At 54.8% G+C, this 57,671-nt stretch carries 30 protein-coding genes, 16 tRNA genes and 1 riboswitch (1 of these 47 running past the window's edge); of the genes, 11 read left to right on the top strand and 35 right to left on the bottom strand.

All coding sequences use genetic code 11. The features are described from left to right. Both AC0LWT_RS03790 and AC0LWT_RS03785 read left to right on the top strand, forming a co-directional pair. A protein-coding gene (locus tag AC0LWT_RS03790) for a stalk domain-containing protein (protein WP_474679890.1) crosses the window boundary here: on the top strand, window positions 1-481 show its 3' portion. The gene continues 311 nt to the left of window position 1, outside the view; only the last 481 of its 792 coding nucleotides appear in the window; its start codon lies off the left edge, out of view; it ends in the stop codon at window positions 479-481. Window positions 482-657: 176 nt separating this feature from the next. Continuing rightward, entirely contained in the window at window positions 658-1,362 is a 705-nt protein-coding gene (locus AC0LWT_RS03785) for a polysaccharide deacetylase family protein (RefSeq protein ID WP_474679889.1), read from the top strand. 58 nt (window positions 1,363-1,420) lie between these two features. Here the strand turns inward: AC0LWT_RS03785 and AC0LWT_RS03780 are convergent, their stop codons facing one another. Further along, a complete protein-coding gene (locus AC0LWT_RS03780; protein ID WP_474679888.1) occupies window positions 1,421-2,611 on the bottom strand; it encodes a GNAT family N-acetyltransferase in 1,191 nt (396 codons plus the stop codon). A gap of 229 nt (window positions 2,612-2,840) precedes the next feature. Between AC0LWT_RS03780 and AC0LWT_RS03775 the strand changes: the two genes are divergently transcribed. From AC0LWT_RS03775 to AC0LWT_RS03750, 6 genes are all read left to right on the top strand, one after another. Next, window positions 2,841-3,002, top strand: a complete 162-nt coding sequence (locus tag AC0LWT_RS03775; protein WP_474679887.1) for a hypothetical protein — start codon at window positions 2,841-2,843, stop codon at window positions 3,000-3,002. Window positions 3,003-3,186: 184 nt separating this feature from the next. Then, the gene (locus tag AC0LWT_RS03770) at window positions 3,187-4,209 is read left to right on the top strand and encodes a LacI family DNA-binding transcriptional regulator (protein ID WP_474679886.1); all 1,023 of its coding nucleotides are present in this window, start codon (window positions 3,187-3,189) and stop codon (window positions 4,207-4,209) included. A gap of 166 nt (window positions 4,210-4,375) precedes the next feature. Continuing rightward, window positions 4,376-5,695: an ABC transporter substrate-binding protein gene (locus AC0LWT_RS03765; protein ID WP_474679885.1), complete on the top strand. Its 1,320-nt coding sequence runs from the start codon at window positions 4,376-4,378 to the stop codon at window positions 5,693-5,695. Window positions 5,696-5,770: 75 nt separating this feature from the next. Then, a complete protein-coding gene (locus AC0LWT_RS03760) occupies window positions 5,771-6,655 on the top strand; it encodes a carbohydrate ABC transporter permease (RefSeq protein ID WP_474679884.1) in 885 nt (294 codons plus the stop codon). After that, window positions 6,655-7,497, top strand: a complete 843-nt coding sequence (locus AC0LWT_RS03755) for a carbohydrate ABC transporter permease (RefSeq protein ID WP_474679883.1) — start codon at window positions 6,655-6,657, stop codon at window positions 7,495-7,497. Before AC0LWT_RS03760 ends, AC0LWT_RS03755 begins: the two co-directional genes overlap by 1 nt. Before the next feature lie 24 nt (window positions 7,498-7,521). Next, complete coding sequence (locus tag AC0LWT_RS03750; RefSeq protein WP_474679882.1) at window positions 7,522-9,009, top strand: glycoside hydrolase family 32 protein; 1,488 nt, start codon at window positions 7,522-7,524, stop codon at window positions 9,007-9,009. Window positions 9,010-10,186: 1,177 nt separating this feature from the next. On the opposite strand, the gene AC0LWT_RS03745 is transcribed toward AC0LWT_RS03750, so the two are convergent. The 5 genes from AC0LWT_RS03745 to AC0LWT_RS03725 form a co-directional block, all read right to left on the bottom strand. Continuing rightward, window positions 10,187-11,452: a molybdopterin molybdotransferase MoeA gene (locus AC0LWT_RS03745; RefSeq protein WP_474679881.1), complete on the bottom strand. Its 1,266-nt coding sequence runs from the start codon at window positions 11,450-11,452 to the stop codon at window positions 10,187-10,189. A gap of 19 nt (window positions 11,453-11,471) precedes the next feature. Beyond that, entirely contained in the window at window positions 11,472-12,476 is a 1,005-nt protein-coding gene (gene moaA / locus AC0LWT_RS03740) for a GTP 3',8-cyclase MoaA (RefSeq protein ID WP_474679880.1), read from the bottom strand. Between the two features lie 112 nt (window positions 12,477-12,588). Next, window positions 12,589-13,221, bottom strand: a complete 633-nt coding sequence (mobA, locus tag AC0LWT_RS03735; RefSeq protein WP_474679879.1) for a molybdenum cofactor guanylyltransferase — start codon at window positions 13,219-13,221, stop codon at window positions 12,589-12,591. After that, window positions 13,218-13,862 carry an MOSC domain-containing protein gene (locus AC0LWT_RS03730; protein ID WP_474679878.1) on the bottom strand — a complete coding sequence of 215 codons (645 nt, stop codon included), beginning with the start codon at window positions 13,860-13,862 and terminating at the stop codon, window positions 13,218-13,220. Before AC0LWT_RS03730 ends, mobA begins: the two co-directional genes overlap by 4 nt. Before the next feature lie 98 nt (window positions 13,863-13,960). Next, window positions 13,961-15,280, bottom strand: coding sequence for a molybdopterin-dependent oxidoreductase (locus AC0LWT_RS03725; protein ID WP_474679877.1), 1,320 nt, complete (start codon window positions 15,278-15,280; stop codon window positions 13,961-13,963). Window positions 15,281-15,471: 191 nt separating this feature from the next. Here AC0LWT_RS03725 and AC0LWT_RS03720 point away from each other — a divergent pair, with 191 nt between their 5' ends. Both AC0LWT_RS03720 and AC0LWT_RS03715 read left to right on the top strand, forming a co-directional pair. Next, window positions 15,472-16,065, top strand: coding sequence for an RNA polymerase sigma factor (locus tag AC0LWT_RS03720; protein WP_474679876.1), 594 nt, complete (start codon window positions 15,472-15,474; stop codon window positions 16,063-16,065). Then, complete coding sequence (locus AC0LWT_RS03715; protein WP_474679875.1) at window positions 16,046-16,834, top strand: DUF4367 domain-containing protein; 789 nt, start codon at window positions 16,046-16,048, stop codon at window positions 16,832-16,834. The genes AC0LWT_RS03720 and AC0LWT_RS03715 overlap by 20 nt, the downstream gene beginning before the upstream one ends. Window positions 16,835-16,927: 93 nt before the next feature. On the opposite strand, the gene AC0LWT_RS03710 is transcribed toward AC0LWT_RS03715, so the two are convergent. From AC0LWT_RS03710 to AC0LWT_RS03685, 6 genes are all read right to left on the bottom strand, one after another. Further along, window positions 16,928-17,416, bottom strand: coding sequence for a DUF6147 family protein (locus tag AC0LWT_RS03710; protein ID WP_474679874.1), 489 nt, complete (start codon window positions 17,414-17,416; stop codon window positions 16,928-16,930). Window positions 17,417-17,433: 17 nt separating this feature from the next. Beyond that, window positions 17,434-18,180: a thioesterase II family protein gene (locus tag AC0LWT_RS03705; protein WP_474679873.1), complete on the bottom strand. Its 747-nt coding sequence runs from the start codon at window positions 18,178-18,180 to the stop codon at window positions 17,434-17,436. Between the two features lie 2 nt (window positions 18,181-18,182). After that, window positions 18,183-22,076: an amino acid adenylation domain-containing protein gene (locus tag AC0LWT_RS03700; RefSeq protein ID WP_474679872.1), complete on the bottom strand. Its 3,894-nt coding sequence runs from the start codon at window positions 22,074-22,076 to the stop codon at window positions 18,183-18,185. Between the two features lie 21 nt (window positions 22,077-22,097). Then, the gene (locus AC0LWT_RS03695; protein WP_474679871.1) at window positions 22,098-33,047 is read right to left on the bottom strand and encodes a non-ribosomal peptide synthetase; all 10,950 of its coding nucleotides are present in this window, start codon (window positions 33,045-33,047) and stop codon (window positions 22,098-22,100) included. A 30-nt stretch (window positions 33,048-33,077) separates the two neighbouring features. Beyond that, on the bottom strand, window positions 33,078-43,922 hold the full coding sequence (locus tag AC0LWT_RS03690) for a non-ribosomal peptide synthetase (protein ID WP_474679870.1): 10,845 nt from the start codon (window positions 43,920-43,922) through the stop codon (window positions 33,078-33,080). A gap of 110 nt (window positions 43,923-44,032) precedes the next feature. Then, window positions 44,033-44,140, bottom strand: a riboswitch (cyclic di-GMP riboswitch). Window positions 44,141-44,535: 395 nt separating this feature from the next. Beyond that, complete coding sequence (locus AC0LWT_RS03685) at window positions 44,536-44,913, bottom strand: hypothetical protein (RefSeq protein ID WP_474679869.1); 378 nt, start codon at window positions 44,911-44,913, stop codon at window positions 44,536-44,538. Between the two features lie 590 nt (window positions 44,914-45,503). Here AC0LWT_RS03685 and AC0LWT_RS03680 point away from each other — a divergent pair. Then, entirely contained in the window at window positions 45,504-46,307 is an 804-nt protein-coding gene (locus tag AC0LWT_RS03680) for an alpha/beta fold hydrolase (protein ID WP_474680243.1), read from the top strand. Here the strand turns inward: AC0LWT_RS03680 and AC0LWT_RS03675 are convergent. The 23 genes from AC0LWT_RS03675 to AC0LWT_RS03565 form a co-directional block, all read right to left on the bottom strand. Further along, window positions 46,297-47,511 (bottom strand): ROK family protein, encoded by a 1,215-nt coding sequence (locus AC0LWT_RS03675; RefSeq protein ID WP_474679868.1) that lies wholly within the window; start codon window positions 47,509-47,511, stop codon window positions 46,297-46,299. The two genes, AC0LWT_RS03680 and AC0LWT_RS03675, sit on opposite strands and share 11 nt — an antisense overlap. Window positions 47,512-47,591: 80 nt before the next feature. Continuing rightward, window positions 47,592-48,299, bottom strand: coding sequence for a class I SAM-dependent methyltransferase (locus AC0LWT_RS03670; RefSeq protein WP_474679867.1), 708 nt, complete (start codon window positions 48,297-48,299; stop codon window positions 47,592-47,594). A gap of 208 nt (window positions 48,300-48,507) precedes the next feature. Next, a complete protein-coding gene (locus AC0LWT_RS03665; RefSeq protein WP_474679866.1) occupies window positions 48,508-50,049 on the bottom strand; it encodes an ABC transporter substrate-binding protein in 1,542 nt (513 codons plus the stop codon). 144 nt (window positions 50,050-50,193) lie between these two features. Then, a complete protein-coding gene (locus AC0LWT_RS03660) occupies window positions 50,194-51,138 on the bottom strand; it encodes a carbohydrate ABC transporter permease (RefSeq protein ID WP_474679865.1) in 945 nt (314 codons plus the stop codon). Between the two features lie 14 nt (window positions 51,139-51,152). After that, on the bottom strand, window positions 51,153-52,097 hold the full coding sequence (locus AC0LWT_RS03655) for an ABC transporter permease (protein WP_474680242.1): 945 nt from the start codon (window positions 52,095-52,097) through the stop codon (window positions 51,153-51,155). A gap of 165 nt (window positions 52,098-52,262) precedes the next feature. Further along, complete coding sequence (locus tag AC0LWT_RS03650; RefSeq protein WP_474679864.1) at window positions 52,263-53,873, bottom strand: response regulator transcription factor; 1,611 nt, start codon at window positions 53,871-53,873, stop codon at window positions 52,263-52,265. A gap of 16 nt (window positions 53,874-53,889) precedes the next feature. Beyond that, window positions 53,890-55,635, bottom strand: a complete 1,746-nt coding sequence (locus tag AC0LWT_RS03645; protein ID WP_474680241.1) for a sensor histidine kinase — start codon at window positions 55,633-55,635, stop codon at window positions 53,890-53,892. Window positions 55,636-55,992: 357 nt separating this feature from the next. Continuing rightward, window positions 55,993-56,071 (bottom strand) — tRNA-Leu (locus AC0LWT_RS03640). A gap of 25 nt (window positions 56,072-56,096) precedes the next feature. Further along, window positions 56,097-56,185, bottom strand: a tRNA-Leu gene (locus AC0LWT_RS03635). Between the two features lie 7 nt (window positions 56,186-56,192). Next, window positions 56,193-56,266, bottom strand: a tRNA-Cys gene (locus tag AC0LWT_RS03630). 9 nt (window positions 56,267-56,275) lie between these two features. Continuing rightward, window positions 56,276-56,350 (bottom strand) — tRNA-Gly (locus tag AC0LWT_RS03625). An 8-nt stretch (window positions 56,351-56,358) separates the two neighbouring features. Beyond that, window positions 56,359-56,430, bottom strand: a tRNA-Gln gene (locus AC0LWT_RS03620). Window positions 56,431-56,452: 22 nt separating this feature from the next. Then, a tRNA-His gene (locus AC0LWT_RS03615) sits at window positions 56,453-56,528 on the bottom strand. Window positions 56,529-56,541: 13 nt separating this feature from the next. Then, window positions 56,542-56,615, bottom strand: a tRNA-Trp gene (locus AC0LWT_RS03610). 11 nt (window positions 56,616-56,626) lie between these two features. Beyond that, window positions 56,627-56,708 (bottom strand) — tRNA-Tyr (locus AC0LWT_RS03605). Window positions 56,709-56,746: 38 nt separating this feature from the next. Then, window positions 56,747-56,822 (bottom strand) — tRNA-Thr (locus AC0LWT_RS03600). Window positions 56,823-56,837: 15 nt separating this feature from the next. Beyond that, window positions 56,838-56,913 (bottom strand) — tRNA-Phe (locus AC0LWT_RS03595). A gap of 21 nt (window positions 56,914-56,934) precedes the next feature. After that, window positions 56,935-57,011, bottom strand: a tRNA-Asp gene (locus AC0LWT_RS03590). 33 nt (window positions 57,012-57,044) lie between these two features. Beyond that, a tRNA-Met gene (locus AC0LWT_RS03585) sits at window positions 57,045-57,121 on the bottom strand. Between the two features lie 8 nt (window positions 57,122-57,129). Further along, window positions 57,130-57,205: transfer RNA gene (locus AC0LWT_RS03580), tRNA-Val, on the bottom strand. A gap of 50 nt (window positions 57,206-57,255) precedes the next feature. After that, window positions 57,256-57,327: transfer RNA gene (locus tag AC0LWT_RS03575), tRNA-Glu, on the bottom strand. Window positions 57,328-57,365: 38 nt separating this feature from the next. Then, window positions 57,366-57,457: transfer RNA gene (locus tag AC0LWT_RS03570), tRNA-Ser, on the bottom strand. A gap of 6 nt (window positions 57,458-57,463) precedes the next feature. Beyond that, a tRNA-Asn gene (locus AC0LWT_RS03565) sits at window positions 57,464-57,539 on the bottom strand. Between the last annotated feature and the right edge of the window lie 132 nt (window positions 57,540-57,671).

Raw genomic sequence — 57,671 nt, 5'->3', positions numbered from 1 at the left:
CATCGACAACACCCCCGTCGACATGGGCACCCATGCCGGGTTTCAGGACGGCAGAGTGTTCGTTCCGCTGCGATTCATTTGCGACGCTTCCAAAATTCCGATTCAATGGGATGCGGACAGCAAAATGGCCATCTTAAGCAAAGACGGAAGCCAATATGCGCCCAAGTTTGAAAGCTTTAAAGCAACCGCTTACTCGGCCGATCCTTCCGAGAACGGCGGCTTCGGCGCCGTCGACTACATGGGAAATCCGCTGGCGCTGGGGACAGTCGCCGTAGATCCGACGGTCATTCCGCTCGGCACCAAGCTTTACATCGAAGGCTACAATTTCGACGGACTGCCGGTAGGCGGCATGTATGCCTATGCAACCGACACAGGCGGTTCCGTAAAAGGCAATCATGTGGACATCTTTATCCCCGGCTCCAAAGAATCGCTGCAGCAATTCGGCATCCAAAACGTGAAAGTGTTCCGCTTGCCCAGTTAATTTCGACAAAGCAGGTCCTTGGAGATCCTATTCTCCATGGGCCTGCTTTTTGTATTTGAGCGAATTTGCCTCACAAATATTGCCTCTTTTCCTCCGCATAGGTTCTGTTGGCAGGTCAGACAATAACCTCAGACTGTTTGGAAGCAAGCCTGCTTCAAACTTTAAGGGGGAGACTTATGCCAAAACTCCATCGCATGATGATTGCCGCCGCGCAGCTTGCCGTCGTTTTGAATGTGACGACCGCCGCCATGCCGGTGCCGCAAAGCGAGGTCGTTTGGAATGTGCAGACCGATCAAAAGCTGGTCGCGCTGACGTTTGACGACGGGCCCAATCCGGTGTATACGCCCCAATTGCTGGACGTTCTTAAGCAGTACGACGCGAAAGCGACTTTTTTTGTGCTCGGCAAGCGCGTGCAGATGTATCCGCAAATCGCCATCCGGGAAGTGAACGAAGGGCATGAGATTGCCAATCATACGTACGATCATCATTATTTGAAACATGTCAGCCCGGACAAATTGAAAGAGGAGATCGAACAGACGCAGGAAATTATTTTCGACATTACCGAGCAAATTCCTCACGTGTTCCGTCCGCCCGGCGGCTTTTACGATCAATCGCTGATCGAATTGGCCAAGCAGGACCGGTTCACGGTTGTGATGTGGTCCTGGTACCAGGATACGAAAGACTGGCGGAAGCCGGGCGTCGACAACATCGTCCGGTCCGTGCTCAATAACATTCACAACGGCGATATTATTTTGTTCCACGACTTGCAGGGAGACTGCTCGCAAACGGTGGAAGCTCTCAAAATCGTGCTGCCCGAGCTTAAAAAGCAGGGCTATCAATTCGTAACGGTCACCGACCTGATTTCGAAAATGAACAAATAAGCAGCGCAAAAAGACGGCCTCACGGTTCATCGTCCGCTGCGCCGCCTTTTTCCGTTATTTAAAAGAAATCCGCCAAATATGTAGTCCGTTCGGGTATCGCCGAGTCCAGCCGCCTAGCCGTCGCAGGGCTGCCCTGCAGGCGTTCCGTCTCCGCCAAAAAGACGGCTTTTTGATAACCCATAAACAAAGTGGTCAGCGTTTGTATCGAACAACTGAGCAATTGCTCCTCATTCGGCAGGACGCTCCCGGAGAGCTTCACTACTTCCACAGCGCCGGTTTGTGCATCCGCCCGCACTTGAAACACGCCGTTGTTCCATTCCGCATGCTCGTCAGCGACCCGCAAGTACAGCGCCTCCTTGATTCCGTCCGTCCGGAACGGGAACCGGGATAGGAACGATTCCACATCGACGATTCTGGCCATGAAGTAAGGAACTCTCTCCTGCTTGAATGCCGGATTAGGCACCAAAAACGGGAGCGCGTCGTTCACGGGGGCTTGGACAAGCACCTTGTCGATCATCGAATCGTGATCCGCTATAAATTTCCACAATCCGCGCCGTGCCTCCTCGTCCAGAAACACAAGCTCATGAATCGTCATGATTTTGTCCTTAACCTGATAAAACACATAGCCGGTATGCTCATTGCGGGCATTGAGATGGACGCCAACCGTTCCTTTTTTAAACTTGAACCAGCGGTTGTTCCACCATTTCAGGTCCCGCTTCAGCATGCCGTTATAGCGGACCGCGTGCTTTTCATAAATCGGATTCAAAATCTCCGGATCTTTCCCGATGCGCATCACCCTGCTGCCTGCGGCCGCTTGAAAGCGGGGGAGCTTGTCGTGCGTGATTTCGTATTTGCAGTATTCCGAATACATTTCCCAGCCGAATTTGCGGTAAAACTCAAACTTGAACGGATGCAAAAAGGAGAGCGTCTGGCCTTTCTCTTTCATCTTTTTCAATATGAGAACGAGCAGCTCGGATACCATGCCGCCCCGCCGGTATTCCGGCCATGTCGCTACACCCGAGATGCCGCCCATTGCAAAGCTGCGCCCGTGCAGCCACGTTTCCAAATCCAGCAAGGTCAGTTTGGCCGCCAAACGCCCGTCCGCGAAATATCCCAGAACGGCGTCCGGATCGGTCAAGTCCATTCGATCCTGAAATTCCTCCGGGGTAAGCTCCAATTGAAAAGCAAATTCGGAAAGCGCGACGCTATCCGCCACTTCTTCCCGCTTTAATGCGCGAATCTCGCCCATGGCGATCACCTCTTCGTTCGATTATTAGCCCGTATCCTTCGGCAATTTCATAGTAACACAAAGAGCGGCCGCATTGCGCGGCTGCGTGAAAATCCGGCTTCGAACGAGACGAAATCCGGAACCGTCGGATCAAGGCCTACGGGACACGTGTCCAATCAACCCATCCGCTCCGCACATACACTATACAAGAAATTTGAAGCCTTTACTTTACAATCCAGGAGGGAATAATATGTCGTATTCATATGGCTATGGTGGCTATGGTGGCTATGGTGGCTATGGTGGCCATGGTTGTGGCTGCGGAGCTCCTGTAGGAGGTTTTATGACTTCGCCGGCAACAATTCTTGTCCTGTTTATCCTGCTTGTCATCATTCTCCGCACATTTCATATTTAATCTGTAAAGAAACAAATCGTATATGCCAATAGAACTATAAATTGGAAGCAGGCAATAACGCGGGCCGTTATGATCTGCTTCTTCTTCCATGTCCGATGTTGACGAAACAACGCGGTTATGATAATCTCATTATGTGAAAACGTTTACCCGTTTTCATTAGCTTTAAGAAATTGGAGATAAACTTATGGCCGATTATACGATTAAAGATGTTGCCCGAATGGCAAACGTATCGATTGCGACCGTTTCCAGAGTGCTGAACGGAACGAAACGCGCGAATCCCGAAACGCGGGAGAAAGTGATGAGAGCCGTCGAATTAACCGGCTTCAGACCCAACGCATTGGCGCGCGGGCTCGTGAACAAGCGGACTCATGTAATCGGCGTGATGCTTCCCGAAGTATCCAACGAAATATTCGCCCAGGTGATCAACGGCCTGGAAAGCATTTTGGATGCCGAAGGCTACAGCATTTTTTTGGCCATCACCAACGGAAACGAAGAAAAAGAATTGAAATATTTTCAATTGTTCGAGGATAAAAAAATTGACGGGATCATCCTTTCAGGCGTGAAGTATTCGTCCAGCCATAAGCAATTTTTCAGCAAAAAGCAAATCCCTGCCGTCGTCATCGGCCAGCAATTTCAGCTTCAAGGCTTGCCTTCCGTGGGCATCGACAATGTCGAGGGCGCTCATAAGGCAACCACGCATTTGCTCGATAACGGGCATACCAAAATCGGCTTCATTTCAGCTCCGCTCTATGACCTGGCTGTCGGGGTCGACCGTTTGAAAGGCTTCAAACAGGCCATGAAGGACCGGCACATATCCGTATCCAAACAAAGCATAGTTCACGCCGATTCTTTCAAAATAAGCAGCGGATACGAAGCGGCGAAAGCAATGTTAGCGCATACATTTAAACCTACCGCGATATTTGCCGCGACAGATAGACTTGCGCTCGGGGCGATGAATTATTTGTATGATCATGGCTGGACAATTCCGCAGGATTGCTCGATTATCGGCTTTGACGACATCGAAATCGCCTCCCTGGTACAGCCCAAATTAACTACCGTCCAGGTTAACTATGCGGAATTCGGCACCCAAGCCGCGAATATGCTGCTCGAGATGCTGGAAGACAATACGAAAAACTTGAAAAACAGTATTATCGTGCCGACAACCCTTGTGATCAGAGACAGCGTGAAAGCCAACGGGGAGCCGTAAAATTTTTTTGGATATTTAGGAAAACCTTTTCCTGAGTTATATATGAATAATGTCCCATTATTCGGAAATTTTAAGGAGGTGATCCGGGGCGAAGTTATTGAAGGACATCGTTTTAAAGCAGCAACCGTATATGCATGAACAATTTTATTTTAGGGGGAAAACCGACATGAAAAAATCAGGTCTTGTTATTTCACTGGCAGTAATGCTTGTATTTGCAATGATTGCAACCGCTTGCGGGAAAAGCAGTTCCGGCGGCACGGCTTCTTCGACGCCCGGCGGCAGCGGCGGCTCCGCCGACAAACCGGTCAAAATCACGCTTCTCGAATCGAAAGGCGGCGAAGTTACGAAGCTGCTGACCGAAGCAGGTAAAGAGTTCACAAAAGCGAACCCGAACATTACCATTGAAGTCATGTCGACCGGTGACGGCCAATCTCCTTACGAGAGAGCCGCTACGCTTTATGCGGCAGGCACGCCTGCGACGCTCGCCATGCTCGATGCCGGCGACATCGTCAAGTTCAAAGACAAAGCCGCCGATCTTTCCGGCGAAAAATGGGTAAGCGATTTGGCGCAGCCTAACCAGATTGACGGCAAAACGTTGGCGTTCCCGTTCTCGGTCGAAGGATACGGCCTTATTTACAACAAAGCCGTGCTTGACAAAGCGGTCGGCGGCACTTTCGACCCGGCTACGATCAACACGACTGCCGCTCTTGAAGAGCTTTTCAAAAAAATTCAAGCGTCCGGCCCTGCTCCATTGACGATCGGCAGCATGGATTGGTCGCTCGGCAACCACTTCTTGGCTCTCGCTTACGCGGCGCAGCCGGACGGCAACGTGGACAAGTTCCTCAGCGGCTTAAAGTCGGGCAGCGTCAAAATAGCCGACAACGCGGCGTACAAAGGGCTAATCGACACCTTCGACGTCATGAAAAAATACAACAAAGGGAAAAACGATCCCCTTTCCGTTACTTACGAGCAAACCGCGGCTTCCGTAGCCAAAGGCGAGGCCGGCATTACGTTTAACGGCAACTGGATGATCAGCGAATTGCAAAAAACGAGCGCGAGCGGCGAATACGGCTTCATTCCGGTGCCGGTGAGCAACAACGCAAGCGACAAAGCAAATTCCGCCATCGCAATCGGCGCGACCAAACAAATTTTTATCGATAAAACGAAAAATACCGAGGAGCAGCAGGCCGCAGCCAAAAAATTCCTCAACTGGATCGTGTACGATAAGGCAGGCCAGGATTTCCTCGTCAACAAGGCGAGTATCATTCCGGCATTCAAAAACATTACGCTCGAGCCTAAAGATTCTCTTGCCAAATCGATCAAAGCTTACAACAATGCCGGCAAGTCCATTCCTTTCGCAGGCAACTACGTACCTGGCGACCACTGGAAAGTGCTTGGCGCTTCGATGCAAAAATATCTCGTGGGCAAGGATGACCGGGCTGCTCTAGCGGCTGAAATCGAAGATTACTGGAAAAATGTGAAGTAACATTTCATGTCGATGGATGGGACCCATGGTCTTGTCCATCGACTCTCAATTCATATCGAAGCGGAGGAGTACCGCGTGATCTCTGAAAAAAATGCATTCAAGAGAGCGGGCCATCAACTTTTTTTTACCGGCCCGACGCTTTTCGCGTTTTTGGCCGTCGTCGTCGTTCCATTTATATACGGCATTTATTTGACCTTTTTTCAATGGGACGGAATCGCGACCGAGATGCCTTTTGTGGGCGTGAACAACTATATCGCCGTCTTTCATGATTCTAAATTTTGGGGCGCCATTTGGCTGACCCTCAAATACGTCGTTATCACTGTCGCTCTAGTTAATGCAATAGCTTTCTTATTGGCTTATTTCGTAACTTCGGGAAACAAGGGGCAAAATTTTTTCCGCACCATCTTTTTTGTGCCGAATTTGATCGGCGCGCTTGTGCTTGGATTTATTTGGCAGTTTTTATTCAACAGCTTTTTTGTTGCCATCGGTCAAAAATTTGCTTTGGAAATATTCGCGACCTCCTGGTTGGGCGATGAACATAAAGCTTTTTGGGCGCTTGTCCTTGTTACGGTTTGGCAAAATGTCGGCTACATGATGGTTATTCTCATTGCCGGTCTGATGAGCGTGCCGAAAGATATACTGGAAGCGGCGACGATTGACGGCGCAAGCAGTTGGACCCGGCTTACCCGCATGGTGCTGCCGCTGATGGTGCCGGCGTTTATCGTTACGATATTCCTGACGCTGAGAAACGGATTCATGATCTACGACCTGAATTTGGCGCTGACGAAAGGCGGCCCGTTCGGAAGCACGATCATGGCTTCCATGCACATTTATAACAAAGCGTTTCAGGCTCACGATTACGGATTGGGTCAGGCGGAAGCTTTCATTTTGTTCTTCCTGGTCGCAGGCGTAACCACCCTTCAAGTTTATTTCAGCAAAAAATTGGAGGTTGAAGCCTAATGAGAGCAAGTCATCTCGTTCAACAAACACTTATTTATATCATTTTATCGGTGGCGCTGATCGTTTTTGGCTTCCCTTTTTTGCTGGTTTTGCTGAATTCGTTTAAAACGAACGCGCAAATCGTCGAATCGATCGTTTCTTTGCCGACTTCGCTTCATTTTACGAACTTCGCCATTGCCATGGATAAAATGAATTATTGGGGCAGCCTGTGGAATACGGTCGTGATCACGCTCCTGAGCGTTGTATTGATCTCGCTGCTGACCTCCATGACCGCTCATTATTTCGTGCGGAACAATACGAAGCTGAACAACACGTTTTTTTTCATGATGGTCTCCTCGATGATCATCCCGTTCCAGTCGATTATGATCCCGCTCGTTTCCGTATACGGCCAAAAGCTCGGGTGGATTCAAGCGCAGCCGCAGCTGACGCTGATTTTCATGTATCTCGGATTCGGCAGTTCGCTCTCGGTGTTCATTTACCACGGTTTTGTGAAAGGGATTCCCCTTGAGCTGGAAGAAGCGACGCTGATCGACGGGTGCAACCGGCGGCAAACGTTTTTCAAAATCGTGCTGCCGATCTTAACGCCGACTACCGTCACGATTGGCATTTTGAACATATTGTGGATCTGGAACGACTATTTGCTTCCCGTTTTGATTTTGCAAAATGCGGGGCAAGACAAGCTGACTTTACTGCTCGCGGTAAAAGTGTTCAGCGACACCTACTCGACCAACTACGAGCAGTTTTTGCCGGCAGTCTTGATGATTGTGCTTCCGCTGTTCATCGTCTATATGTTTGCCCAGCGCTACATTATTCAAGGGGTTACGCAGGGTGCGATCAAATAATTTCGGAAAGCGCAGGTATGTCAAGTGGGACGATTAACGCAATTCACGCATAAGGAAGCGATAGAAAAAGCCCAGGCTTCGATTGAAGCGGCGCTCGCCAAAGACATTCAGGACCCGCACCGGCTGCTTTATCACGCGAGTCCGCCGGTCTATTGGATGAACGACCCAAACGGCTTGATTTTTTATAATGGCGAATATCATTTGTTTTATCAGCATAATCCGTATGCTCCGACTTGGGGAAACATTCACTGGGCGCACATGAAAAGTAAAGATCTGATTCATTGGGAGCATCTTCCCATTGCTTTGGCCCCGAATGAAGAGTATGACATTGACGGATGTTTCTCCGGCAGTGCAATCGAGCATGAGAACCGGTTATACGTATTTTATACCGCAAATATATTTACTTCGCCTCAAGGTTTGCCCGACGATTTGTTCCAGCAGCAGTGCATGGCGGTGTCGGCGGACGGAATCGAATTTGCGAAAGCCGGCGTGAACCCGCTGATTTCCGCTCCTCCGGCCGATATCGGCCAAACCAATCATTTCCGCGATCCGAAAGTTTGGAAACATAACGGAATTGGGTACATGGTGCTCGGAACGAAAAAAGACGAACGCGGCAAAGTGATCCTGTACCGGTCGAGCGATTTGACGCGCTGGGATTTTGTCGGTGTCCTGACCGAAAGCGACGGCACGATGGGGTACATGCACGAATGCCCGGACCTGTTCGAATTGGGGGGCAAACATATTTTAGCCTTTTCCCCGCAAGGCGTGGAAGGCTGGGGAGCGCCGAACGTATCGGGATACTATGTCGGCGAGCTCGATTACGAGCGCGGAACATACGAGCATGGCCGATTCCGGCTTTTGGATGAAGGGTTTAACTTCTACGCCCCGCAGACGATGTCGGATGATCGGGGAAGGCGGATTTTGTTCGGCTGGATGCCTATGGAGGAAGGTACAGGCAAAACTTGGGCAGGCTGCATGACGATTCCGAGGGAGCTTCGTTATTCCGAAGAACGCGGGCTGCAAGTTCAACCGGTCGATGAAATGAAGCTGCTGCGCCGCAATCCGATTGGCGTGCACAACTACTCCGTTGCGCCCGGCGGGCTGCATACCATCCGGGGTATTTCCGGCGAATGCGTCGAGCTGAGAATCCGGGTCGATCTGCAGCAAACGGATGCGAGCGGGTTCGGCTTGCAGGTTCGGGCGTCGGAAGACGGCGAGCAGAGAACGGTTATTCGATACGATGCGGCCGCAAAGCAAGTCGTTTTCGACAGAACGCATTCCGGCGGCGGAGTCGCGGGAATCAGAACGTGTCAAATAGCGGAGTCCGATAACGGGATTTTGACTTTGCATTTATTTTTGGACCGGTCGACACTGGAGCTGTTCGTTAATGAAGGCGACCATGTGATGTCCGGATATATATTCCCGGAGCCGACGAGCAGGGATATCCGCTTTTTTTCGGAAAACGGATCGACGTTCATTCGCGATATCGATTTTTGGGAATTAGCCGTTTAATGAGATAAACCTCTATCGAAGTCTTTCGAGGATGCCGGCATAGCATGAAAAACCTATGAATGACCAATATCACCAGCCATTCGCAGATAACCTGCAAAAAAGAGACTTTCCAAAAACTTGCCACTGTCAGTTGAGCACGTAAAATCTGCGAAAGTCAGACAGTGGAACTCGCGCAGAGCCGGATGGCCTGAACGCCTTGCTGCGCGGAGAAAGAAAGCCTGCAAAGTGCAGGTTTTCTTTCGTTCATACGCTGAAGACGAAACATTCCTGCATTTGTGCAGGCTTTTTGCCATTATCGAAAATTCCTGCCACAGCCTGCCTGCACGAAGAAAACCTGCAAAAATACATGAATTTATGTCCATGATCATTGGCCACGAACAATTCCTGCAAAAGTGCAGGCTTTTCACCGAACACATGGACACAGGCTCACTTTCAGCAAAAATTCCTGCACTTTTGCAGGTTTTTCGCCATAATAAGCCAATTCCGCAGGAAATACCTGCACTTTTGCAGGTTTTCTCCCTACCAAGCCGCTTCCTGTCCAATTATGCGGTTCCACGACCTACACCGGGAGAGGCGCGCGTTGGAGCCCCACTGCCCCCACTGATTCCCCTAACCTTAACAAAGTGTCTCGACTTTCTTAGGTTTTTCACCCCAGACCAACCTGCCAAGCCGCCATATGACCACCCGCCGTGCAGCACTGCAACCTGCACCGGGAGAGGCGCTCATTAGGAAAGAGCCATTGCACAACGCCAGCACCACAGTCTTTGGACGGCAAAAGAACATGTGTTGCAAAAGCGTCCTGATGGCGTTAAAAAAGTGCGCGGTACCTCTTTCGTGACGCCGGGCCGCGGTGTTCATTGAATCTACGCTTGCCAAAACCCGAGAATATATAAATTCTTATATGTCAAGGATAAACGACTCCGTCGTCCTTTTGGGACGAGTGCATTTATCAAGGTAGATGCGAAGCAAAAGTATAAAACATATACTTTCTTATCTACTGAGATAAACCTCTATCGAGGTCTTTCGAGGATGTGAGGGCCGCGTTAAGAGGTAGGTTTATTCGCCGATAAGAATGCTGTTCTACGCGCTTTAGCGCTGTAAAGAATTAAACATTTTTATGCGGTCAAAAAAATGCAAAAAAGCAGCACTGGAGCCTCCCGCTCCGATGCTGCTTTTTTCATGCTAACGGATAAATGAGTACCGCATCGCCTTGCCGTCTGCCGCTCCCTCCCGCCGGGAGCCAGATGAGGCAATCCGCCTCTTTGATCGACACCATAATGCTCGATTTATCGATGCCCGCCGGCTTCACCCGCAGGCTGCCGTTCTCCACGCGGGTCGTACCTCTTATATAGCGGGGATAGGCCGAGCCTTTCTCATAATCGACATCGAGAAAAGCGCTGACCGCTTCCGGATATGGGGATTCGCAGCCCTGCATCGCCAACAGGCTCGGCCTGACGAACAATTCGAATCCGACGAAGGCCGCTCCCGGATTGCCGGACAAAGCGAACAGCAGCTTGTCCTGCCATACCGCAGCGCTGGTCGGCGTCCCGGGCCGCATCGCCACTTTGTTGAATAAAAGCTTGCCGTCCCAGCGCCCGAATACGTCCACCAGCACGTCGTAGTCGCCGACCGATACGCCCCCCGACGTAATGACGAGATCCGCAGCGGCAAAAGCTTCGGCCAACGCCGCCTGGACGAGCGCCGGTTCATCCGCCAAAGCGGGCATGATCACAGGTACGCCGCCGGCGGCTTCCACCTGAGCGGCAAGCATGTAGCTGTTGCTGTTGCGGATGCGCCCCGGCTGCAAAGCTTCTTCGACGTTCAGCAGCTCGGAGCCTGTGGAAAAGATAGCCGCTACGGGCTTCTTGTACACGCTCACTTGGCTGCAGCCGAAGGAAGCGAGAATAGCGGCTTCCCCCGGGCCGATCCGCGCCCCCTGCCGAAGCAGCAGCTCGCCGGAGCGGATTTCTCCGGCCACCTGCGTTATGTTGCTTCCTTCGGGGAGCGCTTTTTTTATAAGCACGGACGAAGCTTGTCCGTGATCGGGATGAGCGAGGCTGTCGGTCATCTCCAGCATGACGATAGCGTCGGCCCCGTCCGGCACCGGCGCTCCGGTCATGATGCGGGCCGCCGCCCCGGATATAAGCGTCTCCCGCGGCATCGTACCGCTTGGAATATGCTCGGTGACGGCGAGCCTGACAGGCTGTTCGGGAGACGCCCCGCGAATATCTTCCGCCCGCACGGCGTAGCCGTCGACGCCCGATCTGCGAAAGTGCGGAACCGGGTGATCCGCATGCACCGGGCCGGCCAGCCTTCTGCCGTATGCGGAAGCCAGCGGGACCGTCTCGATAGCGGTGCGGATCAAGTGGCTGTGAAGCCGCTCCCGGGCTTGCTCGACGGAAATCGCCGTGCGCCCGAATTTCAAGTTCATACTGCTGCTCACGAATAGCTTCCTCCAGTCCTCAGCCGCCGATCTGGGACATCCGCCGCATAGTAGGCATGTGGGATTGCTCCTGATTCATCAGCGCCAGAGCCATCTCATGATTTTGCGGTTTGATGTCCAGAGCGCGGAAAAACAGTTGTTCAACGGCCGCGTCATCCCCGACATATTTTCTGACGTTGAATTCATCCGACCAATATAAGCAGGGCTTGATGTTGCCGTCCGCAGTCATTCTCAGACGGTTGCATGTTTCGCAAAAATGGTCGCTGATCGGATGAATGAGCCCGAAAGAGCCCTGCGCCCCCTCGATCCGGTAATCCCGTGAAGGACCGTTTCCGTACACCGCTTCAGCCGGCATGGCGCTCCAGCCTTTGGCCGCGCAGCGGTCGAGCACAGTGCTTAGCGGAATGTAGCGGCTTTTCCATTCATCGTCCTGATGCCCGATCGGCATATATTCAATAAACCTCACCTGAATGGCGCGGTCGATGGTCATCTGCAAAAAATCCTCGATTTCATCATCGTTGATGCCTTTCATGAGCACTACATTCAGCTTGATGGGCACAATCCCCAAGCGGTAGGCCGCTTCGATGCTTTCCAGCACGCGCCGGATGTCGCCGCCGCGGGTAATGAAAGAAAAGCGGTCCGCTTTCAGCGAATCCAGACTAATATTGATCCGGGTCAGCCCGGCCGCACGAAGCTTTTCGGCGCGCGAGGCAAAATAAATGCCGTTCGTCGTTAAGGCGATATCTTCAATTCCGGGGATTGCCGACAGCATCCCGATCAATTGATCCAAATTTTTGCGCACAAGAGGCTCTCCGCCGGTCAATCTCAGCTTGCGGACGCCGAGACCTGCGAGCACGCGCACTACTTCCGCAATTTCTTCAAAAGTCATCAGTCTGCTTTCGGGCTCAAATTCCATTCCCTCTTCAGGCATACAGTAAACGCAGCGTAAATTGCAGCGATCCGTAACGGATATGCGCAAATAATCATGCACACGCCCGAATCGGTCTATGAGCTGTTTTGGCATAAGAGTTCACCTTCTCTCTATGTCAATTATGGCATATTTCCTCACAAAAGCACAGTGATTCAATGAGATATCCTCATAATTAAACTTGTCAAAATAAAGAAACTAGCTGTCCTCAATCTTCAATGTGAGATTTCATTCCATTAAATACAGACTCGTACTCCTCCGGCGTGTTGAGATTCGCCGCAAACCGCGGCGATATGCCCCGTTCCAGAAAAAAGTCATCGTCCGCCGCCAACCAGTCGATCCGGTCGAGCAAATCCATCAGCCGGTGCTGCTTCTGCCGCAGCATAGTATCCGCTGCCGCGCCGATCCGCCTGGCGTAGACGCCGTGCAGCGGATGCCTGCGCCCGCCGATCACGGGCACGACCGCATCGCAGCCCGCTTGTGCAGCCAGTTCGCTCATCGCCCGCGCCGCTTCCGCGGAGATGAACGGCATGTCGCAGCCGACGATCCACAGCAGCTCATGCTCCGCCTCCGCCGCCATGCACGCGGCGTGTATGCCCCCGAGCGGCCCCGCCTGCACATACAGGTCGGGAATGCAGCCGACTGCCGTATCCGCAAATCCGGCAAGGACCGGCTCCACCGCTTCCGGGCTGTTCGTAACGACGAGCGTCCGGCGGCAAAGCTTCGCCATTTCGGCGAGCTGTACGAGCAGCATCGGCCTGCCTTCGTAAGGCAGGAGCGCCTTCATCCGGCCGCCCATGCGGCGGTTCAGCCCTCCGGCCAAAATGACGCCGGCGATCATGGCTCCAGCTCGGCAAGCCGCTTCTGAAACGACTGCCGCCAGCTTCCGGACAAAGCCTCTACGGCCAAAATACGGCGGATGCCCTCGACATTGTCCTTGTCATGATATTTAATCCGGTTGGCATAAGCGACCGTTACTCCTGCGGGATCTTTGGCGAGCAGCTTCACCTTGGGAGAGACAGGAATCGCGCCTTCCTGCAAAACCCGAAAATAATACCCGGTAAAACCGCTATCCTGCACCCGGACGGGCAAATCGACGACATCGTACCGCTTCGCCAGCTTAAAACAAGGCTGTCTCGGCTGAGACACCTGCACGACCGCATCTCCGATCTCATACGTGTCGCCGATGCCCACTTCCTCTTCCAGAAGCCCGCGCACCGTCAAATTTTCACCGAACGCTCCGTACGTCATTTCCTTTTCCAACGTGCTCTCCCAGTAAGCGTAATGCTCCACGCAGTAAACGCATAGCGCTTTATCCTCGCCGCCGTGATAGACCAGGTCGGCCTGGCCGTCTCCGTCAAGTTGGGTTTTGGACACATGCAAAGGAGAGCTGACCGGAGATTTATAAATCCCCGTAACCAGCTCTTTTCCGCCAAACTCAAACGTCTGCGGCATCCCGACATTAACAGACAAAATTTCCATAAACCATACCCTCATTTCCGATCAGCGCCCGTTTTCATAACTATATCAAAAAACGCCGGGAAAGTCAGTCAGGTATTCCCCTGATTTTACCCTTGATATTACCCTCGGTTCACCCACGCATCGTTATCGTAGCCTCTCACTTCCCAATATCCGATGTGCTCCTTGTCGATCAATTCGATAGCCTGCAGCCATTTGACCGATTTGTAGGCGTACATTTTCGGCACGATCAGACGCACCGGACCGCCCAGCTTTTGCGGGATCGGCTTGCCGTCCATCATGACGGCGACCATCACGTCGTCCATCTCCGCCTGCTCCAGCGACAAAGCATCCGTATACACTTTATCGCCGGAATAAAATTTGACAAATTTGGCATCCGGCTTAACCCCGGCCGCTGCCAGCAGCTGCTTCAGCGGAATGCCTTCCCAAGTGCAATTGTAAACCGACCAGCCGGTCACGCAGTGAAAATTGCTCACCTGCACGGTGCGCGCGAGCTTCAGGAACTGCTCCCAGTTCCACACCGCCGGGCGCTCGACAAGCCCTGATACGGCGAACTGCCACGTATCCGAGGAAAAGGCGGGAATTTCCGTAACCGTGTACACGCGGAAATTTCCCTGCGCCCCGCCGCCGATGACAGCGGCGGAGTCGGGCAAGGGCTCCGGCGGCGGAAGCATGCGGTTGCCGTCGGCCGAGGCCACCTCGGCGATGTCGCTGCCGCCGGTGTCCAGCGCGCCTTTCAGCCAGCGGTAAAAGGCGGGGCCGACCCCGATCACGAGCAGCAGCCCTGCAGCAAGCCGCAGGAACGATGCGCGTGTGATCGGCGAATCTTTCAGCGCGGCGATGACCGCCTGCGCTGCCTTGTGCGCCGCCGACGGCTGAGCCTCGGCGGCGGCAGGTTCGGGCTCGGCCGCCGGCGGGGCCTCGGCGGGCCGTGCCGCGGCAGCGGCGGCTTGCTCCGCGCGCTGGCGGCGCTTCAGCCATCTGCTGCGCGAGATGGCGTGGTAGAGGGCATACGGCACTCCGAACCAGGTCAGCAGATCATGGATGAGGAGTGCCGTGTTGTTCCAGGCCGGCGGCAGGTGGCGGAACTGCCACAGGACGACGCCCGACGCGCTCCAGCCGAGCAGGAGCGCCAGCACGAGCAGCAAATTGCCGCGCTGGCCCCTGCGCCCGCGGATTTGCCGCCAGTGCTTGCGGATCATCGGCGCGTACAGCGCGATGAGCAGAATCGAAGCGACGCCAAGCACAATGTGCAGCTGCTTGAGCGTCACCCTGAAGCCGCCGAGATCCCCGCGAATCGCGCCGATGCTGAGCACGACGCCCGTAATCGTCAGCAGCAGCAAAACCCACGCGTTCCAGCTGTGAATCCGATTGAGCCGTTTGCCGAAGGACTGCTTCAGCCAGCCTCTTTTGTCATCCATGATCCCACGTCCTTTTTCAATACGTTTCGTTACACTCAGCATAACGCATAAACATTAAAAAAGGCTTATGAAATCGGGAGGCGGACAAATATTTTTTAGATAGCATTAAATCATTTAACTATTTACCTTTTTATGCAATAATAAACTTATATACCAATATATTGCTAGTTTACAACTGGAGGGCCGACTGAATGGAGTCAGAAAATAGCAAATTATTGCTGCTTTTATCCCCTAATTTTCACGCTTTGAATGCCGGTTTACAGGAAGAGGTTTTTAAGCTTTACTATTATTTGAACTATAGTTCGATTATGTATATGGTAAAAGACCATGGCGCCGCCGAAGATATTATTCAGGAGACCTTTTTGAAAATTTTATATAAAGGGCCGAATCTCGGTGACGAGAAGCAATTCATCGCCTGGATGAAGGTGCTGGTCCGTAATGCAACGATTAATTATTTGCGCAAAGCAAAAAAAATCCGTAACGAAGTCGACGTAGAAAGCGTCTTTTTTAAAGATGAGCCAATCGCCGATCTCGAACCTGTCGAAGCTCAAATCGAAGCCATTCTGCTGGAAGAATCCATTGCAAAAAATTTGAAAAACTTAAAGTTCGAGTACCAGCTGCTGATCGAGCTGAAATGGAAGAATCAACTCACTAACAAGGAAATTGCCTCCATGCTCAATTGCTCGGAAAATACGATTAAGCAGAGACTTCATCGCGCCCGTGCGGCATTAAAGAAAAAAATGAAGCTGAAATGGGGAAGTTTGGATGAAAAAGGAAGAACTTGAAAAGCTGTTTGATGAGGCATTTTCCAAAGCTGCGGGAAAAATGCCTTCCCCCCATATCCCAAGCCATAAAGACGCCTGGCATCAAGTTCGGCCCAAAATCAAGCGGATGCAGCGGCGAAGAGCGATCCGCAAAGCGTCTGTCAGGATCGGCGTAATCGCCGCTTCCGTATTGCTCGGTGCCATCCTGTTTGGAAACCCGAAGGTTTCAACGGCTTTTACCCCGCTTTATCAAACGGTGGAGGAGCTTCCGGATCACATGATCTCCTTCTTTTTCGGAAATAAGGACACCCCCGGTACGAAAGCCAAAACCGCTCCTCCCGGCCCTGCGGAAGTTTCGCCAACCAAGCACAATAATGAGACCGAAACGATAATCATTGACCCGAATAATTCCGGCGATAAGCTTGCTTTTGCTCCTCCCCGTTTCGACTATATTCCCGACCGGTACCAGTTAACGGAAACCAGCGCAAATGTAAATTCGGACGAGCAGAAGTCGAAGCAAATCTTTTTTACCTTTACCAATCAGCAGCAGCAAGTGCTGCGCATTTTCCTCAGCCGGCTGGAAGACAATACGACGATCGGCTCGGGGGCCGGACAGGATGAACCGATGGAAACCGTTCGGCTTGACGGCGGGACGGCTTATTTTACCGCCGCCAAAGACGGCGTCAACAAACTCGAAGTGCTGAAAGCCAATTATTACGTTTACATGATCGGCAGCATTTCAAAGGAAGAGATGATTAAGGTGGCCGAAGGCATATCCCCTTCCTCTTGAAAGCAAACTGGAAAACATCCGGTTCGGTCCGGTCCGTACTTTAGGGCGCGTGCGTCCGGATGCTTTTCCTGTTTCATGCGGGTTCCACGATGGTCAATCGACCAGGAGATAATCCGAAAACCGTTCTCCCTGCTCGTACGTCCCGCCACTCGTCACCCAATGGACCGTTTTCACCCGGTAATAATACCCGGTAGGCACGGTATATGACGTGCCGTTGGTGTATACGTCCTTGCCGGATGTGCTGTAAGCTGCTCCGGAATCCACGTTTTGCCACACCGAACCGCTCCATTTTTGCAAATACAGCGTTATCCCGATCGAATCCACCTTTTCATAAGCCAGAGTCGTTCCGGAAATGCTCATTTTGCCGGAGGATTTTTGCGACAGCTGGTTGAAGCCGTCCAGCAAATACTTATGATCCGGGTTAAAAAAGCCCAAAATGCCGAATTCCGCAACCGGAGGCGGGGTCTTCGCACCGCCATCCCGGATGGCCGCGGCATGGCTTGTGACGCTGAAGGCCGAGAACATAATTAAAAGGACAAGCGTGTACACCGCAATTTGACGTTTCACAATTTTTATCAACATGATTCATCCTTTCGAAATTAGGAATACAGCCTCTTTCTTGACATTTCGGCCGTTAAGATGGACCGGATCGCTCCCGCGACCTTCTCCTTCTCCGTCTCCGCCAGCAAATACATATGGCCGCCCCGGAAATCATGGTAGCGGACGCGCCGGGCCCATTTTTTCCAGACAACCGCATATTTCATGCATTTCTCATCTTGCTCTCCGTTGAAAATAAACACAGGTGTCTCCAGGACCGAATGGTCGTTATGCTTAAAGCTTTCCAACGCTTTAAAATCCGCTCTGAAGGCCGGCAGGAAAAAGTCAAGCACCTCCCTCGCCGCCGCCATCTCCGGCGGAATTCCGCCAATGCCGATGATGTATTCAAGCAGCGCTTCGTCATCCAGATGGCTGACCGTTGTGCGAATGATATTCGGAGGCTGGGCTCCTGAAATAATGACCGCTTGCGGAACAATCCCCTGCCGCTCCAGCTTTTGCGCAAGCCGGTACACCATCAGTCCGCCCATGCTGTGCCCAAACAGGACAAACGGCTTGTCGAGCCGGGGCAGCAAGGCCTGCCGGTAAAGCTCCGCCAGCTGCTCGAAATCGTCAACCAGCGGCATGCGGTTGTTCCCGTGTCCCGGAGGCTCTATGGCCAGCATTTCGCCGTAACCCTGCAGATAAGGCTGCAGCGGGCGAAACGACGCGGAATATCCCCCCGCGAAAGGGAAGCAGATCAATTGCGGTTCGTGGGACGCATGGCCCAATTGCCGGATGAGTTCGTTCATACTTATTTAGCCTCCAACATGCAATATTGCTGCTGTAAAACCCGTCCGATGATCGATGCATTCAAGGAAACCGGATGCCCTTGCAGCATCTCATCATGCCTGCCATGGCCTTGATGCTTCAGGAAGGACGAAGTTGTCGCTTCCTCCCACGCCGACAGCCAGGCGGGCAGAACGGCTTCGGAGCCGTCGTTTTGCGCCTTTATCAAATGAATCTCCGCCGCGATTCGGCCGGAGAGCACCATCTCGACATAATACGTGTAGCAGGCTTCCATCTTGCGCGAAAGACCTCGCCGGATCGTCTCGATTTGCAGGTAAGGATTATCCTTGTTCGCTTCCATCAGCAGCTTCACATCGTGCTCCACCGTTCGTCCCTCCAAATTGCTGACGCCCGTTTTCCGGTAAGCATCAACCATAATGACGCGGTCCACGGAACGCCCCCGCGCTTCCAGGGCTTTGGCCGCCTCAAACGCCAGGCCGCCTCCGGCCGAATAGCCAAGCAGGGTGAGCGTTCCTTCCGGCTGAAGCTCGATCATCATGTCGGCGTATTGCCGGACCCGGTCCTCCGCCTCGATAAAATCGAAAGCGTACAGCCGGTACTCCGGCAGCTGCTTCGCCAGATCATGGAACAGAATCCCGTAACCAAGCACCGGCGGGAAAACGAACAGGTTGCTTTGCGCCTCGGGGTTGAACGTCGTCATTTCCCGGGGGTGCCGCGTTATCGGGCTTTGACCGGCCGCTTCATCCTGCAGGCAAGCCGCCAAGGCGCTGATCGTCGGCGCTTCAAATAACGTTCCGACCGGCACGTCCCGGCCGAACTCCTTGAGGATTTGAGCGCAAAGCGCCATCGCCTTCAGGGAATGTCCGCCCAAAGCGAAGAAGTTGTCGTGTACGCCTACCTGCGGCACCCCAAGCACCTCGGTCCACAACCGGACCAGCCTCGATTCGGTGTCGTTCCGCGGCGGTGTTTTGGCCGCGGCCGCACTCCGGCTTTCCTGCGGTTTGGGGAGCAGCCGCCGGTTGACTTTGCCGTTGGCGGTCAGCGGCAAAGTCTCCAGTTGAACGAACGCGGAGGGAACCATATAGGCGGGCAGCACATCGGCCAAATAGCGGCCCAGATCCTCCGCCGTCAGGTCGGCCCCCCGCTCGCCGACCACATAGGCGTATAAAGTCATATCCCCCATTTCACTGCGGTCTGCGAGGACGATCGCCTCTTTGACACGCTCATGGCCAAGCAGCCTGGTCTCGATTTCGCCCAGCTCGATCCGGTGGCCGCGCACCTTCACCTGATCGTCGATGCGGCCCATAAATTCGATGCTGCCGTCCTCCAGCCATCTCGCCAAATCGCCGCTGCGGTACATGGTTTGCCCCGGCATAAACGGATGCGGCACGAATTTCGCCGCCGTTAAATCCGGGCGGTTCAAATACCCGAGGGCCACGCCTTCGCCGCCAAGACACAGCTCGCCCACCGCTCCGACGGGCTGCAGTTGATTCCCCGGGCCGAGAATATAAGCGCCGGTCAAAGTCAGCGGCTTGCCGATGGGAATCGAAACGGCCGATCCGGAAATCTCCTGATCCACGGGATGGAACGTGGCAAAAACGGTCGTTTCGGTCGGGCCGTACACATGGATGATTTTGCCCGGCCCCATGCCTTCCAGCGCCTTTCGCACATGATTTACCGAGGAGCGCTCCCCGCCGAACAAAACCTTGCGGATGCCGCTCATCCACGCGGTACCGGCGTCAACCAGCAAATGAAACAGCGCGGTCGTGACGAACATGACCGTAATCCGCTGCCGCTCGATCAATTGCATCAGCTTGCCGATGTGCATAATCATTTCGCTGCCGGCGACGACCAGCTTGGCCCCGTTCAGCAGCGCCCCGAACAGGTCGAAGGCGAAGCCGTCAAACGCATAGTTCGATAAGGACAACAGCGTATCGTCCGGGCTAATGTCGATATAGTTCGTATGCTTGACGACCCGGGTGATGTTGGCGTGCGTCGTCAGCGTGCCTTTCGGATTCCCGGTCGTTCCTGACGTATAAATCACGTAAGCCAAATCGTCCGGGCCGGCCGCGGGTGCCGGATTTCCCATATCACCGCAATAAAGCGCCGGATCATCAAGAATCAAGCGAGGGCCTTCATAAAGCCCGGCGAGCCGATCTTCCAAAACCCGCTGCGTAAGCAGCAGCGAAGCGCCGCTGTCCTCCAACATGTAGCGGATGCGCTGCTCCGGATATTCCGGGTCGATCGGCAGATAAGCGCCGCCGGCTTTCAGCACGGCCATGATGCCGATAATCATCTCCGCGGAGCGGTGCGCCAGCATCCCCACGATCGTGCCGCGGCCTACCCCCTCAGCCCGAAGCTTCCGGGCCAGTTGGTTGGCCCGCGCATTCAGCTCCGCATAGGTGAAGGTTGCTTCTTCCGTGACCAGCGCAATTTGGTCGGGCTTCCGCTTGACCTGAAGCTCGAACCACGCCGGGATCGGCAGCCGTACGGCGGGATGACGGGAGCCCTCGGCAACCTCGGGGTTAAACTCCGTCAACAGCCGGCGTTCTTCCTCCCCGGGAACAAGGCGCACTTCTCCAAGCCGAATGTCCGGATTTTGACAGACCTGATCGATGATTTCCAACAGCTGCTCCTGTAAACGCCCGATAAACGAAGGCTCAAACACCTGTGCGTTGTAGGCGATTTTCAAAATCAGCTCGTCGCCGGGCGAAGCCATCAGGTTCAGGTCGTAATTGGATTTCTCGTCCACGCTCGTGTGGCCCGTCGTAAAACCCAGGTCCCGCTCCTCCTGCAGCGGATCGGTCTCCTGCAGCGGATAATTTTCAAACACGATGATATGATCGATTAATTCCGGCTGTCCCGCCCGGCTCTGAATATCGTAGAGGGGCACGTACCGGTGCGCCTCCGATTCCAGCAATTGGTCTTGAATCACGGAAACCAATTGTCCGAAAGACATCTCTTCACCAAGCCGGATCCGGCTCGGGACGACATTGATAAACAAGCCGACCATGCTCTCCACGCCGGCGATTTCCGCCGGGCGGCCCGAAGTGACCGTGCCGAATATGATATCGTCCGAGCGCTGATACCTGCCCAGCAGGACCGACCAGGCCGCCTGAAGGGCGGTGCTGAGCGTCGCCTGCCGCCGCCGGGCCAGTCCGGAAAAAGCACTGGTCCGCTCTTCGCATAGCTTGAAATACGTTTCCGCCGCTGTATATCCTCCCGGAGCGGAAGGCTTATTGCGCTGCTCGGAGAACGTCGTCTGACCGGCAAAACCGGCCAAATGCCGTTCCCAATGGCTCAGCGACTTTTCCTTGTCCTGCCGTTCCAGCCATTTGATGTACTCTTTATAAGGCTTGACCGGCTGAAACCGGCACGGCTCGCCCTGCCGCAAAGAGCGGTATGCCTGGAACAGCTCCCGGGTGACGATGCCGAAGCACCAGCCGTCCAGCAAAATATGATGGTAGCTCCAAACCCACTCGTACCGGTCCGGTCCTGTTTGGAACACGGCAGCCCGCATCGGGATTTCCCGGGATAAGTCGAAGCCCGTTATTTTGTCCTGACGCTTGTAAGCCTCAATGCGCCGCTTCCGCTCATCCTCCGCAAGGTCCGTAAGATCGATTTCTCGAATCGGCAGTTGTCTCTCCTTGAGCACGACCTGGACAGGACGCTTCATTTTTTCGTGGACAAACACAGTGCGAAAAATATCGTGCCGGTCCACGATCGCATCCATGCTCTTCTGCAGTAATTCCGTGCGGAAATCCCCCTTGACCGTGATGGCGATCTGCTCGATATAAAAGCTCTGGCCTGGATGCAGCAGCGTATGAAACAACATCCCTTCCTGCATCGGCGACAAGTAATAAATATCCTGCACCTGGTCCTTAGAAAATTGACTCAATTCGTTCGCCCCCACTGCAAGTTAGTTTAAATTTTCCGCCAGTACGTCGAAAATGTCCCCGACTTCCTCCATCTGCAAATCCCCCGCGCTGAAATCGCTTGGCGTAAACTCGCGGTCCTCCTTGGCGGTGCAATGCTCGATCAGCTCAAGCAGATGCCGCTTGAAGGCATCCATCCGGTCTCCGATCGTACTGCGCAAATATTGCTGCTTGTTGAAGGAGCACGTGACGATCAGGCGGCCGCCCCGAACCAGACCGCTGAAGTTCAACGCGTAGAGGCTTTCCGATTCCCGGCTGGTCTGATGACCCATGTCATAAGGCGAAGGGCCAAACAGCTCCGTCTGTACCTCTTGATCGAATTGGCCCAAGTAATTGAAGCTGATTTCCGGCGCCAGCTCAAACCGCAGCCCCGCTTTATGCGCCTCGTCCGTCAAATAGCGCAAAATCCCGTAGCCAACCCCTTTATGCGGAACGGAGCGCAAGGTTTCCTTCATGCTTTTGATCAAGTCCGGCAGCGGAGCGGAACGGTCGATATCCAGCACGAGCGGATACTGTGCGGTAAACCAGCCTACCGTGCGGGAAATGTTGATTCCCGGAATGATCTCTTCCCGGCCGTGCCCCTCCAGGTTGATCGCCATGGTCGGTTCCCCCGTCCAATCCCGGATCGCCAGGCTGAGCGCGCATAATAAAATATCGTTCATTTCCGTACCGTACGGCTCGTGAACCTTCGTCAGCAAGAGGCGCGTCTCTTCCGGCGAAAGCTCAAACGACAGGGCCCCCGCGTCCTTCACTTTGCGGGAAGCGGCCAGGTTATCCTTCGGAAGCGGAATGATGTGCGCCGTTTCCAGCTCCCGCCAGTAATACCGCTGCTTCAGGAAGGCTTCGGAATTCGCATAGTCCGCAAGTCCCGCCGCCCAGTCCTTGAAGGAGTTCGTTTTTTCCTGGAATGCAATGCGCTCTCCTCTCACCGCCTGCCGGTAACCGGAAACTATATCCTCCAGCAAAATGCGCCAGGATACGCCGTCGACGACCAAATGGTGGATGGCCAGCAGCAGATGGTCGCCTTGATCCGTTTGGAACATCGCCGCTTGCAGCAGCGGTCCCCGGTTCAGCTCGAACCTGCCCTGCACCTCGTTGGCATGGGCGGAAATGCGCCCTTCCAAACCGGTTGCGCCGCGCAGATCAATAATCTCCAGATGGCAATCGTCCTCGACCTTGGATAAGCCCTGGTTGTACTGCACGATCCGTTCGTCCTGCTGCGTAAAAACGATGCGAAGCGCGTCGTGGTGCTCGAGTATGCGATTCAGCGTTTCCCGGAGCAGTCCGGGGTCAAAGCCGGACGGCGCATGCAGCATAATCGACTGGTTCCAGTGATGGCGATCGGTAAAGTTCCGTTCGAAAAACCACTGCTGAATCGGGGTCAGCAGCACTTCACCCTGTACCGGTCCCTGATCTGCCGGTTTCGTTTCGGCCCGCTGCAGGTAAGGAATCACCTGCTCGATCGTTGGGTGCTGGAACAGGTCCTTCATCTCCAGCTTCCATCCCTGCTTGTGCAGGCGGCTGCCCATCTGGATCGCCTTGATCGAATCGCCGCCCAGCGCGAAGAAATTGTCCCGCGTGCCGACGATCATCAGGCCCAGCACGTCCTGCCAAATCTCCGCCAGCAGCGTTTCCAGTTCGCTTGCCGGCTCCTTGTGATCCGCCGCCACCGCTGTCATTTCCGGCTGCGGCAGCGCCCGCCGGTCCACCTTGCCGTTGGGCGTCAGCGGCAGCTCACTCATCTGCACCCAGTGCTGCGGCACCATGTATTCCGGCAGCTTTTGCGCCAGAGCGGCCTGCAGAGTCTGCGTGAAATCGTCCTGCAGCTCGCCTTCCAGCAGCCATTCCGGCACCACGTAGGCGCACAAGGCGGTATTGCCGCTCGCATCCCGGATGCCGGCCACGACCGCCGCCTGTACCGCCGGATGCACGACGAGCTGCGCCTCGATTTCCGACAGCTCGATCCGGAAGCCCCGCACTTTCACCTGCAGGTCCTTGCGGCCCAAATATTCGATGCTGCCGTCTTCCAGCCACCGCGCCAAATCGCCCGTGCGGTACATCCGCTCACCTGGTGCGAACGGGTCCTCCACGAACTTCTCCCGCGTCTCCTCCGGCCGGTTGTTATAGCCCCGGGCCAGTCCACGTCCCGCGATGCACAGCTCCCCGGGCACGCCGACCGGCTGCAGCTCACCCTCCGCGCCCAGGATGTAGATGCGCGTGTTCGCGATCGGCCGCCCGATCGTCAAAATCTCCTCCGCGGGGCCGTTCACCGTACTTGTCGCCACCACCGTGCTTTCCGTCGGACCGTAGTTGTTGACCAGCTTGTAGCGGCGCTCCACCGTCCGCTTCAGCTTGTCCCCTCCGGTCAGCAGCACGCGCAGCGAGCGGTTGTCGAGCTCCATGTACTGCTCGCACAACTGCGTCGGCAGGAACGCAATCGTGATCCCGTGCTGCTCGAAGTACTCGTTCAGCCGCACGATGTCCATCCGGATCGCTTCGTCGATCACATGGATGTTCGCCCCGGCCATCCAGTACGGGAACAGCTCCCACACGGAAGCGTCAAACCCGAACCCGGCGTATTTGGCGCTGCGGTCCTCGGCGGTGACTTCGAAAGCCTTGTTATGCCAGTAACACAAATTCACCAAAGAATAGTGCTCGACCATAACGCCTTTCGGCTGGCCGGTCGTTCCCGACGTATAGATCATATAGGCCAGATGATGCGCTCCTGCCACCGTGAGCGGATTGAGTTCGTCGGACAGACCGACTTCTCCGGCCAGCACGGACGCCGCTCCGTCGCCGTCCAGCCGTAGCACCTCGCCGCCGTATTCCGCCGGCACGGGCAAGCCGCTTTGCGTCAGCAGCACCGGCGCGCCGCTATCGGCGAGCACATAAGCGATGCGCTGCTCGGGATAATCCGGATCGATCGGCACGTACGCCGCTCCGGATTTGAGGATGCCGAGCACGCCCGCGGCCATCTCCAACGACGGCTTGACCATGATGCCAACCCTGCTTTCCGCGCCGATGCCTTTGGCGATCAGCAGGCGGGCCAGCCGGTTCGCCCGCGCATTCAGCTCCCGGTACGTCCACGACCGCCCGCGATAAGTTACCGCCGGACGGTCCGGCGTCCGCAGCGCCTGCTCCTCGAACAGCCGGTGGATCGTCGCATCCTCCGGCACGTCCAGCTCCGTCTCGTTCCAATCGAGCCTCCGCAGCTTTTCGGACGCCGGCACCATATCGACCGTCGACAAAGCCAGATCGGGGCAGGCTGTAACGGCCTTCAGCAGCTCCTGCAAATACCCGCTCCAACGCAGGATCGTGCTCTTTTTAAACAAATCGCTGGCATACTCCAGTTGAAGCCCGATGTCCTCGCCCCGTTCAAACGCGCCGAACGTCAGATCAAACTTGGCGACGCCGCTCGAAACCTCATAGGGGCTGATACTCAGCCGATCCAGCCGGAACGTTTCCTTGTCCGGATTTTCCACCGTCAGCATGACGTTAAACAGCGGATTGCGGCTCAAATCCCGCGGCAAATCCAGCTTGCCGACCAATTCCTCAAACGGGTAATCCTGATGCTCCAAGCCCTCCAGAGCGGTTTCCTTCACTTCCAGCACAAGCTGGCGGAACGTTTTCCACGCTGCCGGGCGGCTGCGCAGCGCCAGCGTGTTGACGAACATGCCGGGCATATCTCTGACCTCCGGGCTTGTTCGTCCGGCCGCCACGGACCCGACCACGATATCTTCCTGGCCCGTCAGCTTGCTGAGAAACACGTTGAATGCGGCCAGCATCACCATATGGAATGTTGTTCCGGTTTCCATGATGAACCTGCGCACCTGCTGCGCCGTCTCCCGGCTTGCGGCAAAGCGCACCGCATCGCCGTCAAAGCTTTGCACCGCCGGGCGCGGGTAATCCGTCGGCAAATTCAGCGCGGGAACGTCCTCCGCAAACTGCTCCAGCCAATACCGCTCCTGTCCGGAAATGTGCTTCCGCTGAGCGGGCTCGTTTTGCCACATCGTGTAATCCTTGTAGCTGAGCCGCAGCGCCGGAAGCGCCTCCCCGCGATACAGCAGGGCGATTTCCTTGACGAAAATCTCCCGGGAGATGCCGTCCGCAATAATATGGTGCATGTCGATCAGCAGCAGATGGCGCCGGCCGGAAATCCGGAGCAGCCCGGTGCGCAGCAGCGGGGCGGCGCTTAAATCGAACGGCTGGATAAACGCGCCGATGTTCAGCTGCGCCTCCTCCTCATCCACTTCCATTCGGATTAACTCTACCGGGGCTTGTTCATGAACGATTTGAACCGGATCCCCGTCGACTTCCGCAAACGAGGTACGCAGCGTCTCATGCCGCTGCACCAGCAAATTCAGCGCCTGCTCCAGCCGCAGCACATCCAGTTCGCCTTCGAGCAGCAGCACGGATGGCATGTTGTAGCTGACGCCCGGATTGAATTGATGCAGGACGTACATCCGTCTTTGCGCGGAGGAAACCGGATAATAATCTTGTTTGGCCGCCGGAACGATTCCGCTTTCCGTGAACCGCAGCTGCCCTTCCCGCTCCGCCGCCTCCATATAGTGCGCCAACTGGCGTACCGTCGGCCGGTCAAAAATCACCTTGAGCGGAATGTCTTTTTTCCACTTCGCGTGGATGCGGCTGATCAGTTGCATCGCTTTCAGGGAATGGCCGCCCAAATCGAAAAAGTTATCCTGTACGCCGACGGATTCCGCGCCAAGCGTCTCCTGCCAAATCCGGCAAAGCTCGGCTTCGGTTTCGGTCTGCGGCGGAACGCAGCCGCTCCCGTCCGGTCTTGCAAACGTTGGCTCCGGAAGCGCTTTGCGGTTGATTTTGCCGTTGGCCGTCAGCGGGATGGAGTCCATTTGCACGAAATAGGTCGGCACCATATACGTTGGCAGCTGCCCGGACAACCATTCCCGCAGCTCTGAGGCGGCGAGCGGTATGCCTGCCGCAAAATAAACGCATAGCTCCGGCGGCAGCGAGCCTTCCGCAATTGTGGTCGCGTACGCCGCGCCGACCTGCTCATGCTGCAGCAGCGCCGCTTCGATTTCGCCAAGCTCGACGCGATAGCCGCGGATTTTCACCTGGTCATCCATTCGGCCCAAAAACTCGATTTGCCCGTCCGGCAGCAAGCGGGCGAGGTCTCCGCTTCGGTACATCAAGGTTCCCGGTGAAAACGGATTTTCCACAAACTTCCCGCTCGTTAAATCGGGACGGTTCAAGTAGCCTTCCGCCAGTCCGGGACCGGCCAGGTACAGCTCTCCGGCCGCGCCTGCGGGGACTAGCTTGCGGCCGCCGTTCAAAATATAAGCTTCGGCGTTATGAATCGGCCGGCCGACGGTCGGACGCGCCGCAAATTCCGCCAGCCGCTGCATGTCGATGCGCTGCGCAATGATGCCGATCGTCGATTCCGTCGGACCGTAGTGATTCATCAGCGCCGCCCCCGGGTATTTCCGATGGTACAGCTTGAGATCGGCAGGATTGATTTTCTCCCCGCCCATCACGATCAGCCGCAGCGATTGCAGCTGCCGCGAAGCTTCAAAGCTTGAGGAATGCACGATCATATGAAATAAAGACGGCGTCAGCTTTATATAAGTCATGCCCTGCCGGTCCAGATAAGCCGTTAGCCGCTCCGGATCGGTGTACGTTTCCTTGGCAGCGATATGCAGCTCGCCGCCGGCCAGCAGGATCGGGAACAGACTCGTATAGCCCAAATCGAAGGCAAACGAAGACAACAGCGCCGTTTTGTCCGCGGGGGACAGCTCCGCCTGCTTCATGAACCAGGAGACGTAATTGACCAGTCCCCGGTGCTTCAGCTTGACGCCCTTCGGATTTCCCGTCGTTCCGGACGTATAAATGACATAAGCCAAATCGTCCGGACCGCTTGCCGCATCCGGCGTACCGGTCTGATCGCTTAACCAGCTTCCGTCCCGGATGTCCAGCATGTCCGCTTCCACCCCGCCGGACAAGAAGCCGGCATACTTCCGCTCGCTGATAATCAGGCGCGCTCCGCTATCGGCCAGGCAGTAGCGGATTCGCTGTTCCGGAAATTCCGGATCGAGCGGCAGGAAAGCGCCGCCCGCCTTCATCACCGCCAGAATCGATACGATCATGTCAGTGGAACGATCCACTAGCAGCCCGACGATGTGCCCGGCCTTCACCCCGCGCTGCCGGAGCGCCCATGCTGCCCGATTGGCTTTTTCATTCAGCTCGCGGTAGGTCAGGCTGAGAGCCTCATCAACTACGGCCACGGAATTTTCCGTCTCAAACGCACGCTGTTCAAACAAGCCATAGAACGTTTGCTTCGCGGGATAGTCCGTCCGATTATCGCGGAGCCCTGCCAGCAAATGCTCGCGTTCGGCGGCCGTCATCAGCTCGATCTCCTCCAGACGGATCGCCGGCCGATCGACGACGGATTTGATAATTTGCAGCAAATGTCCGCTCCAGCGCCGGATCGTCTCCGGCCGGAACAACGCGGCGGCGTAATCAAAGCTAAGTCCGATTCCGCCTTCACCGTTCGGCTTCTGAACAGCTTCCAGCGTCAGATCGAATTTCGCCGTCCGGTGCATCACCGAATACGAGGAAATTTGCAGCTCTCCCAGCTTCAGGGCGGGCACATCCATGTTCAGCATATTCAACGACACGCTAAACAGAGGGTTGCGGCTCATATCCCGCTCAAGAGGCAGTCTTTCGATTAATTCTTCCAGCGGGTAATTTTGATGCTCGAACGCCTGCAAGCAAGTTTCCTTCACTTCGAACAAAAACTGTTCGAACGTCTTGCCGCCTTCCGGCGCGTTCCGCAGAGGCAGCGTATTGACGAACATGCCCGGTACGTCCTGAATTTCGGCCATCGTGCGGCCGGCGGCCGGGGAGCCGACCACGATATCTTCCTGGGCAGCATACTTGGACAGCAAAACGTTATACGCCGCCAGCAAAAACATGTACAAGGTCGTATCCGTCTTGGCCGTCAACCGGTTAATCCGCCGCTCCAGCTCCCCGTCAACGCCGAAAACAAATCGTTCGCCGGCATTGCTCTGCACGGCAGGCCGGGCAAAGTCGGTTGGCAGATCGAGCACCGGAAGGTCTCCGGCGAACGTATCCAACCAATATCGCTCCAGGCGCTTCATATACTCACGCTGAGCCGGCGCATGCTGCCAAACGGCAAAATCTTTATAGTGCAGATTCGGCTCAGGCAGGTCCTCACCCGCGTAAAGCTGCGCCAAATCACGGATCAGGATGCCCGTCGAACTGCCGTCCGAAATGATATGGTGCATATCGATCAGCAGCAGATGGCGCTGCTCTCCGAGCTGCAGCAGCTCCGCGCGGACGAGCGGCGTCTCGCCCAAATCAAACGGCCGGATAAATTCGCGAATCCGCGTTTCGCCCTCTTCTTCGGCTGCCGCCGTGCATGTCAGGCGGAACGGGACATGCTCATGGATGTTTTGCACGAGCTCGCCGTCCGCCATCTCAAACGAAGTCCGCAGTATCTCATGGCGGTTCATCATCGCCTGAAAAGCGGCTTCCAGACGGGGCTGATCCAGTTCCCCCTCGAGCAGCAGGACGGCGGGAATGTTATAGCCGGTTCCGCCATCCCCCAGCTGGTTCAAGATGTACATCCGCCGCTGGGCCGAGGAAACCGGATAATGCGCTCCTGCGAGGGCGCGGACAAGCGGATCAAGCGCTCCCGCCGTAGATGTATGCCCCGCTTTCCCGCCTGTACCTGCTTCCGCTTGATTGACCGTATCCGGCTCCGTGAAATACCGGGCCAAGCCGCGAATCGTCGGCCGGTCGAACAGCGCCTTGATCGGGATGTCCCACCCGAGCTGCTGTTTGATTTTCGCGGTCAGCATCATCGCCTTCAGCGAATGTCCGCCCAGTGCAAAGAAATCGTCGTTTGCGCCAATGCGCGAAACGCCCAGCACCTCCTGCCAAATCGCGGCAAGCTGCCGTTCCGTTTCGCTTTCGGGCTCCGCATAGGCAGCGGCCGCTTCCTGGCCGAGATCCCCCGGCTCCGGCAGCTCCCGCCGGTTCACTTTGCCGTTGGCCGTGAGCGGCATTTGTTCCAACTGCGTAATGGAGGACGGGAGCATGTAATCCGGCAGCAGCTTCGTCAATGCCGAGCGCAGCTCTCCGGCGGCGAATTCCCGCTCTGCGGTGACGTAGGCGCATAAGACGTTCTCGCCGGCCTGATCCTGCCGCACAACCGCCGCCGCTTCGCTTACGCCTTCGACCTGCAGCAGCCGCGACTCGATTTCTCCTAGTTCAATGCGGAAGCCCCGCACCTTGACCTGATTGTCGATCCGGCCCATAAACTCGATGTTTCCGTCCGGCAGCCAGCGGGCCAAGTCCCCCGTGCGGTACAGCTTCTCGCCGGGAACAAAAGGACTCGCGGCGAACTTCTCCTCCGTCAGCTCCAGGCGGTTCAAATAGCCGCGGGCCACGCCGTCCCCGCCCACGCATAATTCCCCCGGTACGCCGGCCGGCAGCAGCTGCCCGTTCGCGTCCACGATGTAAGCCGTGGAATTGCCGATCGGTCTGCCGATTGGAATCCGCTCCGCATAAGCCTCCCCGATCAGAAGGACGGTGGAAAACGTCGTGTTTTCCGTAGGGCCGTAACCGTTCCAGAGGGAAAGCACCGGGCAAGCCTCCCGGACTTGATTGACGAATCCGGGAACGAGCGCGTCGCCGCCGATGATCAAATGCCGCAGGCCGGCGAACATCGCCGCGTTTTGCCCGGCCAGCTGATTGAACAGCGGGGACGTTAGCCACAGCGTGGTGATTTGCCGCTCGCTCAGGAAGCCCGCAAAACCGTCCGCGTCCAGCAAGGTTTCCTTGGACACGGGATGCAGCGAGGCGCCGTGCAGCAGCGCTCCGAACAGCTCGAAGGTACTGGCGTCAAAGCTGATCGCACCCGTTTGCGCCATGCGGTCCTGCTCGCCGAAAGGGATGTACCCGGCATTTTTGACCAGGCGCACGACGTTTCTGTGCTCCACCATTACGCCTTTGGGCTGGCCCGTGGAGCCGGAGGTATACATGACATAAGCCAGATCCTCGGGCTTATTCACCGGCGGGAGGTTGACCACTTCCGCATCCGCTTCCGCCTCACCCCGAGCCCCGGTTTCGCCGGCAACGGCATCCAGATCGATCGGCAAAATCTCAACATCCGCCGCAGAACCCGTGCCTTGCCCCAGCGATTCTTCCGGCCGGCCGCGCTGCACCAGCACCAGTTTCATGCCGCTGTCCTCAATCAGGTAGCGGACGCGGTCCTGCGGATAATCCGGATCGATCGGCAAATACGCGCCGCCTGCTTTTAATATCGCCAAAATGCCGACGACCGCCTCGATCGACCGCTCCGCCATGATGCCTGCCGCCTCGTTCGGCTTCAAGCCCCGCTCCCGCAGCGTTCGCGCCAGCCGCCCCGCCGCAGCGTTCAACTGGCGGTAGGTCATCCGCCGTCCGCCAAACACGACGGCGACATGCTCCGGCGCAAGCCGGACCTGTTCCTCGAACAGCTCGGGAATCGTCCGCTCGCGCGGGTAATCCCGCTTCGTATCGTTGAACGCGTTCAGCACCTCGGCTTTTTCCCGCTCCGTCAGCAGGCTGACCTTGCCCACCTCCAGCTCCGGATTGCGGGCGAGCTCTTCGGCGATGCGGGTCAAATGGCCGGCTATTTTGCCGATCCACTCCTCGTCGTAGAGGGCGGCGTTGTACATCATTTTGAGCGACCATTCCTCGCCGGGGTAAACGATCAGATTAAAATCGTAATTTGTCTGTTCAAAAGCGTCGGCCACCTGGATCGAGAAACCGAGTCTCTGCTCCATGCCGCCATTTTGCAGCTCGCGGTCCAGCGGATAGTTCTCGAAGGCCACAAGATGGCCCACGAGATGATTTTTGAGCACCGAACGTTTCTGGATGTCGTACAGCGGCACATAATCGTACTTCTCGGCTTCGAGCGCATGCTGCTGTACGGATCGGGCCAGATCGGCAAAGCCGGCCTCAGGCTCGGCTGTTACCCGCACCGGGATCGTATTGATAAACAGGCCGGCCATGTTTTCGATGCCGTGAATGGCCGAGGGACGCCCGGACACGACGGTGCCAAATACGACGTCATCCGTGTAGTTATACTTGCCGAGCAGTGCCCCCCACAACGCCTGAAACAAATTGGGCGGCGTCACATGATAACGGTTGGCGATCTCTTTAAGCGAATCAACGAGCTGTTTATCCCAGACGAACGTGTACATTTCGTTCCGGTACACTTCCTCGCGGTCCGCGGCCGTTTTCCAGTGCGGTACGGAGGTCGGCTTTTCAAAATCCGCCAGGCGCTTGTCCCAGTACGCGAACGCTTCATCCTTGTCCAGTTTGTCCAGCCATTTGACGTAGTCGGCATACGGCTTGTCTTGCCCGCTCGGGAGCGGCCGGTTCAGGCGGAAGGCCTCATAATACCCGAACAGCTTCTTCATCAGCACGCCCATGCTCCAGCCGTCCAGCAAAATATGATGGTTGCTCCAAATCAGATGGAACCGCTCCGAGTCAAGCTGGAACAGGGAGACGCGGAACAACTGGTCTTTGGCCAAATCAAAGCCCTGGGCCTGAAGCTCCCGTTTATGGCGGGCGATGGCCTGCTGGCGCTCTTCGGGCCGGAGGCCTGCGATATTTTCAAAATAAACCTCCGCCTTGCGCTCTGCGAGGACAACTTGACGCGGCCGCTGCAGCTGCTGATACACGAACACCGTGCGCAAAATATCGTAACTGCGGACAAGCTGATCCATGCTTTTTTGCAAAATCGCCCGGTCGAACGGCCCGGAAATGCACAGCTCCAATTGGGTGAAATAAGATGAAGACTCCGGATCCAGCATGGCGTGGTACAGCATGCCTTCCTGCATCGGCGTTAACGGGTACACCTTTTGTATTGTTTGTTTATCCATAAGTCCACCTCATCCAAGTTTTCCTCTGATTTAAAAAAGCTGAAGCAGTTGATCAAGCTCATCCAACGTTAACTCGTCGTCGCCCAGATCGCTTGGCGTAAGTGTGCCGCCCGTTTGGTTCAGGCAATGCTCGAGCAGCCGCAGCAAATGGGTTTTGAAGCTTTCGCTCAAAGACGACATCGTCCCGGCTTCGTATTCCAGTGAATGGTAGGCGATGCTCATGCGCAGGACGCCTTCTTCGATAAACCCGACCACGTCGAGCGAGGTCAATTTCTCCGAATTCGGACTGAGCGGGCTGCCCATCGGCAAAGCGGAGCGCACAAACAGCCCTGATTGCTCCATAGCCGCAAACTGTCCCAAATAGTTGAAGCTGATTTCCGGGCGCAGGGAGAAAGCCAGCCCTGCTTTATGCTCCTCCTGCGTCAAGTACCGCAAAATGCCGTAGCCGATGCCCTTGTTCGGAACATGGCGCAAATCTTCCTTAATCCGCTTGATTTGGAAAGCTAAATCCGTGGACCGCCCCATTTCGAGCACCACCGGATATTGGCTCGTAAACCAGCCGACCGTGCGCGAGATGTTCACGTCTCCAACAACATCTTCACGTCCGTGCCCCTCCAGGTTGACCAGGATTTGCTCATTTCCGCTCCACTCCTTCACAGCGAGACCAAGCGCCGTCAGCAGCAAATCGTTCATTTCCGTGCGGTACGCCTCATGGGCCACTGTCGTCAGCTGTTCCGTTTCCTTGGCGGTGAGCGCAAAATCAACCGTCCGGGCATGACGCATCCGCTGATCGGCAGCTTCTTGACCTTTGGGCAGCGGAGCGATCGCGCGGCTCTCCAGCTCACGCCAGTAATCCGTTTCCTTCAGTAACGCCTTGGATCCGGCATAGTCGGCAAGCCCGGAAGCCCAGTCTTGGAAGGAATGCGTTTTTTGCGGAAAAATCAACGCTTCGCCCCTGGAGGCTTGAAGATAACCGGATGCCAAGTCCTCCAGCAAAATCCGCCAGGATACCCCGTCGACCACCAAATGGTGGATGACCAGCAGCAGGTGATCGCCGTGATCCGTTTGGAAAAGCACTGCTTTCGTCAGTACGCCCCCGGTCAGGTCCAGGCTGCCCTGGAGCCGTTCCGCCTCGCGCTGTACCGCTTGTTCCAACTGAGCGGCCGCTCCGGTCACCCGAATCACTTCCACATCCGGACGAACGTCCTCGGGTGCGCGGTAATGCTGAACGACCTGCACCGGCTCCCCATGTCCGCCTTGCTCGATCACATATTCCATCCGCAGCGCGTCGTGGTGCTCAAGAAGCTTGGCCAGCGTGAACCGGACAAGCGCCGGATCAAAGCCGGACGGGGCATGCAGCATAATCGACTGGTTCCAGTGATGGCGATCGGTAAAGTTCCGTTCGAAAAACCACTGCTGAATCGGGGTCAGCAGCACTTCGCCCTGTACCGGTCCCTGATCTGCCGGTTTCGTTTCGGCCCGCTGCAGGTATGAAATCACCTGCTCGATCGTTGGGTGCTGGAACAAGTCCTTCATCTCCAGCTTCCATCCGTGCTTGTGCAGGCGGCTGCCCATCTGGATCGCCTTGATCGAATCGCCGCCCAGCGCGAAGAAATTGTCCCGCGTACCGACGATCATCAGGCCCAGCACGTCCTGCCAAATCTCCGCCAGCAGCGTTTCCAGTTCGCTTGCCGGCTCCTTGCGATCCGCCGCCACCGCTGTCATTTCCGGCTGCGGCAGCGCCCGCCGGTCCACCTTGCCGTTGGGCGTCAGCGGCAGCTCACTCATCTGCACCCAGTGCTGCGGCACCATGTATTCCGGCAGCTTTTGCGCCAGAGCGGCCTGCAGAGTCTGCGTGAAATCGTCCTGCAGCTCGCCTTCCAGCAGCCATTCCGGCACCACGTAGGCGCACAAGGCGGTATTGCCGCTCGCATCCCGGATGCCGGCCACGACCGCCGCCTGTACCGCCGGATGCACGACGAGCTGCGCCTCGATTTCCGACAGCTCGATCCGAAAGCCCCGCACTTTCACCTGCAGGTCCTTGCGGCCCAAATATTCGATGCTGCCGTCTTCCAGCCACCGCGCCAAATCGCCCGTGCGGTACATCCGCTCGCCAGGCGCGAACGGATCCTCCACGAACTTCTCCCGCGTCTCCTCCGGCCGGTTGTTGTAGCCCCGGGCCAGTCCCCGGCCCGCGATGCACAGCTCCCCGGCTACGCCGATCGGCTGCAGCTGCCCCTCCGCGCCCAGGATGTAGATGCGCGTATTCGCGATCGGCCGCCCGATCGTCAAAATCTCCTCCGCGGGACCGTTCGCCGTGCTCGTCGCCACTACGGTGCTTTCCGTCGGACCGTAGTTGTTGACCAACTTGTAGCGGCGCTCCACCGTCCGCTTCAGCTTGTCTCCTCCGGTCAGCAGCACGCGCAGCGAGCGGTTGTCGAGCTCCATGTACTGCTCGCACAACTGCGTCGGCAGGAACGCAATCGTGATCCCGTGCTGCTCGAAATACGCGTTCAGCCGCACGATGTCCATCCGGATCGTTTCGTCGATCACATGGATGTTCGCCCCGGCTATCCAGTACGGGAACAGCTCCCACACGGAAGCGTCAAACCCGAACCCGGCGTATTTGGCGCTGCGGTCCTCGGCGGTGACTTCGAAAGCCTTGTTATGCCAGTAACACAAATTCACCAAAGAATAGTGCTCGACCATAACGCCTTTCGGCTGGCCGGTCGTTCCCGACGTATAGATCATATAGGCCAGATGATGCGCTCCTGCCGCCGTGAGCGGATTGAGTTCGTCGGACAGACCGACTTCTCCGGCCAGCATGGACGCTGCTCCCTCGCCGTCCAACCGCAGCACCTCGCCGCCGTATTCCGCCGGCACGGGCAAGCCGCTTTGCGTCAGCAGCACCGGCGCGCCGCTATCGGCGAGCACATAAGCAATGCGCTGCTCGGGATAATCCGGATCGATCGGCACGTACGCCGCTCCGGCTTTGAGGATGCCGAGCACGCCCGCGGCCATCTCCAACGACGGCTTGACCATGATGCCAACCCTGCTTTCCGCGCCGATGCCTTTGGCGATCAGCAGGCGGGCCAGCCGGTTCGCCCGCGCATTCAGCTCCCGGTACGTCCACGACCGCCCGCGATAAGTTACCGCCGGACGGTCCGGCGTCCGCAGCGCCTGCTCCTCGAACAGCCGATGGATCGTCGCATCCTCCGGCACGTCCAACGGGCTGTCGTTATACTCGTCCAAAATCCGCCGAACCTCCGCTTCCGTCAGCAGACGGAATTCGGAGAGCCGCGAATCCGGCCGATCGGCAATTTGGCGCAGCAGCGTGTGGAACAGACCGCTCCAGCGCCGGATCGTTTCCGGTTTAAACAAAGAAGTGTTGTATTCCATTTCGAAGCGGACCGTATCCCCATCCTCAGCGGCGGTCAGCGATAGATCAAACTTCGCGGTCTTATGTTCGAACGGATAAGCCTCCAACCGCAAGCCTTCCATCTCCAGCTGCCGCAAGTCGGCGTTTTGCATGGCGAACACGGCGTCAAACAGCGGATTGCGGCTCAGGTCCCGCTCTCTTTGCACCTTTGCGGCCAGTTCTTCAAACGGATAATCCTGGCTTTCATAGGCGCCAAGCAGCGTTTGCTTCACTTCGTCCAAGTAGGCTGTATATGTCTTATTCCCCTGCGGGAAGGAACGTACCGCCAGCGTATTGACGAACATCCCCATGATCCGCGCCAAATCGGCATGCGGCCTGCCGGCAATCGGCGAGCCCACCACGATCTCGTCCTGGCCGCTCAGCTTGGCCAACCAACTGCCGAACGACGCCAACAGCACCATGTAGAGCGTAGTTCCCGTATCCTGCGCCAGCTTGCGCAGCGCCCCGGTCAGCGCGGCATCCGCGGTAAAGCTCAGTCGGTCGCCCGCAAAGCTTTGCACCGCCGGACGCGGATAATCCACGGGAAGCTCCAGCACCGGAACCTCTCCGGCAAACTGCTCCAGCCAATAAGCCTCCTGCCTGCGGTACGGCTCCGTCAGCCGGAACGACTGCTGCCATACGGCATAATCCTTATATTGAATCCGCAGCGGGGCAAGCGCTTTCCCCGCGTATAGCGAGGTTATTTCCTCGATCAGCACGCTGACCGATGCTCCGTCGGAGATAATATGATGCATATCGGCCAGCCATAGGTGCTCGTCGTCAGCGAGCTTGATCAGCGCGGTGCGGAACAGCGGCGCTTGCTCCAGATCAAATGGAGCTATAAACCGCTCGACGATCCGCGCTGCTTCCTGCTCCTCCGCCTCGATGTGCTCCAGCGTAATTTGAGCATCGCCGCTAATCCGCTGCAGCAGTTCTCCGTCCTCCATGGCAAAAGACGTTCGCAGCGCTTCATGCCGGTTCACCAGCTCACGGAGCGCGGCCTCGAACCGATCGAGCCGCAGCTTGCCCTTGAGCCGTAAAACGGAAGGCATGTTGTAGCTTTTCTTCGCGCCCTCCAGCTGCTGCAATACATACAGCCGTTTTTGCGCCGAAGATACCGGGTAAGCCGCCTGTTTCTCCACCGCGGGAATGACCTCGTATTCCCGCTGCTCGGCCCGGGCAATCACCTGGACCAGCGCCGCGATCGTCGGAAATTGGAACAACTCTTTAAGCTCCAGCTCCACCTGCAATTCGCGGTGAATCCGGGCAAGCAGCGCCATCGCTTTCAGCGAATGGCCGCCGCGCTCAAAGAAGTTATCGTTCACCCCAACCTGCCGAACGCCCAGCGTTTCCTGCCAAATCTCCGCCAGCTTGGTTTCCGTTTCATTGCCCGGCGCCGCATACTCCGCGCAGCGGGAGGCCGCTTGGAGATCCGGCAGCGGCAGTGCCCTGCGGTCCACCTTCCCGTTGCCGGTCAGCGGCAGCGCGGGCATCTGCACGAATGCGGCCGGCACCATGTAAGCCGGCAGTTCCCCTGCGGCATGCTCGCGCAGCCCGCCGTCCGAAAGCGGCCGATCGGCGACGAAATAGGCGCATAGCGCCTTTTCGCCCGCGGCGGTTTCCAAAGCGAGCACCACGGCTTCCCGGACCGCCTCGTAAACGACCAACCGATGCTCGATTTCCCCGAGCTCGATCCGCTGGCCGCGGATTTTAACCTGGTGGTCGATCCGGCCGATAAATTCGATGCTGCCGTCCGGCAGCCAGCGGGCCAGGTCCCCTGTCCGGTAAATTTTTCCTCCCCCAGCCAGCGGGTGAGCGATAAACTTCTCCGCAGTCAGCTCGGGACGGTTCAAATAACCGCGAACCAGCCCTTCTCCGCCAATACACAGCTCCCCGGCCGCACCGACCGGCTGCGGCTGCAGATTCGCGTCCAAAATATAAACCGAAGTGTTGCTGACCGGTCTGCCGATCGGAATCGCCGCGGCATCCTCAGCCACTTCATCCACCGGATAATAAGTGGCGAACACCGTGCTTTCCGACGGACCGTACATATGCAGGAGCTTGTCCCGGCCGGCGGCAAGCAAGGCTCTCCGCACATGATCCACCGAAGCGCGCTCCCCGCCGAACAGCACCTTGCGGATGCCGCTGAGGGAGTCCGGGCGGAAATCGACGAGCAGATTGAACAGCGCCGTCGTGATCATCAGCACGGAAACGCGTTCTTGCTCAATGACCTGCGGCAGCCTGGCTATATCCATGACGATGTCCTTGGGGATAACTACCAGCTTGGCTCCGTTCAGCAGCGCCCCGAATACGTCAAACATAAAGGCGTCAAACACATAATTGGAAAGGGCCAGCACAACGTCCCCGCCGGTGACCTGCATGTAGTTGGCGTTTTTTACCGTGCGCAAAATGTTGGCGTGCGTGACCATGTTGCCTTTCGGGTTCCCCGTCGTGCCTGACGTATAGGTAAGGTTCGCCAGATCCCCCGGCTCTATCGCGAACTCCGGCTCCGGATTGGAAGCATCCCCCTGATAAAGCGATTCGTCATCGGCAAACAGATACGCGCCCTCGTATCCGGCCTGCTCGGCCAGATGCGCCAGCGGCCGCTGCGTGAACAGCAAGGAGGCGCCGCTGTCCGTCAAAAAGTGCCCGATCCGCTGCGCGGGATGCTCCGGGTCGATCGGCACGTAGGCTGCGCCGGCCTTCACAATCGCCAATATCCCCGCGATCATTTCCACCGACCGGTCCACGAGCACGGCAACGACCGCCCCGCGAACAACCCCTTGGGCGCGCAAAGCCCCGGCCAACTGATTCACCCGCTCGTTCAGCCCGGCGTAAGTAAGCAGCATCCCTTCAAAAGCGAGCGCCGGACGGTCCGGCGTCAATGCCGCCTGCTCTTCAAACACCTGCACGATCGTCTTCTCGCGCGGATATTCCGTCACTCCCGGATTGAAGCCGGTCAAGATCCGCTGTTTTTCCTCGTCGGCAAGCCATTCATACCGTCCGTACTCCAGTCCCGGATCGGCGGCGATGCCCTCAAGGAGGTTTATGTAATGGCCGAGCATACGCCGGATCGTCTCTTCCCGAAACAGCCGGGTGCTGTAATCCATGTCGAGCACAAGGCCGTCCTGTTCTTCCTTGACCTGCAGCGTCAGATCAAATTTGGCCACCCGGAAATTCGTTTCCCGGACCGACAGCTTCATGCCGCCGATTTCCGGAATTTCCGCAAAAGCATTTTGCAAAATAAACATCGTGTCAAACAGCGGATTCCGGCTTAAATCCCGTGGCAGATTCAGCTTTTCCACCAGCCGTTCAAACGGATAGCTCTGATGCTCAAAAGCGTTAAGCACCGAAAGGCGCACATGCTGCAGCAGATCGGCAAAGGTATGGCTCCGCTCCGGTTTAACCCGGATCGCCAGCGTATTGACGAACATGCCGACGATACCTTCCGTATCGGCATGGTTCCGGCCGGCGGTTGGCGTGCCGACGATCATATCCTCCTGCCCCGTATATCTGGACAGCAGCGCGCAATAGGCCGCAAGCAGCACCATGTACAGCGTGGCTCCGCTCTTTTCGGCCAGCCGGTTCAGCTTGTCCTTTACATCGTTGTTCACGATGAGCGACACCCGGTCGCCTTCAAAGCTTTGCACCGCAGGGCGCGGACGGTCGGTCAACAGCTGCAGGACCGGCAGCTCTCCGCTCAGCGTCTGCAGCCAGTATTTCTCCCCTTCCGGAGCGCTTTGGGCAAACCGCTCGTTCTGCCACACCGCGTAATCCTTGTACTGCAGCCGCAGCTCAGGCAGATTGTCCCCGCCATACAACCCGGCCAGCTCATGCAAAATCAGTCCGATGGAAACGCCGTCGGAAATCAAATGGTGCATATCGAACAGCAGCATATGCTTGCTCTCGTTAACCCGGACAAGCCCGATCCGCAGGAGCGGCGCTTGTCCGAGATCGAACGGGCGGACAAATGCGGCCATCAAGGCTTCGACCGATGGTTCGGAAGCTTCGGCTAGCGTAATTTCAAAAGGCGCGTCGTCATGCACCTTTTGCAGCGGAATGCCGTCGACGGTATGGAAAGAGGTGCGCAGCGCCTCATGCCGCCCGATCAGCTCGCGGAAGGCCTGCTCAAGCCGCAGGACGTCCAGCGAACCTTCGATCATCGCGATTGCCGGCATATTGTAGCCGATCCCCGCTCCCTCCAGCCGGCTAACGATAAATACGCGTTGCTGGGCAAAGGACAAAGGATACATCTCCCTTGGCGCAGCCTGTTCAATCCCCCGGTATCCCTTGCGGCCCGCCTCGGAAACATACCGCGCAACGGCGTGTACGGTCGGCGTCTCAAACAATACCTGCAGCGGCAGCTCCACGCCCAATTGCTTATGTATGCGGGACAATAGCGTCATCGCTTTCAGCGAGTGCCCGCCAAACTCGAAGAAATTGTCGTAAATCCCGACGCGGGCGATGCCGAGAACCTCCTGCCAAAGATCGGCGAGCTGCTGCTCCCGGCCGGTTCCCGGAGCGACATATTCCGCGCCGCCGGCTGCTGCCGCCTCATGCTGCAGCAGGGCTCTCCGGTCGATCTTGCCGCTTGAGGCGAGCGGAATTTCGTCCAGCTCTACATAATAAGCCGGAAGCATGTAATCCGGCAGTTCGACCGCCAGATGTTTGCGCAGTTCGGAGAGAGCGGCCGGCCGCTCCCGGTTTTTCCAGACCAGATAGGCGCAAAGCTCCGCTCCGCCCTGCGCTTCCGGACGAGCCAGCACCACCGCTTTGCCGACTTCCGGATGCTTGTGGAGCACGGCTTCGATTTCGCCAAGCTCAATCCGGTACCCGCGGATTTTGACCTGATCGTCGATCCGACCGGCATATGCTGCGTTCCCGTCCGGCAGCCACTTGGCGATATCCCCCGTACGGTACATCATTTCACCCGGCACAAACGGATCGGGAGCGAATTTGGCGGACGAAAGTACCGACAAATTCAAATACCCCCGGCCTGTTCCATCTCCGGCAATGTACAATTCACCCTCCACCCCCGGAGGTTGCAGCCGCCCATAGGCATCCAGGATATAAAAGCGGTTGTTGCCAAGCGGTTTGCCGATTGGCAGATAAACGCTCCCTTGAGTCAAATGGAAGGCAGCTTGCGTAATGTCATAGGCGGAAGCATCGACACAGCATTCTGTCGGCCCATACACGTTAGTGATTGCAGGGGACAGTTCCTCTGAGGCAAACAAATCAAATATGTTGCCGACAGTTTCGCGAGGCAGCGCCTCTCCTCCGATCAGTAAATGGCGCAGACTTAATCCGCGGGACTCATCCGCTGCCGCAGCCAACACTTTCAAATGAGCCGGCGTACCGTCGGTCACTTCGATCGCGTGGTCGCGATAATACCCGGCTAAAGTCCGCCCCTCCGTCACCTTTGCTCGGGGAACAATATACAGCGTATGTCCCAGCAGCAGCGCAGCATAAATTTGCTGAACCGATGCGTCGAAATGAAAAGGAGCGAGCAGCGCCACATGGAGGCCTGGCTCATACGCCTCATATACTTGCCTTTGCAATCCCTCGATCAAATGGCAGACTTGCCGATGCTCGATCATGACGCCTTTCGGCTTGCCGGTCGTCCCCGAGGTATACATGATATACGCCAAATTTCCGGAGCCGGCACTCGGCGGCAAATTCCCGCCGCTGCTCACCCCGGACGTCTCCACGTCTTCAAAGACGATTTGTTCCGATACCGGCAAATCGTATCGGCCGGCCAGCTCCGCTTCCGTCACGGCGATGTTCGCGCCCGAATCCGCGATCATGAACCGGATTCTTTCCTCCGGAAATCCGGGGTCGATCGGCACATAAGCTCCGCCGGCTTTCAGGATGCCGAGCATAGCGATGATCGCCCGTTCGGACCGGTTCAGCAAAATCGCGACCGGCGCGTCCGGCACAACTCCTTTTTCACGCAAAAGACGACCCAGGCGATTAGCACGTTCGTTTAATTCCCGGTAGGACATTTGTTCGCCTTCAAAGAATACGGCAGTCTGCTCGGGATTCCGTGCGGCTTGCCGCTCAAACCAGCCATGCAGCGTCATTTCCCGGTCATATCCCAGACGCGGGCTCCTTCCCTGCTGCAGCAGCCATTCCTGCTCGGCCTGCGGCAGCCATGCCAGCTCCCGGATCGCCTTCTCGGGAAAGGTCAGCGCATGGTCCAGCAATGTCAATAGCCGGCGGTACAAAGCTTTTATTTCTTCCGGTTCGAATATTTCCGAACGATAATCCATATCGATCATGAGCATGCCCGTATCCGGCCGGTCCTTGACATGGATCGAAATATCGTTCACTTCATGCCCGCTGAACAAGGGCTCGATCATGTAAGAGAGACCTTCCTTTTCCGTCCATAACATGACCTGGTATTCGAGCGATATCCCGAACAGCCGGTTCAATTGTCCATGCTTGACGCGCAAATCACTGATCAACTGGTTATAAGGATATTTCTGATGCCGGATGACCGCCAATTGATCCTTCATGATCCGTTTGGCAAAGCTGAGGAAATCCGCGTTCTCATCAACGTGAGCTCTTACCGGAATGGTGGAAACGAACATCCCGAACATCTGTTTTTCCTTTGCATTCGTACGGTTGCCCATAAACGTTCCCAGAATCGTCTCGGTTTGCCCCGTCGCTCTCGACATATAAATATGGAGAGTGCTTAAAAACAGCGAGAGAACGCTGATCCCATGCTCCTGGCAAAACATTCCGATTTTTTCATGTAAAAAAGCGGGCACTTCTTCCGTCAATCGAATCGCATCCGTCTCGACCAAATAGGAATCCCCTCGTTTGAGAGACACGGTCTCCGGAATGGAATCGAACTGGGCATTCCAAAATTTATGGTCCTTTTGAAACCGTTCGGACTTCTCATATTCCGCTTCGCTCAAAATATATTCCACATAAGAGGGCTGGCTCGTTTGCAGGGCGTCGGTTCCTTTGACCAGCTCCAAATAGCGATCGATGAGCTGATTCCCCAGCATCACCATGGAAATCCCGTCGGAAACGATATGATGCACTGCCGCGAAAAGCCAGATCTCCGCAGGGCCGATCTTGAAGACGATAAACCGGAACAACTCGCTATCGTAGAGCGCCATCGGCCGGCAGGCCTCCGTTTGCGCCCGTTCCGTCACGGCATCGATATCTCCCGTTTGACGAACTTCCACCCACTCGATATCAAAATCCTCGCAATCGGCAACGTACTGCCGCGGTTCGCCCGCCTCATCAAGCGCAAGCTTAAAGCGCAGCGCTTCATTGCTGTGGACCACATGACGAATGGCCCGGTTCAACATCCGGTCGTCGATCCCCGCTGCGGATTTTAATTTAACGATACCGCTCAAATTTGAAACGCTGGTTTCGGGATAAAACTGCTCGGTATACCAAATCCGTTTTTGAGCATGCGTTAATGGTAAAAAGTGCTTTTGCATAATTACTCCCCCCATCATGCGAAATAATCTCTTGGTCTTGGAAACTTTGAAAAATTTTAACACCCCAAAGCGAAAAAGGCCCACCCCGAATAAAAGGGGAGCCCCTGTTACCCGGCAACCTGTCGACCATAGCATCTCATCTCTTGTGAAAAAGTAATGCGATGCCTTAGGCCATGGCTTTGCGTCCCTACGTTTCCATAGGTTTGCCTTTGTCGAATATTTGTAGAATTTGTATTTATATAGATATATTTACTTTACATATAATAAAACACTAGGAAAGATATACTAGTTACGGTATTTTAATAAATAATTTTATTGGAGGTTACTAGTAAAATTTACCTTATTTTTTTTAGGACGCCCCTAACACGAAAGGCCCGGCTTTATCCGCGCCGGTTCATATAAATTACAAGTAACCGCTTCCAATACATGAATCGACAGCGTTTTTTTCGTTTTTTCGACATCGTTCCAGACCATCTTGCAACAAAAAAATGAGAAAAGCCTCCGCCGGAACCGTCTCGTCTTGAGCGGCCCCGTCCGGAGGCTGTATGTGCTTTTGCAGTTTAAGTAGGGCGGGCGGCTGTAGTCCGCCTATCCAGGACAGCAGGCTTAAACTTTAACCGCCTGTCCGTATTTTTCGGTATGTATCGATAAAAGAGAGCACGTCGACCCGCTTCCCTCTCTTTTTTGCCAATCTCGCCATCGTTACTAGCGTTTTCCAGAACTCGTCAAGCACTGGGGACTCCAGATCGGAGCTTTGCGGCGACGGGCTTACCTGATTTTTGTACAAGCTGCCTTCGTCGGAGATAAGGTACTGAATTTGTCGTTTTTTCCATTGTTCTCCGGTTACATAACTAATCCCGATTTCCCTCATTTTTTTACGGACTGATGTCACGGGGCGGGATAGTTCTTTGGCAATAACAACGGGGGGACACTCGCTGGAAAGTCGAATAAGTTTGTCCAATTCTTGCGTAGACCACGGTTTTTTTGTCATTCGATTCAACTCCAATTCTTCATACTGTATCCTTCGTTGCCTTAAAATGGTTAATGGATTCGCGATGATTTGAGGATATCAAGCAATTGTTAGGGAAGTATGAGTTAACCATAATATTTTGGTATATTACATAACTTTTTCGATATCGTTCGCTATTTTTCTACTTCCCTGGAACTAAAATCGTCCTGATTCGGACACGTTATATAGAAGTAATTTCCAGCAACTCGGGCATATTACGGCCCTTGAAGCCCCATACTAGTCTTATTCGACTATGAGGTTTTCTACCGCGCTGCGTGTTATTGCCGATCAGAATGCCGTTCTACGCCCGCGAATATGAGATAAACCTCTATCGAGGTCTTTCGAAGATGAGCGACCGCGTTTAGAGGTAGGTTTATTCGCCAATAAGAATGCAGTTCTACACGCTTTAGCGCTGTAAAGAACTTAAACATTCTTATGTGGTGAAAAAAAGCCCTTGGCGAGCGCTCAAAAAGCGGCTTCGGCAGGGCGGAGATGGAAAACCGGGATCAATTCGTGTACGATGAAAAGGAAACAACTTCAAGACATAACCGGAGGAGAGGGTATCCGTGAAAATGACGATTCATGAATCTCAATTGTTTGTTCAAGATCTGGGCCAAAGCCAGGGAGAAGGGCTCCCGGTCATCCTGCTGCACGGGTTTCCGCTGGACCACCGGATGTGGAGCCGTCAAGCGGATGCGCTTGCCGCCGCAGGTTATAGGGCCATCATCCCGGACCTCGCCGGCATGGGGCAGTCCGCTGTCCCGGCATCCAACATCGCGCTAAGCCGGTATGCCGACGATGTCCTCGCTCTGATGGACAAGCTGGGCATACAAAAAGCCGTCCTTGGCGGTTTCTCCATGGGCGGCTATGTAGTGTTCTCGCTGCTGCGCAAGGCGCCGGAGCGATTTGCGGCGGTTGTGCTGGCCAACACCCGTCCGGAAGCCGACCCTCAGGAGGGCCGCAAAAACCGGATGAACATGGCGGCCTCCCTCTACGAAAAAGGCGCCGCCGCTGCCAGGGACGCTATGCTGCCCAAGCTGCTTTCCGAGGAAAGCCGGCAAACGCAGCCTGAACTCGTCCGGGAACTGAGCGCCGTGATGGACGAGATGCAGCCGGAAGGGCTCGTCCACGCCAGCCTGGCTATGGCTTTCCGCGAGGATTCCGTGGATCTGCTCGCAGCGATCGATGTGCCGGCCCTTGTCATCGCAGGCGAGCACGACCCGATTACGACGCCGGAAGTGATGAAATCGATGGCTGAACGTATTCGCGGCGCGAGCTTTCACATTGTTCCGGGAGCGGCCCATCTGACGCCTATGGAAAGCCCGGAAGCTTTCAACTCGCTGCTGCTCGATTTCCTGAAGTCGGTTAAAGCTTGATCAACTGGTTCATCACCATAACGGCGGCGCCGATAGCCAAAGCCTCTTCGCCGAGATTGCCTTTGCTGAAGACGACTTGATACGCCGGATAATAGTAAGCTTTACGGATCGCGACCTGTGTGGCGATTTGGAAAAACAGCTCGCCTTCTGCCAGAAGAGGCCCCCCGAGGATCACCTTTTCGGGATGCAAAATGTTGAGCAGGTTGGCAAGCCCGATCCCAAAATAGGTCGCAGCTTCCGTCATGATCTCCACGACCAGGGGATCATTTTTTTTGAGCGCTTCGAGCACATGCCGGTATTGCAGCTGCTCCGGATCGCCGACCAGCTGCGAGAGGAGCGTTGCCCTCCCCTGCTTCAGCGCGGAACGGGCCGCTTTTTCAACGGCATACAGCGAAGCGTACGATTCAAGCGCGCCGTAGTTGCCTCCGGCATCGCGGTGCGATATGCCGTCGGTCTGAATGATCATCTGGCCGACTGATCCTTCCATATCCACGGCGCCGTAGATGATCTTCCCTTCCGAGACCATGGAGGAACGGAGGCCGATTCCGGCGTGGACATAAAGCAGATGCTTGAAGCTCTGCGAGCGGTTCACCCACGATTCGGCCAAAAGCGCCGTATTCGCGCCGTTGTCAAGCAAGACGGGCAAACTCAGCCGCGATCCGAGCATACGGCATATGGCTACGTTCTTCCAGCCGGGAGCCGGGAAGTACGAGGGCTCAAGAATGACGCCCGCGATCCGATCCAGCGGGCCGACCGCCCCGATGCCCACCCCCAGCACGGCGGATTTGGCGATTCGATGCTGAGCCAGCATCCGGTCCGCCTCGTCCGCAATGAAGCCGGTCAACACATCGGGAGTCATCTCCGCCGACATCGCCCAACTGCGCGAATCCAGCTTGTTCATAGCGAGATCGACGAGCACGAGCTTGGAAAGCGTCCTTGAAATTTCCAAGCCGAAGACGTAAGCATAGGCCGGATTCATTTCATATAAAATCGGCCTGCGGCCGCCGGTCGAGATGCCGAAGCCGGATTCGAGAATGAGGCCCTGGCTCGTCAATTCCTCCAACAGCCGCGTCAATGTGCTCACGGTCATGCCGCTTGCCTCCAATAAGTCCGTTTTGGATACGGTCCCTTGACGGCGGATCAACTCATATATTTCTTTTCCTTTGCGGTTCGGAATTCGTTCTGTAATGAATGGCAGATCCAATGCAAGCAGCCTCCAAGTGATAATATTTCTCAATATTTCGCCACAACCCGGGCAAATTCCTTCCTCCGCGCCTGCTTATTTCACTTGACTCCTATCAAAAGCGTATATCCCAAATAACGGTGATACAAATTCATCAGCTCATCGTACTTGGCGGTGAGCTTCCATATTTGCGGATCGAATAAAGATTGCTGATCCGACAAATGAACCGGGTCCGGGTGCTGCACCGTATCCTCCCACATCGTCAGCGGAAACGGCTGAATGCCCGAGTTCCTCACTTGCCCGAAGCCGCCCGCTTCCAGCAGCCGTCCCCATTCATCGGCATTGTGCAAAGCCTTCACGCCATAGAATTCGCAAATAGCTTGCTCGATTTCCGGTTTCATATTCTTAGTGCGAATTACTTCCCGATCGTACAAAGTTCCTCCTGGAACAAGCACTCTGCGATATTCCGGAATCGACGCATCCGCGCCGGCAAAGTTCGTCACCGATTCGACCATGACGACATCGAAGCTGTTGTCATCGAATGGAAGCCGGCAGGCGTCGCCTTCCAGAAACCGCACCTGCACGCCCTGTTTCTCCGCTCTGATTTTGGCCTTCGCAATCATTTCCGGGCGAATGTCCACAGCCGTTACCTCGCAGTCCTGCTCGGCCAGCAAACACGCTGTCCGGCCCGTACCGCAGCCGACTTCCAGCACTTTCTGCCCCTGCCCGATCGGATAGTTGCGAATCTGCTCGATCGTTTCTCCAAATCCTCCGGGATGCGCATTGCCAATCCCCAGTTTTGTCAGCATATCCAGGTAATTAATAGTCCCTGCACCTCCACATGGCGTTTTGACCTCATTTTTACCATATGGAGGGCCGCTGCCTCATGTTCGGGTGTTCCCGCCGATTCGCTAAAAAAGGGCAGCCGCCCAACCCGGACTTGTTCATCCGGGCGGGCGGCTGCCCCTCGCTCGGTCAGGGTGCAGCCCAACCGTTCGGCACAACTTTTTGCATGTCTTATTTTTTGCCGCTTCTGAAAGCGTCGAATTGCTTTTGTTTTTCGGCGATAATTTTGTCGATGCCCGCTGCTTTCATTTTTTCCTGATATTTAGGAAGCGTTGCATCCAGATCAATGGAGCCCGTATCGAGTGCTGCATCGAATTCTTTTTGCACGTTTACGGCGGCGGCAATTTGCGTTTTCACAGGCTCGGAGTTGAACGTAAAGCCGAATCCGGGAGATTTTTTGCCGCTTTTGTTAAACTCTTTGAATTTTTCCCACTTTTGCGGATCTTCATTATCGAACAAGTAGTTCAGGAATTGGTTGCCGAACTCCCAAGCAACGCCCGGCGCGTAGTTTTTGGCGGCATCCGTCGCTTTGATGATGTTGTCGGAAACTTTCGTGTAATGAACGCCTTCGATACCGAAGTTGAGCAGGTTGTTGATTTGTTTGTCCGTATGCAGCATGTTAATGATCATCATAGCGCGAGCAGGGTCTTTGGACGTTACGGAAATACCCAGCATCGCTCCCATAGTATCTGTAATGGTGCGCGAAGTCATCTCAACTTGGCTCAGCTTGCCTACTAGATTGGTAGCATTTGCCATTTCACTGTCTTTACCCGGCTTTAACGATGAAGGCACCATGAATACGTTGCCGGATTTCATAGCATCCTGTCCCGACAATTGCGTTGTCGCAGCATCTTTGTTAATATACCCTTTTTGCATGTAGTCACGGGTTACTTTAATAATTTCCTTGTAGCGCGGCTCATCCCATTTTGGGATAATAGTCGTGCTGTCTCCGTCTTTCAGGATGACGCCGGGAACTGTGCTGTCGCCAAGGGCATCATACTGCGCTAAATAGTGACTGTTCAGGTTGTCGCCGTCTCTTAAAAACAGCGGAGTCATTTCCGGCTTCTTCTCTTTAACCGTTTTCAAAATCGGTTCCAAATCTTGAATCGTTTTCACTTTGCTCAAGTCGATGCCAAGCTCTTTGGCTACGTCAGAGCGGTACACGACGCCACCGGATGCTGCCAGCTCTTTGTTCGTCGGCACGCCGTAGTTTTTGCCGTCGATTTTGGCCCCTTCCAGGAAGGCCGGATCCAACGTCTCGGTAATGCCTTTGCCGTATTGGTTGATCAAATCGTTCAGAGGCAGCAGCGCTCCTTTGCCGACGTTGACGGCATGTCCGTTCCATTGAGCGGTGAACAGGATGTCGAACTGCTCGTGGGATGCGATCATCAGGTTCACCTTGTTATCCCATTGCCCCCAATCGATCGGCATCAGTTTAATTGTAGCATTGATCTTCTCCTGCAAAATTTTGTTCATTGCCGCTTCCACTTTCGCTTGATCCGGCTGAGCGGTTCCCGGATAGACCAGCTTAACCTCATACGGCTTCAGATCGGAACCGGATGCCGCTTTCGTTTCGGCCGGCTTGTCGCTGGAAGTCGGTGCAGGCGAACTGCTGCCAGAGGAACCTTGATCCTTGGCACATCCAGCCAACACGAGGGACAACGAAAAAACCATCATGAGCAAAACTAGTGCGCTTTTACGAGCTGCTTTCATTCATGTGAGCCTCCCTTTTCTTCTTTGGATTTATGCTAATCCGGTTTGTTTATTCCCGGCTTAAGCCAACTTTAAATTCCATTTCGATCTTATATTTCCATCTATGAAGACAAGAATCTCCCTTATTTCTTCGCCTGCGGCTAATTACCCTTTTATCGCGCCTACGGTAAGCCCTTTTTTGAAGTATTTCTGGAAGAACGGATAAGCAAATACGATCGGGCCGATTCCGAGCACCGCCATGGCCATGCGCACTGTCTCCGTAGGCAGATTGAGCATGCCTCCCGCCTGGGCCAGCCCTTGGCTCGCCTGTACGTTGGATGACAGGAACTGAATATCCAGCATCGTTTTGTACATCAGGAATTGCAGGTTAATGTTCTTGCTGCCCGATATGAAGACGAGGCTTAAAAACCAGTCATTCCAGTAGTTGAGCACCTGAAACAGCGCCACGGACGCCAGCACCGGCAGCGAGAGCGGGATGATGATTTGGCTGAAAATGCGAATCTCTCCGGCCCCGTCGATTTTCGCCGCTTCTATGAGCGGAACGGGAATCGAATTGGCGAAAAACGTTCTCAGCAGCAGGACGAAAAAGGCCGATACGAGCAGAGGCAGCATAAGCGCCCAGATCGTATTTTTCAAATCCAGCATTTGCGTGTACACAAGGTACCAGGGAACAAGTCCGCCATTGAACAGCATGGTGAAGAACATAAAGAACGAGAAAAAGTTTTTATGCGGAAAATCGTTTCTGGATATCGGATACGCATACAAAGCCATCATAATGAGGCTTATGCCTGTCCCCACTGTAGCAAGAAAGACCGATATTCCGAAAGAACGCAAAATTTGATGCCAGTCTTTGAACATGAATTTGTAAGCTTCAATGCTCCATGCTTTCGGAATGAAGTTGTATCCGTGGATCAACACTTCCTTCTCATCGGAGAACGATACGATAATGACAAGAACAAGCGGCAATATGCAGGCTAACGTATATATCCATAGAAACAGGTTGACCAGGAAATTCGCCGTGTCGGACAATTCGTTGGGGCCGCGCTTTCTGGCCGTCCGCCCGCTCAGCTTGGCAGTTGCTTGACTCATGACAGCCACTCCTTTTAGAATAGTGCGTTATCTTTGCTTACTTTTCTCACAAACAGGTTCGTAGCCAGTACGAGCACAAAGCCTACAACCGACTGGTACAGCCCGGCCGCCGAGGACATTCCGATGTCGCCCATCGTCAGGAAGGTCTGATACACATACGTATCGATAACCTGAGTTGTCGGGAACAACGCGCCCGCATTTTTCGTAACCTGAAAGAAAAGTCCGAAATCCGCATAAAAAATTCTGCCTACTTGAAGGAGCGTCATCGTCACCATAACCGGCGTTATCAGCGGCAGCGTAATCTGGGTCACTTGCTTCCATTTGTTAGCGCCGTCGATGAGAGCGGCCTCATAGTACTCATTGTCAATTCCCAGTATAGCCGCCATGTAAATGACCGTGTAGTAGCCAATATTTTTCCACATATTCACAATCGGCAAAATAACGGTCCAGTATTTGGGAGCGGTATACCAATCAATCGGCTCTATGCCGAACTTCGGGAAAAGCACCGTGTTGACAAAACCGTGTTCGGCTCCAAGGAACGCGTAGACCAGATAGGCCACGCACACCATTGATAAGAAAAACGGCAAAAACATCGTGCTCTGGTGAAACTTGGACAAAAATTTGTTGCGCATCTCATTGAACATAATGGCAAAGGCAACCCCGACTACCAGGTTCAAGATGATGAACACCGCATTATAGCTGATAGTGTTGCGCGTAATGACCCAGGCGGCTTCGCTGGAAAACAAATACTTGAAATTGTCAAAGCCTGCCCAGGGGCTTCCCAAAATTCCTTTGGTGTAGTTGATGTTCTTGAATGCTATCGCTACGCCGAACATCGGGATGTAATTGTTAATGATCAGCAGAATAGCTGCTGGAGCCATCATTACATAAAAAATCCAAAACTTGCGAATCGTCCGCAAAAAAGAAGGCTTTGCCTGGACTTTGCTCGATGTTTTCATAGATGCGCTGCGTGTCGCTGCAATGTTGGCTGTTTCACTCACGGCTCCGGTTTCCCCTTTCCTTATCTTTATATACCCTTATTGTAGGATTTTCTGGAAAAGGCATCTATCTGTAATGTGACTCTTTGAGCACTAATGTGACTTCATCGCCGCTGCAGCGGGGCGCTATTCGCTCGTCCCGTGGAAGCTCTTGCGGTATTCCTGCGGAGACAGGCCGGTATATTTCTTGAACATTTTGGCGAAAAAAGAAAAATGCGAATAGCCGGTTTTCTCGGCTACGTAGCTGATTTTGTCGTTCGATTCGGCCAGCAGCTTTTTAGCCTGCTCCATCCTCATCTTGAGCGTATACTCGGAAATGGACAAGCCCGTCTCCTTCTTGAACAGCCGGGACAAATACGCCGGATTCAAAAACACGGATGCCGCGATTTCCTCCCGGCTCAGTTCCTCGTGCAAGTGCTCGTCGATATACTGACAGACCTTGCCGGTTACCGCGGATACGCCTTTAAGGCGGCTGTTCATATAGTCGCAGCCGATGGAAGCGATGCGCACGGCCCAGTTTCTGAGCTGATTGACCGACCTCGTGGCGCCGGTATAATCCTGCAATTCCTGCGACGGGATCATTTCATGCACCGAAAGCCCCTTTTTATGAAGAACATGGTACATCAGATGCAAAAAGCCGTAATAAAAAGCTTCCACCGACTCAGAGCCGACCTCTCCAGCTTGCAAGCGGTCGATAGAATCCTGGATTCGCTGCACCAGCTCCGCCTTTTTACCTGCTTCCAGAAGCACGAACCAGTCCGTAAATGCCGGCGTTTGCTGCCTGCCGGCATGAGAATCGGCGGCATCCGCCGCCAGCAGCACGCAATTGCTCCTCATCACGTTGTTTCTTTCAAAGCTGAACAAGTCGTTTACCTTGCGGGTCAACTCCATAATTTTGCCGGTGCCGCCTAAATAACAGGACAAGCTGCATTGAAAATACCGGTTGCACGCCTGAATGTAAGCCTCGCACTTTTCTTTTACCCTCTTCATGGCGGCCTCGCCGCTATCGGGATGATAGAGCAGAACCAGACTCGAGCCGTTGTCCTGGATGACGCAGCCCGGCTGATCCTCCACAATCATCTCCGCGGCCGCCTTCCGGATGGCGTACTCCATAATTTCCTCGTCTCTGGCGTTCAGCTCCTCCTTCCAGTTCTCGACGCTGATCAGAATCGGAAGAACCGTGCTGTCCGCCTGCAGCGGCAGATCGTACATGTGAAAGCTGCGCATCAGCTTGTCCTCGTTCAGAGGCATTTTGCCGCTGATCAATTCCTGCCAAAACTTTTCCACCAGAACCGGCCGTTCGCTCACCCAATGGCTGTAGTACGTTTTGTAAGTTTCGTGAAACTCCGACTGCTCTTGGTCCATTCTGATTTTCTCCAGAGCGTGCTTGACGATTTCCTTCAACCGGTCATGATCGACAGGCTTCAGCACATAATCGAAGCTGCCCAACCGAATAGCCTGCTGTGCATACTCAAAATTGGCATGCCCCGTCAAAAAAATCGTCTCCGTATGCGGGGAATGGGACCGCACCCAATTTTGCAAATCCAGCCCTGTCGCGCCGGGCATTTCAATGTCGGAAATCATCACATCAATTTTGGCCGCAGCCAGAATGCCGGTCGCTTCGCTTACATCGAGCGCTTCGTATACATGGGCAATCGGAAGATCCGACCAATCGATTCCTACGGAAATCCCTTTGACCGCTATTTTTTCGTCATCGACAACGAGCAAATTAAACATACGCGCTTTCGTCCCTTCACTTGATATTGGAAACGGCCGGGAGCCTGATCGCTACAACTGCGCCATGATCGGCCCGATTGTGAAAACGGACATGCACCTGATCGCCAAAATTCATCCGCAGCCGATGCCGTACATTCCATACGCCCAAATGATCGTCCCCTGACTGCTCCAAATACTGCTCCGAATTTAAATTGTCCAGCATCTCGCTGCTGAAGCCGTCCCCGTTATCCATAATCGTCAATGTAAAAAAGTCGTCAGGCATTTCCGCATCAGGCGCTGCCGCAACCGTAATATGAAAGCTGCCGTATTTTTTGGTAAATCCGTGGATGACCGCATTCTCGACAAAAGGCTGCACAATGAGCGGCGGAATGCAGGTATCCGCATATTTGTCCGGCACCTGAATATCGAACGTCAAATGGTCCGGATATCTCATCACCTGAATTTCCAAATAATTGCGGATATGCTGAATTTCATCCCTCAAAGCGAGCGTTGTCCGGTTGGTCCGCATAATAAAGCGGAAATAATCGGCCAGATGCAGCGACATTTTTTGAACCGACTTCGTATCCTTGAGCGCCGCCAAATTGTAAATAATGTTCAAACTGTTCATATAAAAATGGGGATTGATCTGCACCTGCAAATGTTTGAATTCAGCCTGCTGAACTCTGATTTTTTCCTCGTACACGCTGATTTTCAAATTCTCGATTTGATCCACCATGTTGTTGAACGTTGCGATCAGAAAGGCAAATTCCGTCGAATTGCCTTCGTTTAAGCGGACTTTCAGCTCGCCTTGGCCGATTTTCCGCATTCCTCTTATCAACTGGGTCAGCGGCTTAAACAGAATGCGCTGCAAATACAGCAAATAAATCGCCAAAACAAATGCCCCGCCAAACGGCAAAAAATAAATGACAACCTGCAAATAAGGCAAATTTTTGAGCATATTTTTTTCGGCAATGATGAGTATGTAATCGAACTCCGCGTGCGTGGAAGCCTGTCTTACGATCAAAAACTGCTCTTTCTTTTCCTCATCCCGCACGACATGATAATCAGGTTTGGCAGGCAGTAATTGATCCTGGATTTGACTGAACGTATCCATCGCAAAAAAACGGCTGGAAAGCGGCGCTCCCTCTTTCGAAATCGCCATCGTACCGCCACCGCTCCCCGTGTCCCAATTGCTCAGCGGCTGTACCAGACTGTTCATTTGAATAAGGATACCGATCGTAAACCCGGCGCCAAGCTCCGAATTGCTCTTCACCAAGTACTTGGTGCCGTCCGCGGAAGACAGGATTGACCAGCTGCCGTTAACGTTCGTCTTGACCGCCTTGCTGTTATCGCTTTCAGCTAACAACTGCTTAACCGTTTGAACCCGGTCATAGTAGTACGAATTTTCCCGGGTTGCGACTAACAGATCGCCGGTCGATTTGGAATATACGAAAAAAGTATTAATCAAACTGTAAATATCGATTTGTTTCGTCAATTTATTGTACAGCCTCTGCTTGGCGAGCACATATTCATCCGCATGCTCATCGTATACGATCATATTGATCACGTCGGGGTCGCTATACAAATGGAGCAAAAAATTGTCAAACTCTTTCAACGTGTTGTCGGTATCAAGCACATACTGTTCCAACAGCTTGCCGTAATTTTGCGATATTTGATCGCGTACGACATTCATCGAATACACATTGTTGAAAATAAGAAAAATAACCAGCGGCGCCACCACAAGCACGAAGCCGACAAAAATTTTGAAACGCACAGAGTTCATTATTTTCAAATGCATCCCGCCTCGCTTGTTTTCCTGCTAACACTTTCGAGTTCCTTGCTGCATTCTCCTTTAACGAGCCTCGGTTACTTACAAGCGACTACTAATTATACGGGAATTGGAAACGGCGCTCTACCATTGAATCGAACGTACATAGCACTTTTATTACTTTATAGCGTCAACAAAAAGAAGACCCCTGAAATCCTGAGATTTCATGAGTCTTCTATGCAGCTCCTCTCCAGCATCTCGCCGCGGCAAATTCATTCCAGAGAGCTTTTGTTTTGGCATGCAAACAAGGATAATAAAAACAAAAAAATTCCCAAGGATACACTCCATTAGGAATTTCATTGTAAACATCGATACCGGCGAGAGGACTCGAACCTCCACGGTTTCCCACTCGATTTTGAGTCGAGCGCGTCTGCCATTCCGCCACGCCGGCAAATAAAAATGTTGCGAGTAAATCATGGTGCCGAAGACCAGACTTGAACTGGTACGGTAGTCACCTACCGCAGGATTTTAAGTCCTGTGCGTCTGCCGATTCCGCCACTCCGGCTTGAATGTGGAGGCGCCACCCAGACTCGAACTGGGGGTAAAGCTTTTGCAGAGCTCTGCCTTACCACTTGGCTATGGCGCCTTAGTGTAATGGAGCGGAAGACGGGATTCGAACCCGCGACCCTCGCCTTGGCAAGGCGATGCTCTACCCCTGAGCCACTTCCGCATATCGTACTGGGGATCTAGGATTCGAACCTAGGCATGACGGAGTCAAAGTCCGTTGCCTTACCGCTTGGCTAATCCCCAATATGTAGTTCGATGAAATAAATGGGGCGATCGATGGGACTTGAACCCACGAATGCTGGAGCCACAGACCAGTGCGTTAACCCCTTCGCCACGACCGCCATAGTTTAAAATTGGCAGGGGCAGCAGGAATCGAACCCACACCAAAGGTTTTGGAGACCTTTGTTCTACCTTTAAACTATGCCCCTAGATAAGAAAATGGAGGCTGATGGATTCGAACCACCGAACTCGAAGAGAACAGATTTACAGTCTGTCGTGTTTAGCCACTTCACTAAGCCTCCGCAAAACTAAACCTTAATCGGGATCACCGAAAAAGTAATGGTGCCGTCGAGAGGACTTGAACCCCCAACCTACTGATTACAAGTCAGTTGCTCTACCAATTGAGCTACAACGGCATATTAGGTTGTTCATGGTGGCTCGGGACGGAATCGAACCGCCGACACGAGGATTTTCAGTCCTCTGCTCTACCGACTGAGCTACCGAGCCTTGCACTTTCATGGTTAAAAATGGCGGAGCCGACGGGATTCGAACCCGCGGTCTCCTGCGTGACAGGCAGGCATGTTAGGCCTCTACACCACGGCTCCACACTAGATAAAACTCCTCAACCTTCAGGAGGTTGGTTGCGGGGGCAGGATTTGAACCTGCGGCCTTCGGGTTATGAGCCCGACGAGCTACCGGGCTGCTCCACCCCGCGTCGATATATGGTGGAGGCTGACGGGATCGAACCGCCGACCCTCTGCTTGTAAGGCAGATGCTCTCCCAGCTGAGCTAAGCCTCCATGGGATATTGGAATCAACTTCGCAAATTCCTTTGCATGATGAATCCTTATGACCCGTAGGGGATTCGAACCCCTGTTACCTCCGTGAAAGGGAGGTGTCTTAACCCCTTGACCAACGGGCCTTGATAGCATATTACTTCATTTACTGCGAGTTGTAAAGTGGCGGAGAGAGAGGGATTCGAACCCTCGAGACGCTTGTGACGCCTACACGATTTCCAATCGTGCTCCTTCGGCCAACTCGGACACCTCTCCATAATGTGGCTCCCCGAACAGGACTCGAACCTGTGACAACTCGATTAACAGTCGAGTGCTCTACCAACTGAGCTATCAGGGAACAGTATTCAATTCAAGGTTTGTTCCTTGAAAACTAGATACGAAACTTGCGTAAAGTGTGAGTTAAATTGTATAGGTTAAGCCCTCGACCGATTAGTATTCGTCAGCTCCACACGTTGCCGCGCTTCCACCT

Source organism: Paenibacillus sp. sgz302164 (genome assembly GCF_056120505.1).
Note: the sequence above shows the minus strand (reverse complement) of the source record. Positions and strands in the feature narration are given on the sequence as shown.

Bases quoted from the DNA above. Each gene is read 5' to 3' on its own strand.
- AC0LWT_RS03710 (WP_474679874.1), bottom strand. From the start codon at position 17,416: ATGTTGATAAAAATTGTGAAACGTCAAATTGCGGTGTACACGCTTGTC.
- AC0LWT_RS03705 (WP_474679873.1), bottom strand. From the start codon at position 18,180: ATGAACGAACTCATCCGGCAATTGGGCCATGCGTCCCACGAACCGCAA.
- AC0LWT_RS03660 (WP_474679865.1), bottom strand. From the start codon at position 51,138: ATGAGTCAAGCAACTGCCAAGCTGAGCGGGCGGACGGCCAGAAAGCGC.
- AC0LWT_RS03765 (WP_474679885.1), top strand. From the start codon at position 4,376: ATGAAAAAATCAGGTCTTGTTATTTCACTGGCAGTAATGCTTGTATTT.
- AC0LWT_RS03665 (WP_474679866.1), bottom strand. From the start codon at position 50,049: ATGAAAGCAGCTCGTAAAAGCGCACTAGTTTTGCTCATGATGGTTTTT.
- AC0LWT_RS03720 (WP_474679876.1), top strand. From the start codon at position 15,472: ATGGAGTCAGAAAATAGCAAATTATTGCTGCTTTTATCCCCTAATTTT.
- AC0LWT_RS03685 (WP_474679869.1), bottom strand. From the start codon at position 44,913: ATGACAAAAAAACCGTGGTCTACGCAAGAATTGGACAAACTTATTCGA.
- AC0LWT_RS03670 (WP_474679867.1), bottom strand. From the start codon at position 48,299: ATGCTGACAAAACTGGGGATTGGCAATGCGCATCCCGGAGGATTTGGA.
- AC0LWT_RS03755 (WP_474679883.1), top strand. From the start codon at position 6,655: ATGAGAGCAAGTCATCTCGTTCAACAAACACTTATTTATATCATTTTA.
- AC0LWT_RS03715 (WP_474679875.1), top strand. From the start codon at position 16,046: ATGAAAAAGGAAGAACTTGAAAAGCTGTTTGATGAGGCATTTTCCAAA.
- moaA (WP_474679880.1), bottom strand. From the start codon at position 12,476: ATGCCAAAACAGCTCATAGACCGATTCGGGCGTGTGCATGATTATTTG.
- AC0LWT_RS03775 (WP_474679887.1), top strand. From the start codon at position 2,841: ATGTCGTATTCATATGGCTATGGTGGCTATGGTGGCTATGGTGGCTAT.
- AC0LWT_RS03785 (WP_474679889.1), top strand. From the start codon at position 658: ATGCCAAAACTCCATCGCATGATGATTGCCGCCGCGCAGCTTGCCGTC.
- AC0LWT_RS03655 (WP_474680242.1), bottom strand. From the start codon at position 52,097: ATGAAAACATCGAGCAAAGTCCAGGCAAAGCCTTCTTTTTTGCGGACG.
- AC0LWT_RS03730 (WP_474679878.1), bottom strand. From the start codon at position 13,862: ATGGAAATTTTGTCTGTTAATGTCGGGATGCCGCAGACGTTTGAGTTT.
- AC0LWT_RS03680 (WP_474680243.1), top strand. From the start codon at position 45,504: ATGACGATTCATGAATCTCAATTGTTTGTTCAAGATCTGGGCCAAAGC.
- AC0LWT_RS03645 (WP_474680241.1), bottom strand. From the start codon at position 55,635: ATGAACTCTGTGCGTTTCAAAATTTTTGTCGGCTTCGTGCTTGTGGTG.
- AC0LWT_RS03770 (WP_474679886.1), top strand. From the start codon at position 3,187: ATGGCCGATTATACGATTAAAGATGTTGCCCGAATGGCAAACGTATCG.
- mobA (WP_474679879.1), bottom strand. From the start codon at position 13,221: ATGATCGCCGGCGTCATTTTGGCCGGAGGGCTGAACCGCCGCATGGGC.
- AC0LWT_RS03690 (WP_474679870.1), bottom strand. From the start codon at position 43,922: ATGCAAAAGCACTTTTTACCATTAACGCATGCTCAAAAACGGATTTGG.
- AC0LWT_RS03695 (WP_474679871.1), bottom strand. From the start codon at position 33,047: ATGGATAAACAAACAATACAAAAGGTGTACCCGTTAACGCCGATGCAG.
- AC0LWT_RS03650 (WP_474679864.1), bottom strand. From the start codon at position 53,873: ATGTTTAATTTGCTCGTTGTCGATGACGAAAAAATAGCGGTCAAAGGG.
- AC0LWT_RS03725 (WP_474679877.1), bottom strand. From the start codon at position 15,280: ATGGATGACAAAAGAGGCTGGCTGAAGCAGTCCTTCGGCAAACGGCTC.
- AC0LWT_RS03780 (WP_474679888.1), bottom strand. From the start codon at position 2,611: ATGGGCGAGATTCGCGCATTAAAGCGGGAAGAAGTGGCGGATAGCGTC.